Source organism: Endozoicomonas arenosclerae (genome assembly GCF_001562015.1).
GTDB lineage: Bacteria > Pseudomonadota > Gammaproteobacteria > Pseudomonadales > Endozoicomonadaceae > Endozoicomonas_A > Endozoicomonas_A arenosclerae.
Genome location: NZ_LASA01000065.1, coordinates 1 through 57,671, shown reverse-complemented (window position 1 = coordinate 57,671; position 57,671 = coordinate 1). Strand labels below are relative to the sequence as shown.

At 47.8% G+C, this 57,671-nt stretch carries 35 protein-coding genes (1 of these 35 running past the window's edge); 23 read left to right on the top strand and 12 right to left on the bottom strand.

The window, feature by feature from the left end; all coding sequences use genetic code 11:
* From recA to WG89_RS30260, 3 genes are all read left to right on the top strand, one after another.
* On the top strand, positions 1-986 hold the 3' portion of the coding sequence (gene recA / locus WG89_RS09380) for a recombinase RecA (protein ID WP_062264698.1). Its footprint begins 70 nt before the window's first position; only the last 986 of its 1,056 coding nucleotides appear in the window; the start codon falls outside the window, past its left edge; its stop codon occupies positions 984-986.
* Between the two features lie 3 nt (positions 987-989).
* Positions 990-1,430, top strand: coding sequence for a regulatory protein RecX (locus WG89_RS09375; protein ID WP_216638457.1), 441 nt, complete (start codon positions 990-992; stop codon positions 1,428-1,430).
* Between the two features lie 249 nt (positions 1,431-1,679).
* On the top strand, positions 1,680-18,275 hold the full coding sequence (locus WG89_RS30260; protein ID WP_062264695.1) for a tandem-95 repeat protein: 16,596 nt from the start codon (positions 1,680-1,682) through the stop codon (positions 18,273-18,275).
* A 4-nt stretch (positions 18,276-18,279) separates the two neighbouring features.
* On the opposite strand, the gene WG89_RS09365 is transcribed toward WG89_RS30260, so the two are convergent.
* The 3 genes from WG89_RS09365 to WG89_RS09355 all read right to left on the bottom strand — a co-directional run bounded on the left by WG89_RS09365 (position 18,280) and on the right by WG89_RS09355 (position 21,040).
* Positions 18,280-19,359 carry a hypothetical protein gene (locus WG89_RS09365; protein ID WP_062264693.1) on the bottom strand — a complete coding sequence of 360 codons (1,080 nt, stop codon included), beginning with the start codon at positions 19,357-19,359 and terminating at the stop codon, positions 18,280-18,282.
* A gap of 50 nt (positions 19,360-19,409) precedes the next feature.
* Positions 19,410-20,549 carry a pentapeptide repeat-containing protein gene (locus WG89_RS09360; RefSeq protein ID WP_062264690.1) on the bottom strand — a complete coding sequence of 380 codons (1,140 nt, stop codon included), beginning with the start codon at positions 20,547-20,549 and terminating at the stop codon, positions 19,410-19,412.
* A gap of 158 nt (positions 20,550-20,707) precedes the next feature.
* Complete coding sequence (locus WG89_RS09355) at positions 20,708-21,040, bottom strand: ArsR/SmtB family transcription factor (RefSeq protein WP_062264688.1); 333 nt, start codon at positions 21,038-21,040, stop codon at positions 20,708-20,710.
* Positions 21,041-21,360: 320 nt separating this feature from the next.
* On the opposite strand from WG89_RS09355, the gene WG89_RS09350 reads away from it, so the two are divergent.
* Complete coding sequence (locus tag WG89_RS09350) at positions 21,361-22,032, top strand: HAD family hydrolase (protein WP_062264686.1); 672 nt, start codon at positions 21,361-21,363, stop codon at positions 22,030-22,032.
* A gap of 35 nt (positions 22,033-22,067) precedes the next feature.
* Here WG89_RS09350 and WG89_RS09345 read toward each other — a convergent pair whose 3' ends face one another.
* The 5 genes from WG89_RS09345 to WG89_RS09325 all read right to left on the bottom strand — a co-directional run bounded on the left by WG89_RS09345 (position 22,068) and on the right by WG89_RS09325 (position 26,911).
* Positions 22,068-23,105, bottom strand: a complete 1,038-nt coding sequence (locus WG89_RS09345) for an ABC transporter ATP-binding protein (RefSeq protein ID WP_062264682.1) — start codon at positions 23,103-23,105, stop codon at positions 22,068-22,070.
* The gene (locus tag WG89_RS09340; protein WP_216638456.1) at positions 23,102-23,884 is read right to left on the bottom strand and encodes an ABC transporter permease; all 783 of its coding nucleotides are present in this window, start codon (positions 23,882-23,884) and stop codon (positions 23,102-23,104) included. The genes WG89_RS09345 and WG89_RS09340 overlap by 4 nt, the downstream gene beginning before the upstream one ends.
* Positions 23,868-24,719, bottom strand: coding sequence for an ABC transporter permease (locus WG89_RS09335; protein WP_062264680.1), 852 nt, complete (start codon positions 24,717-24,719; stop codon positions 23,868-23,870). Before WG89_RS09335 ends, WG89_RS09340 begins: the two co-directional genes overlap by 17 nt.
* A 12-nt stretch (positions 24,720-24,731) precedes the next feature.
* Positions 24,732-25,541: an alkaline phosphatase family protein gene (locus WG89_RS09330; RefSeq protein ID WP_062264677.1), complete on the bottom strand. Its 810-nt coding sequence runs from the start codon at positions 25,539-25,541 to the stop codon at positions 24,732-24,734.
* A gap of 308 nt (positions 25,542-25,849) precedes the next feature.
* The gene (locus WG89_RS09325; protein ID WP_062264675.1) at positions 25,850-26,911 is read right to left on the bottom strand and encodes an ABC transporter substrate-binding protein; all 1,062 of its coding nucleotides are present in this window, start codon (positions 26,909-26,911) and stop codon (positions 25,850-25,852) included.
* Between the two features lie 290 nt (positions 26,912-27,201).
* On the opposite strand from WG89_RS09325, the gene WG89_RS09315 reads away from it, so the two are divergent.
* The 4 genes from WG89_RS09315 to WG89_RS09300 all read left to right on the top strand — a co-directional run bounded on the left by WG89_RS09315 (position 27,202) and on the right by WG89_RS09300 (position 32,374).
* Positions 27,202-27,486: a hypothetical protein gene (locus WG89_RS09315; protein WP_062264670.1), complete on the top strand. Its 285-nt coding sequence runs from the start codon at positions 27,202-27,204 to the stop codon at positions 27,484-27,486.
* A gap of 523 nt (positions 27,487-28,009) precedes the next feature.
* Positions 28,010-29,695, top strand: a complete 1,686-nt coding sequence (locus tag WG89_RS09310; protein ID WP_062264667.1) for an NAD-dependent malic enzyme — start codon at positions 28,010-28,012, stop codon at positions 29,693-29,695.
* Between the two features lie 139 nt (positions 29,696-29,834).
* Entirely contained in the window at positions 29,835-30,671 is an 837-nt protein-coding gene (locus WG89_RS09305; RefSeq protein ID WP_062264664.1) for a phytanoyl-CoA dioxygenase family protein, read from the top strand.
* Between the two features lie 383 nt (positions 30,672-31,054).
* Positions 31,055-32,374, top strand: coding sequence for a dicarboxylate/amino acid:cation symporter (locus WG89_RS09300; protein ID WP_062264661.1), 1,320 nt, complete (start codon positions 31,055-31,057; stop codon positions 32,372-32,374).
* A 46-nt stretch (positions 32,375-32,420) separates the two neighbouring features.
* On the opposite strand, the gene WG89_RS09295 is transcribed toward WG89_RS09300, so the two are convergent.
* Positions 32,421-33,026: a TetR/AcrR family transcriptional regulator gene (locus WG89_RS09295; protein WP_062264658.1), complete on the bottom strand. Its 606-nt coding sequence runs from the start codon at positions 33,024-33,026 to the stop codon at positions 32,421-32,423.
* A 219-nt stretch (positions 33,027-33,245) separates the two neighbouring features.
* Here WG89_RS09295 and WG89_RS09290 point away from each other — a divergent pair, with 219 nt between their 5' ends.
* The 7 genes from WG89_RS09290 (at position 33,246) to WG89_RS09260 (ending at position 42,877) form a co-directional block, all read left to right on the top strand.
* Complete coding sequence (locus WG89_RS09290; protein WP_062264656.1) at positions 33,246-35,078, top strand: acyclic terpene utilization AtuA family protein; 1,833 nt, start codon at positions 33,246-33,248, stop codon at positions 35,076-35,078.
* 69 nt (positions 35,079-35,147) lie between these two features.
* Positions 35,148-36,032: an SDR family oxidoreductase gene (locus WG89_RS09285; RefSeq protein WP_062264652.1), complete on the top strand. Its 885-nt coding sequence runs from the start codon at positions 35,148-35,150 to the stop codon at positions 36,030-36,032.
* 39 nt (positions 36,033-36,071) lie between these two features.
* Entirely contained in the window at positions 36,072-37,682 is a 1,611-nt protein-coding gene (locus tag WG89_RS09280; RefSeq protein WP_062264649.1) for an acyl-CoA carboxylase subunit beta, read from the top strand.
* Positions 37,683-37,747: 65 nt separating this feature from the next.
* On the top strand, positions 37,748-38,908 hold the full coding sequence (locus WG89_RS09275; RefSeq protein ID WP_062264646.1) for an acyl-CoA dehydrogenase family protein: 1,161 nt from the start codon (positions 37,748-37,750) through the stop codon (positions 38,906-38,908).
* 6 nt (positions 38,909-38,914) lie between these two features.
* A complete protein-coding gene (locus tag WG89_RS09270) occupies positions 38,915-39,709 on the top strand; it encodes an enoyl-CoA hydratase/isomerase family protein (RefSeq protein ID WP_062264643.1) in 795 nt (264 codons plus the stop codon).
* A 37-nt stretch (positions 39,710-39,746) separates the two neighbouring features.
* Positions 39,747-41,729: an acetyl/propionyl/methylcrotonyl-CoA carboxylase subunit alpha gene (locus WG89_RS09265; RefSeq protein ID WP_062264783.1), complete on the top strand. Its 1,983-nt coding sequence runs from the start codon at positions 39,747-39,749 to the stop codon at positions 41,727-41,729.
* Complete coding sequence (locus WG89_RS09260; protein WP_342669256.1) at positions 41,726-42,877, top strand: acyl-CoA dehydrogenase family protein; 1,152 nt, start codon at positions 41,726-41,728, stop codon at positions 42,875-42,877. Before WG89_RS09265 ends, WG89_RS09260 begins: the two co-directional genes overlap by 4 nt.
* A gap of 1,241 nt (positions 42,878-44,118) precedes the next feature.
* Here WG89_RS09260 and WG89_RS09255 read toward each other — a convergent pair.
* Entirely contained in the window at positions 44,119-45,705 is a 1,587-nt protein-coding gene (locus WG89_RS09255) for a peptide ABC transporter substrate-binding protein (protein ID WP_172806762.1), read from the bottom strand.
* 292 nt (positions 45,706-45,997) lie between these two features.
* Between WG89_RS09255 and gorA the strand changes: the two genes are divergently transcribed.
* Entirely contained in the window at positions 45,998-47,365 is a 1,368-nt protein-coding gene (gene gorA, locus WG89_RS09250; protein WP_062264634.1) for a glutathione-disulfide reductase, read from the top strand.
* A gap of 3 nt (positions 47,366-47,368) precedes the next feature.
* On the opposite strand, the gene WG89_RS09245 is transcribed toward gorA, so the two are convergent.
* Complete coding sequence (locus WG89_RS09245) at positions 47,369-48,121, bottom strand: hypothetical protein (RefSeq protein WP_062264631.1); 753 nt, start codon at positions 48,119-48,121, stop codon at positions 47,369-47,371.
* 217 nt (positions 48,122-48,338) lie between these two features.
* Between WG89_RS09245 and WG89_RS09240 the strand changes: the two genes are divergently transcribed.
* The gene (locus WG89_RS09240) at positions 48,339-50,027 is read left to right on the top strand and encodes a peptide ABC transporter substrate-binding protein (RefSeq protein ID WP_062264628.1); all 1,689 of its coding nucleotides are present in this window, start codon (positions 48,339-48,341) and stop codon (positions 50,025-50,027) included.
* A gap of 23 nt (positions 50,028-50,050) precedes the next feature.
* Here the strand turns inward: WG89_RS09240 and WG89_RS09235 are convergent, their stop codons facing one another.
* Positions 50,051-51,352: a TetR/AcrR family transcriptional regulator gene (locus WG89_RS09235; protein WP_062264625.1), complete on the bottom strand. Its 1,302-nt coding sequence runs from the start codon at positions 51,350-51,352 to the stop codon at positions 50,051-50,053.
* Positions 51,353-51,646: 294 nt separating this feature from the next.
* Here WG89_RS09235 and WG89_RS09230 point away from each other — a divergent pair, with 294 nt between their 5' ends.
* From WG89_RS09230 to WG89_RS09205, 6 genes are all read left to right on the top strand, one after another.
* The gene (locus tag WG89_RS09230) at positions 51,647-53,779 is read left to right on the top strand and encodes a TonB-dependent receptor (RefSeq protein WP_062264623.1); all 2,133 of its coding nucleotides are present in this window, start codon (positions 51,647-51,649) and stop codon (positions 53,777-53,779) included.
* 52 nt (positions 53,780-53,831) lie between these two features.
* Entirely contained in the window at positions 53,832-55,232 is a 1,401-nt protein-coding gene (locus tag WG89_RS09225; RefSeq protein WP_062264620.1) for an MFS transporter, read from the top strand.
* A 2-nt stretch (positions 55,233-55,234) separates the two neighbouring features.
* Complete coding sequence (locus WG89_RS09220; protein WP_062264617.1) at positions 55,235-56,020, top strand: tyrosine-protein phosphatase; 786 nt, start codon at positions 55,235-55,237, stop codon at positions 56,018-56,020.
* Between the two features lie 43 nt (positions 56,021-56,063).
* Positions 56,064-56,861: a tyrosine-protein phosphatase gene (locus tag WG89_RS09215; RefSeq protein WP_172806761.1), complete on the top strand. Its 798-nt coding sequence runs from the start codon at positions 56,064-56,066 to the stop codon at positions 56,859-56,861.
* Between the two features lie 41 nt (positions 56,862-56,902).
* Positions 56,903-57,409, top strand: a complete 507-nt coding sequence (locus WG89_RS09210; RefSeq protein ID WP_062264611.1) for a tyrosine-protein phosphatase — start codon at positions 56,903-56,905, stop codon at positions 57,407-57,409.
* 52 nt (positions 57,410-57,461) lie between these two features.
* The coding region (locus WG89_RS09205) for a transposase (RefSeq protein ID WP_479686489.1) at positions 57,462-57,671 on the top strand (210 nt) is incomplete at its 3' end.

Genomic DNA, 57,671 nt, shown 5'->3' with positions numbered 1-57,671 from the left:
CGGTCATGCGTATGGGTGACCAGAAGCAGGAAGCTATCCCGGCCATCTCTACTGGCTCACTTCAGCTGGATATTGCCCTGGGTATAGGTGGTTTGCCAAAAGGCCGAGTGGTAGAAATTTTTGGTCCAGAATCCTCTGGTAAGACCACTCTGACACTCAGTGTGATTGCCGAAGCCCAAAAGCAAGGGGCTACCTGTGCCTTTGTTGATGCTGAGCACGCTCTGGATCCACTGTATGCTGGCAAGCTGGGCGTTGATGTTGACGACCTTTATGTCTCTCAGCCTGATACAGGTGAACAGGCCCTGGAAATTACTGACATGCTGATTCGTTCAGGTGCAGTTGATGTCATTGTTGTTGACTCCGTAGCAGCTCTTGTTCCAAAAGCAGAAATTGAAGGTGACATGGGCGATTCCCATGTAGGTCTTCAGGCCCGTTTGATGTCTCAGGCTCTGCGTAAGATTACCGGTTCTATCAAGCAAGCTAACTGTCTGGTGATTTTCATTAACCAGATTCGTATGAAGATAGGTGTCATGTTTGGTAACCCGGAAACCACAACCGGTGGTAATGCACTGAAGTTCTATTCTTCAGTTCGTCTGGATATCCGCAGGACCGGAGCGGTTAAGCAGGGTGATGAGATCATTGGTAATGAGACCCGGGTTAAAGTCGTCAAGAACAAGGTTTCTCCTCCTTTCCGTCAGGCAGAATTCCAGATCTTATATGGTCAGGGTATTTACCATATGGGTGAGGTTATTGATCTTGGGGTTAAGCAGAAGCTGGTTGAAAAATCCGGTGCCTGGTACTCCTATAAAGGAACGAAAATTGGTCAGGGTAAAGCTAATGCTGCTCAGTACCTGACTGATAATCCAAAAATTGCTGAAGAGATTGAGGGACAAATTCGTGCTGAGCTGCTTAGTTCTGCCGAGCCTGAGCCTGAAGAAACGGGTAAATCTGAAGCCAAGCGTCAGGACGAACTTCTGACGGACTAAGTTTTGGAAATTACTGATACTGATATTCGGCGTGCGGCTATGGACTTGCTCGCACGTCGAGAACATAGCTTTCGAGAGCTTGAAGGCAAACTCAAACTCCGCTTTCCAGAGTCTGATCTAACTCCAGCTCTTGAGCGGTTGAGGGAAGAAGGTCTCCAGAGCGATGAACGTTTTTTGGAAAGCTTTATTCGATCCCGAACTGCAAAAGGCTATGGACCGGTCAGAATTCGTTCTGAGTTATTCAGGAAAGGACTCGAAAGTCAGCTAATAGCTGAATGCTTGCTGGATGATGATGATCTCTGGCTTGAGATGGTGGAAGAGCAAAGACGACGTAAGTTTGGCGATGAGCAACCCCTGAATACCAAAGATAAATCGAAGCAGTATCGTTTTTTGGCGCAGAGGGGATTTACTGGCAGTCAAATATCTTCGTGTTTCAAACGTTGATTCTCAGCATCATACCTTGGTAGTAGCTTCTGTCCCGGATAAACTGCCTTTATTCGGGATAAAGCGACAAATTCCGCCAAACTTCGCCTCTATAATCAAATTTGCTTCAAGCAAGCCCTCTTTATATTCCTATCTATTATGCGACCTCTATTTCTTGCCATCTAGTCTGAATTTCAGGTGTAGCTCGTGTTATTCCTGCTTATATGCATTTAGGGAATTAAAAAGATTTGTAGGTAAAGGGAAGTATCTATGGACGGACAATCTGGTAATAGACCTATTTTTGGTAGCCAATCTTCGGATGAATTGCATGGCACAGATGGCGCTGATCATCTTTTCGGGATGAGTGGCGATGATACGTTAGATGGTGGGTTGGGTGCTGATATCTATAACGGCGGTGCAGGAAATGACCGTTATATTCTTTCTGATCATGCTATTGATACCCTTCACTTCAAGTCAAACAATACCCAGCAGGATATCCTGGATATCAGCGAGTTAGTCTCTGGTGATGTTAACTCAGGCAATTTGAAGAGCTATATAAAAGTTACTGATAAAGGTGTTTATCTTGATCCTGCGGGTCAGGGACAATTCTCTACTGAAAACCAGATTGCCCGCTTTGCTGCAAACAATCCTCCTTTAAGTGCCATAGTTGCTGTCCAGATTGCAGATACTTCCGTTATTCAGTTTGATCGATACAGCAATGTAGACACTCCTATTACCGGCCTTACAGAGAATGAAGTTGCTTCCACATCGCTGAATGACATTACGGGTACAGCGATGGCGGATACGATGATGGGGACAGTTCAAGCCGACAATTTAATGGGGCTTGCTGGAGATGATGTATTAAATGGTGGGGCTGGTGAAGATTATTATGATGGTGGTGAAGGCAATGACCGCTATGTTCTGGCAGATTCGGAATCTGTTGAAACGCTTAAGTTTATTTCAAATAACCAGCAACAAGATACTATTGATATCAGTGCTCTCCTACCTTCAGGCGTAACAGCTGAAAATATCTCTAATTACCTTAAAGTGACAGAGGATGGTGTCTACATAGACAGTGAAGGGGGAGGGGAGTTTTCATCTGAAGATTTGGTTGCTGTTTTTGCCCAGGATAATCCCGCTTTCAGTGATGAGATTGCTATTCAGATTTCAGATGAAGTGGTTGTGCAGTTTGATTGGACTCAGTCTGCGGGTGTTGAGCTGGCTGACGATAATCCATTTCTTTCGACAGAAGCATTAAGCCAGCGTCTGGATCTTTTTGATCAAGCTGGTGGCGGAAAGAAAGCATTCCTGAACAGTGAGGATGGACAGCGTTTTCACTTCAAGCTGGATGAACATAACCTAACGCAAGCTCTGGGTGGTGAAGGTGATGAGTTACTCGATGCATCCAGTGTTGCTGCAAGAGGGAGTGCACAGAGAGCAGACGAAGCAGATCATGCTGTAGAGCTTTTCGGTGGTAAAGGTCGTGACACACTTCGTGGTAATGATGACGGCACTATGCTTGATGGTGGTGAAGGTAATGACCGTATTGAAGCGGGTAAAGGTCGTAACCTTCTGATTGGTGGTAGTGGTGAAGATGAATATGCGTTGTCACTTGAGTCCAGTGCTGATGAAATCAAATCAGATATGCTCTATGACTTTACCAGTAAAAGTGGTGATAGAGACATCCTTGATCTGAAAGAAGTTCTTCCTGAAAGTGTTACTGCACAAAATATTCACTCCTATCTGAAAGTCACAGACGAGGGTGTTTTTGTAGATACAACAGGTAAAGCTCACTTTAACGAAGACAGTCAGTTAGCAAGATTTGGTGAGAGAGCTGATTTAGACAACATTGTTCGTATAAAGCTTGCCGATGGTTCAGGTGTTGAATTGAATCGGAATGAAGCTGTTAGTTCCATTCAAGGTGAAAGTACTGCTGATAAGATGAAAGCCGGTGAGGGTAGTGACACTCTTTATGGTAATGCCGGTGATGATATTCTGGATGGTGACGCTCTGGCCAGTACAAAAAGCGCTGACTTTCTTTATGGTGGTGAGGGTAATGACAAGCTGTTCATTGATAACCTCGATTTAACCAGTGGTGCTGTTGAGGGTGGAGTTGGATTTGATACCGCCAGAATAAAAGAGAGTGCAGGACAATCTGTCACGCTGGATATGCATGCTAGTGGCATAGAAAAAGCCATTGGGGGTGACAGTGATGATGTTCTGGATGGCTCCGGGTTTACAGATACATCCGGAGGTTACAACAAAAGCACGGGCGATTATGAATCCAGCGAAGCTCAGAGACTGGATTTATACGGTCGAGATGGTGATGACACTCTAAAAGGTGGGGTAGGTCGAGACTATCTGGATGGTGGTTCCGATGATGATATTCTTTCCGGTGGAGCGGGTCGTGACTTTATTGCGGGTGGTGCGGGTAATGATACATTCATACTGGCTGATGATGATGAAGTAGACACGCTCTGGGACTTTAAATCAAACAGTGAGCAACAGGATGTTCTGGATATCAGCGCCTTTGTTGCTGATGACTTTGATTACAACGATCTTGCTGACTATTTCAACGTAGATAGTAACTACGTTTATTTTGATAAGGCTGGTCAAGGGACTTTTACATACAATCAAGCCATAGCCAAACTGGGCGGAAAGTCTGATATCGATGACCCTGTCAAGGTTCAGCTTGATGATATCCAGGTTACTTTCGATCCTGCTGGTGGTGATATTGTCCTTCTGAATACCAATGCTCCTACCGCAATAGCAACGGGCTTGGCGATTGATGAAGACAGTTCAGACGGGACTGCTGTAGGTTCTGTTTCTCATACTGATGTTGATGGCCCTAACCCTGTCACTTATGCAATCTCAAGTGGCAATGATAATGGTTACTTTACCATCAATAGCAGTACAGGTGCCGTTACACTGACCGCAGCTGGAGAGGCTGCCATTGACTACGAGTCCGCAGTATCCCATACCATTCAGGTGACAGCGTCCGACGGAACTTTTGTATCGACGCCTGTTAATCTCACCGTCACACTTAACGATGTCAATGAAGCGCCTGTAGTTGCTAATAACATCGTCAACCAGAGTGTTTCAGAAGATTCGAAGCTGACATTCCAGGTACCTGTTAACACCTTTTTAGACGTTGATGGGGATGCTCTAACATACACAGCGACATTGGCTGATGGGAGTGCTTTACCTGACTGGTTGAAGTTTAACTCAGGTTCAAGAACATTCTCAGGTACCCCTGATAACGAAGATGTGGGTACGCTGAATTTAAAAGTAACAGCTACAGATGGAGATGGGCTAAGTAGCAATGCTCAATTCAATCTGGATGTGACCAATGTCAATGATGGTCCTGTACAAGTCTTTCAGGAGTCCGGTGGGCTGGTTTCAATTGAAGCTGAGAACTTCCACAGTAGTGTTGCCCGTGACGGTTCTGTCTGGAGTACAGTCTCTGATGGAAGTGCGTCTGGAGGAGAAAAAGTTGCCACGGCCTCAAACGGAATGTGGCGGACCGGCAATGATACAGAAGGTGATAGTCCTGAGCTGACGTACGAAATTAATTTTGACAGCCCCGGAACCTACTATGTCTGGATGAAAGGCGAAATTATGAGTGGAGGTGGGGATAGCCTCCATATTGGTGTGAATGGAGATTATAGTCACACGAACTGGGGTTTCACTAACTTCTCTAACTCAAATAACTGGACACACAGCGGTAGAGCAACAATTAACATTGATGAGGCTGGCCGACATCAAGTGAACCTCTGGCTGCGAGAAGCCGGTTTGTCAGTTGATAAAATTGTTCTCACCAAGGATTCGAACTATACGCCATCCGGTTCCGGGCCTGCTCAGTCTGATTATCTGAATGCGCCAGCTGATCAAGCTGTTAATGAAGAGGCTTCATTCTTATATACATTGGCTGCAGATGCTTTTGTGGATGTGGATTCCGGAGATATCTTGTCGCTGTCAGCATCACTGGCTAATGGTGATCCGTTGCCAACCTGGCTTTCATTTGATGCTGAGAGCAGAACCTTCAGTGGTACCCCGGATGACAGTGATGTTGGAGATATTGTTGTCAGAGTGACTGCATCTGACGGACAGAGCATTCATTCAGCCGATTTCAGCTTATCTGTAGTTGCTGTCAATGATATACCTGACAGTGTTTCTCTCGACTCAACATCAGTTTCTGAAAACTCAGCTGGAGCGATTGTAGGAGCCATTGCTACTGCAGATGATGATTCAGGAGATTCTCACACCTATTCATTAAGTGATACCCGTTTTGAAGTCGTTAGTGGTCAGCTCAAACTTAAGGATGGAATCAGTCTTGATAGTGAATCTGAAAGCAGCATTGATTTAACGGTTACTTCAACAGACTCTGCCGGTGCATCTGTAAATGAAACATTTACCATTAATGTTGTTGATGTCAATGATGCTCCTGAACTAGCCACTCACTCTTTGGTTAATGAGGTACTAGCTGCTTACAGTTTTGACAATACATCTGATGATACAGGAAATGGCAATGATCTGGCTCTGGCAGGTAATGCCTCATTAGGTACAGGTTATAACGGTACCGGATCAGCTTTAACCATTGATGCTTCAGACGGATCTGCCGGCGCCAGCTTTGATCTGACTATGGGTGAAAATATATCCTTTTCCACTTGGGTGAAAATGGACAGTTTTGATCCTAATTGGTCACGAATTGTTGAAGTCACTGATGGTACAGATAGCTTTTTCCTTGGTCGTGAACAACATAACAGCACGTTAGCTGTTCATATTTATGACAATGGCAGCAGAGCTGGCACCCTGGAAATCGATAATTTCTTCGTTGAGGGTGAATGGGTACATATTACGACCACAATTTCTGACTCTGGTGACCTTCTGCTATATAAAAATGGTGAACTTGCAGCTGAGTCTTCCACCAGTTGGACGCCAAATGGTGTCGAGTACAACGTGACTCTGGGTAACCGTTCTGCTGGGGACAGGGTTATCGATGGCTCGATTGATGAATTTGCTTTCTATGATAAAGCTCTCTCAGAAAATGAAGTACATGCCATTTTTGATTCTGCAACCATTGATAACCAGCTGAATGATGCGATTCATATTTCTGAAAATAGTGCTAACAGCACATTGGTAGCTACTGTATCAGGCTCTGATCAGGATGTATCTGATAGTCTGACCTATTCACTAACCGATGATGCAGGCGGTCGCTTTGCCATCAATAATTCAGGAGAAATTTCTGTTGCCGACGGTGCTTTACTGGATCATGAAGCTAATAGTACGCATGATATTACGGTTCAGGTCAGTGACGGCGAACTTTCAAGCACTCGTACCTACACTGTTTATGTCACCGATGTGAATGAAGCACCCACTGCTGCTAATGAGACTGTTACAGCAACTGAAGATACCACTTATGTGTTTACTGCCGGCGATTTCAATTTTGCCGATCAGGATCAGTCTGACAGCCTGAGTTCCGTAAAAATCGAAAGCCTGCCTGTCCAGGGAGAGCTGTTGTTGAACGGAGCAATAGTTAGTGTCAGCGATACAATAAGTGTGTCTGATATTCAGTCTGGACTGTTGACTTTCACTCCGGGCAGTCATCATAACGGAAATGATTATTCTTCATTTGCTTTCAAAGTGGCTGATGGACAGGGCGAATATACTCAGTCATCGTACAATATGACCCTGAATGTAACAGCTGTGAATGATATTCCAGTTGTTAGCTCCAATATCGACAAAACCACAAATGAAGATGTCAGCTTCACTCTCACCGAGGCAGAGCTGCTGGCAAATACAACAGATGCTGATAATGATTCATTGTCTGTCAGCAATGTGACTGTAACAAGCGGTCAGGTTTCAGTAGTTGATAATGGCAATGGAACCTGGACAGTTACTCCTGACAGTCATCAGTCTGGTAGTGCACAACTGGGGTTTGATGTTTCAGATGGCAGCGTCACCGTGAGCAGTCAGGTTGATTTGACCATAACGCCTGATGCTGACGCTCCTTCCCTGGATGTTCAAGGCTCGACAGTCATTTCTCAAATGGACTTTAATGGTGGTTTGGCTAACGGCTGGACATCAGAAAATAGTGTAGAAAGTCATGCAAGTGGCGGTCCACTAGGTAGCTCCAGAAATGGAAGCCGAGTAGTTGAGCTTGATGCTGATGGAGGAGGTACAACGCCAGATGCCTTTTATTACTCCGTTGATACCAGTCAGGGCCATGACCACGAAGTTTCACTATGGGTGAAGCAGCGTGGAAGTTATGACGGTACTGATGAAATTGAAGTAGTCTGGAATGGCCAGGTTTTGCAGACGATTGATCCTGGCACCAGTTGGGGAGAAGTCAAAGTAACATTGCCTGATACAGAGCAAAGCAGTACCCAGCTGACAATCAGGGAAGTGGCAGGACAGAATAACGGTGTGGGTCCTTTGCTGGACGAGATTACTGTAACTCGCTTTGGTGCTGATGACAGTTCTGATCCCGCATATGATAAAGCCATTTCCAGTGCCGAAGACAGTCGTATAGCTCTTGATTTGAGCGCTTCTTTAACAGATTCCGATGGCTCAGAATCTCTTGCTGTGTCTCTTAGTGGCATACCTTCAGGTTTTGGCTTAACTGATGGCTCTAACACTGTAACTACTGATGGCAGTGCTGTTGATGTTACAGGATGGACTCTGGCTAATATTACTCTCACGCCTGTAGCTAATCATGAGACTGACTTTACTCTAACGCTGTCTGCTACTGCCACTGAGGCATCAGGTGGTGATGCTGAAACAGTCAGTCAAACTATTCGGGTCGATCTGCAACCTGTACAGGATGCTCCGGATGTAGCGAACGTTGATCTTGGAAGCACTGCAGAAGATACCAGTCTTTTAATTACAGAAGCACAGTTACTGGCTAACTCATCGGATGTCGATGCAGGAGATAGCCTGAGTATCACTAGCTTGTCTCTCGTTAATGGTGCTCATGGATCTGTTACCGATAATGGCAATGGAACATGGACCTATACGCCAGCGGCTAATTTTAATGGCAATGATGTTGCTCTCAGCTTTACGGTATCTGATGGCAACGTTTCAGACGATCAGGTGGCGACAGCAACAGTTGATGTGTCTTCTGTGAATGATGGTCCTGAGTCCGGTTCTGCATTGACACTGAGTACCAATGAAGATCAGAGCTTTGTAATGACAGAGGCTGAGCTTCTGGCCAATGCTTCTGATGCTGACTCGGATACATTATCTGTCAGTAATGTGCGCATAGATTCGGGTTCAGTCGCTGTTGTTGATAATGGTAATGGAACATGGACATTTACCCCTTCAGACAACTGGTCAGGCTCGTCTGTCATGCTGTTTGATATCAGTGATGGTCAAGCCACTGTTTCAGGACAGGCAAATATCACTGTTAGTGCTGTAGCTGACGCGCCAACCCTTTCTATTGCAGATAGTACAGTTATTTCTTCAATGGACTTTGAGAATGATGGTCTTGCCAGCGGGTGGACTTCTGAAAATGCACCTGAGATAAATCAGGCTAGCGTTTACGGAGTATCCGACGCTTCGGGCGGCAATGGCTACATCATGGATTTGGATGACACTGAGGGCAGTGCCGCAACGAATGAAGATGCTATTCGATACACTGTGGATACCAGTGAAGGTTTTGATCACGAGATTTCATTTGCTACCCGTATTCGTCCAGACAGTCTGGGAACGGATGAGTTTGAGGTGGTCTGGAATGGAGAAGTGCTTCAGACCATTACGCCCACTTCTTCATGGGAAACCATAACCATCAAGCTACCCGCTAATGGTAATGACAGTGGTCAAGTGGTGATCAGAGAGACCTCAGGAGCTTTTGATGATCACGGTGCACTGTTCGATGATGTGACTATCAATAAATTGAACAGTATTACGATCAATGAAGATAGCTCTTCAACCTTTGAGTTAGCGACAGCACTTGTAGATGCAGATGGCTCAGAAACTATTTCTTCTGTTCAGGTTTCAGGTGTTCCTTCAGGTTACGTATTGGGCGATGGCACAAATTCGGTTACTTCTGATGGTTCTTCAATAGACATTTCCAGTTGGAATACAAGTCAGCTAAGTCTGACACCATTAGCCAATGCAAACGGAACGGTTTCTCTGACAGTGTCAGCCACAGCTGCTGAATCTTCCGGAGATACAGCCACGACATCGCAGACAATCGACTTTGTCATTCAGTCAGTGGATGATGCTCCAGTAGCAGGTAATGTGGATCTTGGAAGTGTAAACGAAGACAGTTCCGTTGTTATTACACAAGCACAATTGTTAGCCAATGCTTCTGATGATGATGGTGATAGTCTGAGTATCGCTTCTATCAGCCTGGATAATGATTCCCATGGCGTATTGGTGGATAACGGTAACAGCACATGGACCTTTACTCCAGCTGCTAACTTCCATGGAGCGGATGTGGCGTTCAGTTATACGGTCAGTGATGGAACCTCAGGTGATGAGGCAAGCGTCTCTGCTGTTATTGATGTCAATGCGGTTGATGATGATGCTGTAGTGTCTAATGTGCTTTCCAATCAGTCTGTAGATGAAGATTCTGCTTTCAACTTTACTGTTCCTGAAAATACCTTCACTCATGGGGATAAAGATACTCTGACCTATTCTGCTACTCAGGCAGATGGGTCTGATTTACCTGATTGGTTGCTGTTTAATACGGATACAAGAGCGTTTTCCGGTGTGCCAGATAATGGAGATGTATCTACATTATCCCTGAAGGTCACTGCTACCGATGAAGACGGTGAGACAACGGATGCTAACTTCAATCTGGTAGTCAATAACGTTAATGATTCACCTTCACCCGTCTTTGCTGAGTCCAATGGTCTTGTCTCTATTGAGGCTGAGAATTTTAGCAGCCAGGTCAATCGCAGTGGGAATACCTGGAGTGTTAAAAGTGACGGTTCTGCTTCAGGGGGGGAATACGTTGACACGGCAGATAATGGTCTTGGATTTGATCAAGACTATACAGGCCAAAGTTCAGAGCTGACATATGACATTCAGTTTGATTCTGCAGGTACTTATTACGTATGGGTTCGTGGTAATGAGACAAATGGGAATGGTGACAGTATTCATATTGGTCTGAATGGAGAGGCTGTCGAGAGTGGCAGTCGCATTGATTTCGACTCTACATCAATGGAGTGGGCTAACGACCGAATGAATGGTGCTGGTCGTATAACTATAGAGGTTGATGAGCCAGGTACTCACCAACTTAATTTATGGATGCGTGAAGACGGTACTGGGGTTGATAAAATCGTCATCAGCGATGATGTCAACTATGTGCCTTCCGGTTCAGGCCCTGCAGAATCTGACTATGTAGGTCTATCTGATCAGACAGTGGCTGAAGAATCTGCCTTTAGTTATACCGTTGATGCAAACGCTTTCAATGATCTTGATGGTGACAGTCTTTCGTTCTCAGCGACATTGTCCAACGGTGATCCACTGCCGACCTGGATGAGTTTTGATGCCGGAACCCGTACTTTCTCCGGTACGCCTGATGATCCAGATGTAGGCACCGTACAGGTGAGGATTACCGCAAGTGATGGTTCTTTAAGTTCGTCTGCTGATGTCAGTATTACTGTCAATGGTGTTAATGATGCCCCGACCACACCTGAAGCGGTGGTTGAACAAATTGATTTTGTCTGGGGCGGCTCATCTATTTCTGATAAGAATGCGGCCTCTCTGACTATGCCAGACGGCTTCGAGTTGGGTGGTTCGGTCTGGCTGACGAAAACGGATGGTGGTTATGGTAAAGGGGTTAAAGTTCAGATCTCTGATAACCAGAATGGCACTCTGAACTTTAAAGTTATTGAAGCCAAGTACACAGATCTCTCTACCTGGAATAATCTGACAGCAGAACAAAAATCGACTTATTTTGAAAGTTCTGGTACTGATCAGATCGTTTCTACCTCTAATAGCAATGCCGGTTATGGCATCAGCAATATATCCGTTAACGGTGGAGCTGCTGTTTCCGGATTCCTCGACACTTCGAGTGGCAAAAATGCTGACCCATTCTCTTCTGTTGAAAACAGTTCAAATGGAGCAGTGGTAGGAACCATCACTGCTTCTGATGTAGAAGGTGACAATCTGATATTCAGCTTGACCAATGATGCTGGTGGTCGCTTTGCTATTGATAGCTCTACAGGGCAGGTGACCGTTGCAGATGGCAGTTTACTGGATTATGAGTCTGCCAGTTCGCACTCGATCACAGTGCAAGTCAGTGACGGTCAATTAACATCTGAGCAGACCTATACCATCCGAGTAAGCGATACCAATGATGCACCAGAGTTAGTCAGTGCAATAGCTGAACAGGCCACGGCTGAAGAAGCTGCATTTAGTTATACATTGCCAGCTAATGCATTTGCTGATGATGATGGCGATGCCATGAGCTTTAATGCAACGCTTTCTAATGGTGATCCTCTACCAGTCTGGTTGAATTTTGATTCAGCAACCAGAACATTCAGTGGTACACCTGATGATGCAGATGTAGGCTCACTTTCAATTGTCATAGCTGTTTCAGATGGTTCTCTGACAACTAATGTTCCATGGACGCTTAATGTAACAGCAGTCAATGATGCCGCTGATCTGGTTGCAGATACCAATACCGGTGAGGCAAGCGTTGGAGGTTCTGTTGTATCGGGTGGAGCCAGTGTTCTGGCCAATGATTCCGATGAAGAAAACGATTCACTGACTGTTACTGATGTGAATGGTACAACAATATCAGGGTCTACCACTATTCAGGGTGATTATGGTGATCTTGTGATTGGCTCCGATGGCAGCTGGACCTATACACCTGACACACCTGATCTTGACAGCAGTTTGGTGGCCCATTGGCGATTTGATGGTAATACCAATGATGTTGCCTCAGGTGATAGTGTTGCAGATGATGGCGCGCTCAAGAATGGAGCGACTATTGATGGAGGTGGGCTCTACGGCAGTGGTTTGAATTTATCCAGTGAAAGTGATGCTCTGCTGATTGAGTCTTCCAATGAAATTGATCAGATGAGGGTGACAGATCGAACGATCAGCTTATCGTTCAGAGTTGATGAAACCAATGACTTGTCAGGTAGGCAGATGCTATTTGATGAGGGAGGGTTTTCCAAAGGCCTGAATGCCTACATAGATGGTGGGAAGCTCTATATAGGTGGGTATGACTCGAATGTTGGCTGGGAAGGCACCTGGTATAGTGTTGACTTACCCGATGATAATGATTTCCATCATATCTCGCTGGTATTAGGAGAGAATGAGTTTTCAGCGGCTCTTGATGGTCAAGTACTTACCGATATTGCCAAGGATGTGAGTACAGGTACAAGAGAGTTGAGTTCAAGCCATAACCAGCTTGCTCTCGGTGCTCGTTATGGCGATACCGCGTATCACGATGGGACTTACGACGGTGGTAATACTATAAAATCGCAAACCTTTATAGGTGAGCTTGATGAGTTTCGTATATACAACCGTGCCCTGAACGAACAAGAGCTGAACGCATTGGATTATGAGTATAAAGACACCAGTTTGCAGGATGTGTTCTCTTATACCGTATCCGACGGCACGGATACCTCAACATCCACTCTGACCATTGACGTCAACCGGGTACCCGAAGCGCTGTCCGGTACGCTTTCAGCTACCGAAGATGGCGGAGCCATTGCCGGACAGCTGAGTGCCATTGACCTGGATACTGGAGAGTCCCTGACGTTTGCCGTGGAAACCCAGCCCTCCGAAGGCAGTGTGACGGTCAACACAGATGGTTCCTATAGCTTTAACCCTGGCTCAGACTTCCAGGATCTGGCTCAAGGTGCCACAAGAGACGTCACTTTTGACTATCGAGTCACAGATGTCCAGGGTGACTCCAGCACCAATACTGTCACGATCACTGTAACGGGTGCCAATGACACAGCCAACATTACTTCTGTTGAAACCTATACCGAAGACTTCAATGATTTCTCAGCAGGCGATCTTAACGGCCAGAATGGCTGGGTGACCGAGAAGTTTAATTCTACTGTTGATCTGGAGCTGGCTGATATTGGTCAGGATGGTAGTCAGGCACTTCAATTCAATAAAGTGTCTGCCAGCACTGCCGGTTCCTTATTGAATACTGTGCCAGACCTCAGTAACGCTTCGACTTTTACTTTTGAGGCGGATGTTGCCAAAAACTGGTGGGGTACCGACCTGGGTATTGGCGGTGATAACAACAGCGATGGCAAGATCGGTAAAAATGACAGTGAAGTAGCCATCAAAATCAAGCCAGTAGATCATAACGATACACTAACTCTGACACTGGCTGATGGTTCAACACAAACGGTATCCTTCACACCAGCCGATGGTAATGGTTGGGCTCGCTTCCGCGTTGAAGTCGATCTGGAAGCCAACAGCGGCAGCGGCTCAGTCACCGTTAAATACAAAGACCTGTCGGCTGGAGAATCAGAGTGGACAACCGTTTCAGGATTGTCAGATATCAATGCTCAACTGAACCCTTCAGCCTCTGATCATACCAATCCGGATAACTGGAACGGTATTTATGTCAACGGTGACGGCGCTGGTGTTCGAATTGATAACCTGATGCTGGAAGCGAAGGGCGATACAACAAATGCTGCTCTGACTGAAGACAGTGGTGTGGATGGCAGTGGTAATCTGGTGAAAAGTGGGCTTCTGATCGTCAGTGATACGGATACCGGTGAAGGCAACTTCACTGCAGAAACCATCACCGGTAGTTACGGTTCCCTGACCATTGATGCTTCAGGCAATTGGACTTACACAGCCAGCAACAGTCAAAACGCGATTCAATCTCTGGATGACGGAGAGAACGTCACCGATACCCTCACTGTGCAAACCGCCGACGGTACCACTCATGATATCTCTGTGGTCATCAGTGGCATGAATGACGGTCCATCGGTTGCCAATGTCGACCTGGGCAGCAGCAATGAAGATACCGATCTGGTGATTACTGAAGCTCAGTTACTGGCCAACAGTTCTGATGTTGACGGTGACAGCCTTAGTATTACAGCGCTGACATTAGACAACAGTAGCCATGGATCACTGACTGATAATGGCAACGGCACCTGGACGTTCAGTCCTGCCGATGATTTCAACGGCTCCGACATCAGTTTCAGCTTTACCGTCAGTGACGGAACTGTAACCTCTTCAGCTAACGCAACAGTTGATGTTACTGCGGTCAATGATGCGCCTGAGTTGTCAGGCAGCCCTCTGATCAGTGGCATTGATGCTGCCTACAGCTTCTCGGACAGCACAGACTCATCCGGCAATGGTAACGACCTGACGCTGAGTGGCAGTGCCACACTGGGTGCCGGCCACAATGGTGGTCAGGCCTTTGAAATGGATGGTACAGCAGGCCATGCCGATATTGCCGGACTGCAGACCGGTGGTGCCATGACCATTTCAACCTGGGTGAAATACGACAGCCTGAGCCAGAGCTGGTCACGTATTGTTGATTTTGGTAACGGTTCAGCCAACAACAATATTATCCTCGCTCATGATGGTTCAACCGATACCATTGCCTTTGAAATTTATGATGGAACAGGGTACCCAGCAGATGGCTTGCTAAAGGTCAGTAACTTCTTTACGGAAGGTGAGTGGGTGCATGTCACAGCTACAGTGGATGACACTGGTGCCATGCGAATATACAAAAATGGTGAGTTGGCCGGTGAAAATCTGAGCGGTGCAGTTCCACCGGATCTGGTTCGAACCAACAACTATATAGGCAAAAGTAACTGGGATGGGGACGGTTCTCTGGATGGTTCCATTGATGATCTGGCCGTATTTAATAGCGCTCTCAATGCTGATCAGATCAAAGCCATCTATGAAGCGGATTCTGTTGATAATCTGTTGAGTGATGCATTCCATGTGGTCGAGAACAGTGCTGACAGTACGGTTCTGGGCTCAGTCGCTGCAACGGATATTGATAACGCCAGTAATGAACTGAGCTATTCACTCAGCAACGATGCCGGTGGCCGCTTCACTATCAACAGTACAACCGGTGAAATTTCTGTAGCAGACAGTGGTCAGCTGGACCATGACAGCAACGCCTCCCATACCATTACGGTTCAGGTGAGTGATGGTGAGCTGAGCAGTACGCGTGACTATACGGTGTATGTAACTGACATTAATGAAGCGCCAACGGCAGCTGACAATACACTGTCAACCAATGAAGATACCAACTACACGCTGACACTGGCTGATCTGGGTTACAGCGATCAGGAAGGTGCAGAGATGACTCAGATTCAGGTATCAACACTGCCTACTGAAGGTACGTTGAAGCTGAGTGGTGCTGCTGTAACCGCAGACCAGGTTATCTCTAAAGCGGATATTGAAGCGGGTAACCTGGTCTTCGAACCCGACAGCAATGAGGCCGGGGACGACTATGCGTCCGTTGGCTTCAAGGTACATGATGGTAATAGCTACTCGGGGGAACACAACCTGACCTTTAATGTTGCAGCCGTTACCGATGGCGCAACATTGAACGATATCGGCACACAGGTTCTCAATAGTACATTTGATGGCAATAATGCTGATGGCTGGCAGAGAACGAACCCCTCTAACATCGGTAGCTCTCTAGTACAGAACAACGAGCTCTACAACTGGAATACGACAGAGTCCTATAGGGATATCGATACCAGCGACAGTTCAGTGCAGACCTACGAGTTGACGTTCACTTTACACCATATCCAAAATCCTTATCACACCACAAATATCTCGGTGAAGTGGGGTGGGCAAACAGTAGCAACATATACTGAGGCTCCAGGCTCCGACACCATTACCGCAACTAAAACTATTTTACTGACAGCAACCGGCGATCCAGTTACGGAGCTTCGATTTGATCAGGACAACAACTATTTCAAACTGGATGACATTCAGATCAATAAAGTCGTTGCTACTGATGAAGATACAGCTCACAGCCTTCCTGACCTGGGTATTGCCCTGATCGACAGTGATGGCTCTGAAACTCTGACAGTCACTGCAGATGGAATACCTGCTGGTGCAATTCTGACTGATGGCAGCCATTCAATAACAGCAGATGGAAGCTCAATAGATCTCTCGGGCTGGAATCATTCAACTCTGCAGTTAACACCACCAGCAGACAGTACAGAAACCATCAGCCTGACGATCACAGCTACTACTACTGAGAACGGTGGTGATAGCTCAACCGTCAGTGAAACGCTGTCACTTCGGGTTAATTCAGTCAACGACAAGCCAGTATCAGAAGAAAATACGCTGATACTAAAAGAATCTGACAGCTATACCTTTAGCCAGAATGACTTCCGTTTTACAGATGTCGATACTGGTGACACTTTGCAGTCTATTACCCTCACTAGCTTGCCTGCCTCCGGCGCTCTTATACTCAATGGAGTCGCCGTAACAGCTAATCAGGTGATCACCGCTACTGACATAAGCAACCTGACGTACACCGCACCCACAACCGATCCCGACGTCGGGACCAGCTTCGGCTTTACGGTCAGTGACGGTAATCTCTCCAGTAATCCCCAAGTATTTAGCGTAGACGTCCGTGGCAATTTATCTAACAGTGTAATGTCAGGCGGCAGTGATGACGAAATCGTGGACGGCTCCCATCAAGCTGATACGCTGAGGGGCGAAGGTGGCTCCGATACCTTATTAGGTGATGCTGGGGCAGACATTATCTTTGGTGGTACAGGAAGCGACATCATTACAGGGGATGACGATCAGCCAGTTCCTGTCAATGTGAGTGCCTCATTCATATCGGCCTCCAGTCAAGCGTCCATTGTCGTTGATGTTGCCAGTGGCGTATCCCTGTCAGCAGGCACTGATAATGGTGATGGTACCTGGACATTGAGCGGTGAAGACCTGCCCGGTCTCACGATGTCCGGTACTGGAAATAGTTGGGATGAAAGTCTGACCTTTACGGCCACAGGCCCGGTGACACGTAATGTGGTAATCAACGACCACAGTTTTGAAAGTCAGTCACTGACTACTGATGGCGCCTTTGTCCATCAACCCACTAGCAGCAGTTGGACGTTCAGTGGGGCAAACGACGGTATTCATAATTACAACAACAATGGATTGAATGAGCCTGCCACTAAAGGTATTAATGCCGGTTTTCTTAATACTGATGGAACCATTTCTCAGACTTTAGTGGAAAACTTTGATCGTAGTATCTCCTATCAACTACAGGTAGATATTGGTAATCGGTCCAATGAGGGATTTGCTGATTATGAAGTGCGTATCAAGGCGGGAGGAGTAGTTCTTGCTAGTGATGGTTCTGTGACCCCTGCAGAGGGAGAATTCGACACACTGACTCTAAATCTGAATGGGGCTGCCATAGCTGCTGACTCCGCTGCAATTGGTCAGCCTCTGGTCATTGAACTGCATAAAATCAGTGGGCCTCAACTAGTATTCGACAATGTACGACTGACAGCCACCACTACGGAGCAAGTGGCTCAGGAGACTGTTAGTACAGATCAAAGCGATCAGATTACCGGTGGAGCAGGTGACGATATCCTGACCGGAGGTAACGACAGTGATACGTTTATCTGGGATTCATCAGACGTAGGGACTGGAGGCTCGCCAGCACTGGATACGATTACTGATTTCAGTACTGGGTCTGGCGGTGATGTGATTGATCTGAGTGATGTGCTGGTGAATGAGTCAGAACCTTTGGATCAATATTTAAGCCTGAACTTCGAAGATGGCGATACGACTATTGAAGTGAAGCCGGATGCCAATGGCGATGTCACCCAGAAAATTAAACTTGAGGGTGTCGACCTGTCGAATTACGGTGGCGGCAGCACGGACTCTGAAATCCTAAACAACCTGATTGATGACGGTAATCTGCAGATTGACTAGGTTGTTAACGTTGTTCCGGAAACAGCTTTAACAGCCAGTCCTTACCTACATTTTTTGTAGCCCGCCTGCGGCTCTCTTTGAGCAAAGGACTGCCCGCAAACGAGAGTCGATTTGAGATCAACTCTTCGGCCTGCTCCTGGGCCAGACCAGCCTCTGAAACCAGCCGATTTTTTATCTGACTGCACCACCACGCTGCTTCATCTGAAAAGTTCCGGCCTAACTGATGAGCACAGGTCAACGAGATGTGAAACTTCTCAAGATCCATGGAATGGGCTTGAAAATACTTCAGCAGATTCACGACTTCCAACAATTGTATCTCCAAATCCGGTTGGAGCATGTTGAAAGTATATGTCACCTGCCCTGCTTCCTGAATGGTGTTGGACAACTCTTCCGATAAACCATTTTGTGTTCCAGTCTGCACGGCCATAGTTTTATATTTAAGGGATTTCCCCGGAATATAAAGATGCCCGGAATCTTTAAACTGGGTTTCATCCAGCTCTTTACCTACAGATTCAAACAGACGGTTACCCCTTGGGTATGAATTACCCATGGCCTGAACAAGTCCATTTTTACCGCTGTCTTCAGACCCTAACACCAGCCAGTAGTCAGGAATTCTTCTCTCTTGCCACTTTTTCACTACGCTTGGTGAAGGTAACTTTACACCGGTGTTCTCGGGGTTTCCCCCCAGATTTTCATACAACAATTTAAAGCGTTGGTAGATGGCTTCTTCAGTTGTTTCCAGAAACCCCTGATGAAATTGCAACTGATTGATCCAGTGGATGGCCTTAAGACTGTTACCTGACCTATGCGCTTGTTCAGCCCTTAGTAATAAAGTCAGCGCTGCCTTATCCCTTGCCCAGTTCGATACAACCGATAACACGCGACATACCATGAGTGCCAACCCATTCGACAGAGGTTTGATCTTCCTCTCAGTCAGGGCTTTATCATGAGATAAGAAAGGAGCATCCGGGGATTGCCTTTGACTGTCGACCAGTCTGACTGGTTGATTCTGAGAGGAGGGAATGCCCGGTGACCCAACGGATAGATCAGGTCTCCGGTTAGACTCAGGAGGCAAAGAGTCCATTTTTCCCCCTTTTCCTTTATTGCCTAAAATCTGGCAGGATCAGCCACTCATTATTCAATGGAGGTCTCTCCATCCAACCCCGTATGATTCATAGTCCAGGCTCCAAAATCAGAATCCCGAATCATGGCACCTATAAACGAACTGCGATCAAATCTGGCATGACTGAACTCGGCCTGATCAATCGTAATATGATCGAGACGGCAGTGGTTAAACGATGGACTTTCTTCAAGGCTGTAACACTCCCTGAACTCACCCTGCTCAAATATCACCTCATTGAACTGAGTACCTTCCATTAACGCTGAATCAAGATCGACCCGTGTAAAGTAACTGTTCGAGATTCGGGTCTGAACCAGCTTGGGAACCTTGAATTCACAGTCAGTCATAACGACCTTGTTCAAGGTCCCACCAGAAAACACCGGGCCTTCCTGTAAACTGTCACACCCCTTGAAATGGCATTCTTCCATCAGGGCATTGTTAAAATGAGTACTGGTCAGAGTACAGTTTCTGAATTCCATATTTCTTAATTCTGAACCGGTGAAGTTGGCATCATCCAGAAAACCATGAATGATCTGGCTGTTATGCATCTTCAAGCCCATACATGAACTGTTATGGAAACTCTGGGCTCCCATGTTACAGCTATCAATCACGGCATTATCCAGACAGCTCTGATCAAAATTAACCGCAAATAAATTGCAATCCACCAGGCGAGCATCATCCAACCTGCAGTGCCTCAGATCAGCACCTTCCAGAACGGAATCTTCAAAAATAGTGTCTTTCAGGTCAGCCCCTGTGAAATCAGCGCCAGACAAATCACACCCCTTGAACCTGGCCCCTCGAAGCTGCGTCTTTCTGAAGTTACACCCTCTCAGATCGGTCTGGTTGAAACAGACTCTTTCAAGATCTCTGCCATCCAGCTCCATGCCCTTCAGCACTTGCCGAGCAGGTACATTCATACCCGGATGCAACAATGCCTGTAGCTCAGCAGCCAGATCAGTAGATGATGGATTATTCATGACCATTTGAGCTTCTTGTGCGGGCTCAATGACTATTTTGTAATCGCCAAGTCCCTTCAGCTGAATAGCACTTTTTCCGGACAGCCCTTCGGTTTTCAGGCCACCTTTGGCCAGAACATCAAACCGACCCAGCCCCTCTTTGGCTTTCTGCCTGGTATCTTTCCCTGAATCGGACACTACTCTGCCTCCCCGGCTGAAATTTTTAGCTGTTAATTGAATTCGCCCGATGAACGGAAAGATTTAGCCCGCAGTCATCAAAATGCATTGATAACCGCAGGCAGGAGAGCAGTGAGGGAATGAGAGAAAATGGAGCATTAGTGCTATATCAAAAGCACTCAGTCACAGGGCTCCAGAACATGGCTGGCAAGATCAAGAACGACATGTCGAATGTGGTGATCGTCCAGTTCGTAGAGTACCTGTTTACCATGGCGAGATGACTTGAGAATTCTTGCTTCCCTGAGTCCTCTGAGGTGGTGACTGGTTAACGGCTGAGACATACCTGATATTTCTGACAGGCAGCAAACAGGCTGCGGACCATCAATACAGGCCATAACCAACTTGAGGCGCCCCTCATCCCCCAGAAGTCTGAAAAGAGAGGCCAGTCTGGCCAACTGCTCTGAAGACAATTCTGGTAATTCAGTACAACAGGGCTGATGAGATTCAGTCATAGAGAATTACATTTTAAAATACGTTTAAATTAAATCGTCATGAGCTAAAAACATCAGCTCATCTTTATACTGGAGAAACAAGTCTAACTCGACTCAACCAGCACCTGAAGTCAGACCCTGTTACTTTTGAAAAATTCACCAAAAATAACCAGACATCACATTACAAACGAAAATCCAGTCTAGAGCACGTATTCAGGAAACACCTAAAAATAAAAAGCGAGGATAGATTCATTTTTATGATGGCCGAAAGCTAACTCGATACACCTGGTTTTTTGTCTAATGATAGAATGAATATAAGTTTGAGGTAACTGACAGAGCTTATGAAACAGAAGCTGGAAGCCGTGCTATTCGATATGGATGGCCTGATCTTTGATACAGAGATTATTCACCGCCATTGCTGGAAACTTGCTGGCCAGTCCTTCGAATACGAAGTAAACGATGATTTTTTTAAACGCTGTACCGCTACCACTGGCGAAAAGACCCTTGCATTGCTCAGCGAGCTCTATGGCAGTCACTGCCCGGCAGAGTCCTTTTACCAACATAAAAAAGAGCTGTTTCAGGATTACATCAATAGCCACCCCACCCAGACCAAAGCAGGCTTTACCGAGCTGTTCCAGTGGTTGCAAAGCCAACCTGTGAAAATAGGTCTGGTAACCTCATCACGGCTGACCTCTGTGAAACACCACTTTGCTGACAGAGATGAGTTTGAAAGCTTTGAAACAGTGATTACTGCAGAGCAGGTAACCCAAGGCAAGCCTGATCCTGAACCTTACCTCATGGCCTGTAAAAAATTAGGCGTTACGCCTTCTGAAGCGGTGGTTTTCGAAGATTCCAACAACGGAGCCCGTTCAGCCTTCAATGCTGGATGTCACGCCATTATGGTCCCTGATTACCTTCCTCCTGAAGACGATGTGCAAAAACATGCCTTTGCCATTCTGAACAGCTTGAAGGATGCCAGAGCCTTACTATCTGAACAATTCCAGATGAATTAACGAGAACAGGTATCGCCTTAGTAGCCTCGAATAGATTACCCAATGGCCGAATTCTCTTCATCCACTTCCCTGATCTCATGAGTGTTGAACAAAAGTTCCAGATTCGCTCCGGCTGGAAATAATCGCTCAGAACTTCTATTGAGCAGATCCACCAGAAGCTCTACATTACTGACCTTAATCCGGTAACGAATAACATTGCCCAGAAGCAGATAATCAACCACCTCTCCTCGCACAGGATGACGAACATGCTCAGGGTACTGACGGCCTTCTTCCCGGACATAGATGGACTCAGGCCGGATGGCGACCTGTTTTTGAGATTGAATGCCAAGCACCTGATGAGCCTGCTCAGCACTTAGCAGGTTATAGTTACCGATGAAGCGAACCACAAAGGCATCAGCGGGCTCGGTATAAATTTCTTCAGCCGTACCATTTTGAATTATTTTCCCGTTATTCATTAACAGAATTCGGTCAGATAAGGTTAAGGCTTCTTCCTGGTCATGGGTCACAAACAAGGTTGTCAGTCCCAACTCTTTCTGAATCGATCTCAGTTGCTCACGAAGGTTTTTCCTGATTCGGGCATCCAGAGCTGACAGCGGTTCATCCAACAACAAGATTCGAGGTCTGACGACCAGTGACCTTGCCAACGCCACCCTTTGACACTGACCTCCAGAAAGTTCCGAGGGATAACGCTGCTCCTTCCCTCCCAGCTCAACCAGTTCAACCGCCTCATTAACCCGCTTTGATTGTTCTGAAGGCGGCACCTTCTGCATTTTTAAACCAAACGCAATATTCTCCCGAACCGTCATATTGGGAAATAAAGCGTAACTCTGAAAAACCATTGCAATGCCACGCTGCCTGGCCGGTGTATCGGTGACATTGACTCCGTCAATAAAAAGCTGTCCATCATCCACCTGAGTCAGCCCGGCGATACAACGTAGCAGTGTTGACTTTCCGCAACCGGATGGGCCTAAGAGGGTGACAAACTCCCCCTTTTCTAATGAGAAATGAATATGAGAGAAAACAAAACTATCGTCGTATTTCTTTTCCAGTCCATCTACTCTCAGAAAGCTCATTGTTTCTTGCCCCACTGCCCGGCCAGTATCGTCATCAAGACAATGATCAGAAAATAACTCACCACCACAGCACTGCTGAAGTGCCCACTTCTTGTCTTCATGTTGAACAGATAAACCTGCACCGTCTCAAACCGGGTGCCCACCAGAATATTGGCAAACACAAACTCACCAATCAGCAGTGAAAAACTCAGGAACAGCGACACCATTAAACCGGTCTTCAGATTCGGTAGAACAATGGTAAAAAAAGCCCTGAAAGTACTCGCTCCCAGTAAATGAGCCGCATCCAGCATATCCTGAAGATTCAAATTCGCCATGTTGTTGGCTATCGCCCTGTAAGAGAAAGGCAATGCCACGGTGAAATAAGCCCCTAAAAGGATCCACGGAGTTCCTGTCAGAGTCACTACATCATTGGAGTAGATTTGCAGTAAACCGACCGATGACACCACTGGAGGCACAGCAAATGGCAATAGAATGATGAAATTCATGAAGGGCTTCAGAAACGGAAAGTAGTAGAAAACAATAAACGCCGTTGGCACCACCAGCACCAGGGTCAGTAAAAGAGCTCCCAGGCACACCAGGACAGAGTTCATCATGGCCTGTAAAAACCGGTGATCCGCAAACAGAGATGTGTACCATTTCAGGGTAATACCATCCGGCAGCAACCCTGAAGACCAGGAGGTACTGATAGAGTAAAGCAGGGTGCCCAGCAGCGGCAGGATCATAACCATCATGAAGATGATAATAACCGACAGATGCCCAAGACTATTTGGCCTTTGCACGGAGCCTCCCCGGCTTGATTAACCACTCATTAGCCAGCGTTACCAGCATCAAAATAAATACCAGCACCATGGAGAGAGCACTGGCCAGCCAGGGATCCAGGAAAATATCACCGGAAATCAGGTTGCTGATCCTGATCGTCAGAAGGTTATAGTTACCGCCCGTAAGAGCAAATGCCGTCGCCATTGTGCCCATAGCATTGGCAAACAGGATAATGAAGGTGCCTAGTATGCCTGGCATGAGAACCGGGAGCCCAATACTGATCCAATAACGAATTTTGCCAGCGCCCAGCAAACAGGCTGCTTCCTGCCATTCATCCCGAAGCCCTTCCATTGCAGGCAACATCAACAAAATGGCCAGAGGAATCTGAAAATAGCTGTAGATCAGAATGAGACCCAAGGCAGAGTAGAGATTAAATCCCAGCTGAATGCCCAACTGATCCAGCAATACAATCAGGCAACCGTTAGCACCCAGAAGAATGACGAAGGCAAATGCCAGAGGCACCCCGGAGAAATTGGCAATCATATTGGCAAAGGTCAGAGTCAACTCTTTGAGGCGACCTGACAATCGGTGCAATGACCAAGCACAGGGCAAAGCCAGCAACATACCGACAATGCTGGAATAAAGACTGATTTTCAGACTGTTGAATAGAGCCTGACGAAAATAGCGGCTTTCAAAAATATACTCATAGTTCCCTATTCCCCACTCTTCACCCAGATTGCTCTTGAAGCTATCAACAAACACCCAGATAAGAGGCAATACCTGAAACAGGAAAAAGACCAGGATGAAAGGCATTAAAAGAAAAAGCGCTTTTTTTCCTGCCTGGCGTGAAACCATAACAGTCTTCTCTCAATGAGCAGAACTGATAGGTAACAGCTTTCCATGCTGCTCAATCCCGAGGGCTTCGCAAACCAGACCGCAGATATGCAACTGTTTCAACTGCATACTTCGAAGGTGGTCAAAGGTTTTACCCAGCAGGAACAGGGGCACTTCACGCTCTTCAGCCAGGGTACCACCATGACTGCACATACCATTCATGCCGTGATCACTGGTCACCATGATCTGATAGCCAGCCTCCAGCCAACCCGACAGATATTCAGCCATTTGCACATCAACAGACCGGGCAGCTTTGCGATACTCGGAAGACAGCAAACCATGGTGATGTCCTGCATCATCCACGTTCATGGGGTGTATAAGCAGAAAGTCCGGATCATAAGCGGTTCGAAGATATTCTGCATCGGCAAAGAGATGGCTGTCAGGGTAATGATCCAACCAGTAAAAAAGACCATGCTGAATCAATTGATCAGGACTGTTCTGAAAACGATCTTCAAGAGGCTGGAAAGGTCCGTGATTATAAAGCTCACTGAACATGTAATAGGCTGCAGCTGCCGTTGTTTTTTCACGATCCCTGGCCAGAGAAAAAATACTGTTTTGATGAGATCGTCTGGCCATGTCATTTGACAGAACGCCATGATCTAGAGGGCGTGTTCCTGTCAGGATCGTTTCATAGAGTGGGCGGGATAAACTGGGCAATTCACAGACCAGCTTGTGCAACTGTGCTCTGGACAGCTCCACATACCCCATTAAACACCCCATGCATTCACGAGCCACCTGATAGTTCAAACCATCGAGAATAATCAGTATGACCTTGTTGCTCATGGTTCACCCCAAACACTTGCTTGCCATGAAAACCATTTTGCCTCGATCTTCTTCACATCAAGATTTCGCAAAATGTCTCTCTTCAAACATGACAGTTAACTGCGACAAATATTACAACTGAACTAACCGAAAAACGGCTTTCTATTATGACAGCCCAACCACCCTATGCTTTGTAACTCTTCATTCTCAAGGTGTAAAAGTCCGAACTGCCCGTGGAATACTAGTCGAGTTTTATTATTCGTCAGCAAATAATTTCCAAGAATTCGTCCCCCTCTATAAATCCCGCACACCCAAAGACTGGAGCAGATTTAATCGAGATGAAAAAGCACATAGTCTTGCCAGAGATAAGGCAACTCTCTGGCACTTCTTCGCCATGCTGAAATATCCTGAATTAGCCGTGCATTCTTGTACTGCTCTTCAGGCAATAAATATTTTTTTACGTCATCAGGCAGGGGGACAGGGCGAATAGGGCGGGCATAACCTCTGGCCAGATTAATCTGACCTGCATCACTGAGAATATATTCTCGCGCCAGCTTTGCCGCATTAGGATTTTTAGCCCATTTATTGATGATAGTGCTGTAACCACTGATCACAGCACCATCGCTGGGAATCACTACTTCAAACTTTTTCGGGTCAATAATATTTCTGTAGTTGAGGGCGTTAAAATCCCAGAGCACAGCAACTTCAACTTCACCCCGCTCAAGGTTGGAAACACTGGGCGGAACCAGAGTCAGACGTTTCTCCTGCGCCAGCTTCGAGAACAGTTTAACGCCCGGCATCAGGTCTTTTTCGTTCCCCCCCATGGCTATAGCAGCGGACAGAACTGCATTGGTTGGCTGACTGCCCTTACCAACCGGGCCAATAGAAAGCTTATGCTTCCCTTCATAAAGATCCTTCCAGCTTCGGGGAACTGTCTTCACCTTTTCCAGATTAACAATAAAAGACATTGTCCCTGTATAAGACAGCATCCAGTGGCCATCAGGATCTTTTGCCCAATCGGGAATTTGATGCCAGGTGGTTGGTTTGTAAGGCTGGGTGATGGCCTGGGACTTGGCTACACTGGCGAACTCAAGACCGGAATCACCAATATCCAAAGTCGCATGCTTACGTTCTGCCTTGATCTTGGAGATCACCTCGGCACTGCTCATATCCGTATCTCTTTGAGCTATACCGTACTTGGTTTTCAGATCTCTCCAGGTCTGGCCCCAGTTAGCCCAGTCATCAGGCATGGTGGCAGTTTCCAGACGCCCTTCTTCAGAAGCAGCTTTTTCAAGACGCTGCAAATCTGTGAGAGCATACACCTGCCAGGAGAGCAGCAAGCCAATGCCTGTTATCAATACCACTGTCCCCGACCAAAGCTGTCGCTTCATCCTATTTCCATCTCGTTCAGTTTACAAACAGCCATGAGCCGGAAATGCCGCTCACCCCGGAACATGAAAATGGCTATAGATTCTGAGAGAGCGGCATTTTCATAGTAAACAGTCAGCGCCGTGCTCAGTAAACGCTTTAATGAACTTCTGCGAGCCAAAATACCCACGAACCTTTTGGACTTAAGCAATCACAGATCAGTCCTCTGGCTCCTGAAAAATGGTCATGCAGGAAACAGTCTCACGGCAGAACAAAGGAAGTATGGTGGAAAAATCCAGCTTGTCAGGTATGCATGAATGAGAATGAAGAGAAACAGAGAAGAGTTGAAAAGAAAACCAAGCAGATGGGTTTACAAACTGTGCGGCTAAGACCTTTTTGCTGCTTCCATGCAACCCGCCAGCTATTTGTTATGAGTACTTCTTTAGCAAAAATACTCTTTATTAGGCTGAAAGGTTCCGTCTTGGTAGCATTACCTCAAACAATCACCTTGCAAACCTATCTGCTTGCTGCTGACACTTTATTATTTTTATTCGGGTCAACTTATTCAGCCTGTTGTTATTTTTATTGTTGGCTGTAATTTTTATTCTTGACCCTATATATACAATCCACGTGCCAACTTTTAACAATTGGCTTACACACCCTATAATACGTACATATAACTAATGACCAGAGAAATAAACCTACGCTCAACACTGGTCTATTATGTTACCCACCCAAACCGAACGGGTAACAATCATGACGTTATGTAACACCACTACCCAACTAAACGACCATGGGTTAATTAATGCTCTGATTAAACTGTGTTCTGCTGCAAAATATCGCCCCTGAAAACTTGTCATCCGGCTTTTTTACTGTAAAACAGTGTTTTTAGCGGCATTGAAATATGCACTAATTCCTGACAGCTGAAGAGATGCGTCTGTTCAGTCAAAAGCACGCATGGTCACTTCGGCTTTTCCTGTCTATTTAAGATGAAGACCAAGATTTATCCTTAGACTCACAAATCATGACAGTGTTAAGCACCGCAGGCTGGTATAAAGCTTCGGGGGCTGCCCGTCTTGAACTTCTGATGCACCCTCCAGAGCCACCACTGGAACTGAATAATGACCGATCTAGACTCAAACAGCATTCACACTGGTCTTTCCGGCCGTATGCTTCTTGAAAACCCTTTGCTGAACAAAGGCACGGCCTTCACTTTTGAAGAGCGCAGCGAACTGGACCTTCATGGTCTGCTTCCACCCCGTGTAGAAACATTGGAAGAGCAATGTCGTCGTGCCTATAAGTCCTTTACTATCAAACCCACCCCTATACTCAAGCATATCTATCTGCGCTCCCTGCAGGACACCAATGAGACGCTTTTCTACGCACTGGTTCAGCGTCACCTTCAGGAAATGCTGCCTATCATCTACACACCTGTAGTAGGTCAGGCCTGTCAGCGTTACAGCGACCTGTATCGCCGTCCTCGGGGTCTCTATATCTCCTTCCCTGAGCGCGAAAAGATGGATGCCATGCTGGCTAACTTCAAGCGCAATATTGAAGTGATCGTAGTCACTGACGGTGAGCGTATTCTGGGCCTGGGTGACCAGGGCATTGGTGGCATGGGTATCTGCATCGGTAAACTGTCACTGTATTCAGCTGTAGGTGGCATCACACCTAACCTGACCCTGCCTATTACTCTGGATTGCGGTACTAACAACAAGAAGTTACTGGAAGACCCCAACTACCTCGGATGGCGTCATGAGCGTATCGGTGACGAAGACTACTACGAGTTTTTAGAGATGTTCATCCAGGCACTCAAACGTCGCTGGCCTAATGCTTTGCTGCAGTTTGAAGACTTTGCCATTAACCACGCAACGCCTCTTCTTGAGAAGTATCGCGATGAACTCTGCACATTCAACGACGACATCCAGGGCACAGCCGGTGTTACTGCGGCTACGTTGATGGCCGCAGCCAAAGCGGCCGGTAAATCCATTGAAGACCTGAAGGTCGCATTCCTGGGAGCTGGCTCTGCAGGCTGTGGTATTGCAGAACAGATTATCCGTCTGATGACAGGTCGCGGCCTGTCCGACGAAGAAGCCCGCAAACGCATTTTCATGGTGGATCGTGACGGTCTGTTACACGACCAAATGGAAGGCCTGCGTCCATTCCAGCAGAAGCTGACACACCATTTTGGTGATATAGAAAGCTGGTCCGCTGAGGGTGGAGCCTCTCTGGCTGATGTGGTTCGTGTTGCAAAGCCAGACGCCATCATCGGTGTTTCCGGTCAGCCAGGCCTGTTCACTCAGGAAATCATTGAGAACATGGCGGCCAACCACGATCAGCCGATTATATTCCCTCTGTCTAACCCGATCAGTCAGGTAGAAGCACTGCCTGAAGACATCATCAAGTGGACTAACGGTAAAGACCTGATCGCTACTGGCAGCCCATTTGAACCGGTTCAGTTCAATGATCGTGCTTACCCGATTGCCCAGTGCAACAACATTTACATCTTCCCGGGTCTGGGTCTGGGTGTTCTGGCCTGTGGTGCCAACCGCATCTCCGATCAAATGCTGGATGTCGCTGTAGAAACACTGGCGCTGGCTTCCCCAGCTCTGGTTAACAAGGAGGCGCCTCTACTGCCTCTGATGGATCGTATTCAGCATGTCACCAATGACATTGCCCTTGCAGTAGCCCTGCAGGCTCAGAAAGAAGGCCTGGCTCCTGTCACGGAACTGACTGATCTGGAACAAAAGATCAGAGCAAAACGCTGGAGTCCTGAATACCGTCGTATTCGTATGTCTTTCTGCTAACAGCTCTTCTTTCTATTGATGATTCCTGATCATCAATTATTGTTTGCACGTCACAAGACGTGCAAACAACCTACCTCCAATCCGTTGCTATACTGTTTGCCCTCGATCTGGAATCCATCCATTTTCTCTAAGGCCGATCATGAGCTACCTGGAACTGGGCTATCAGGTTTTCAACAATGTCATTTCTGACAACTGCAGGGAATCTGCCAAAAATGAAGTTAATCGCATACGAAACCTTTTCAGGCAGGATAATCAACTACTCAGTGATTATGTAATTCCCCTCTCCGAACTGCCAGACCATAGAAACCCGGGGGCGGATCAACAGGCGATCGAAGAAGAACCTTATCTGATTGGCGAGCCGGTCGAACTGTCCACCACTTTTGCAACATTGATCATGAACCCGAGTCTCTGGGATATAGCCAGTTCGATCCTGGGAGACGATGATGTTGTCTACCACTTCTCCAATGTCACTCGGAAACCGGCTAAGAATGGCCCTTCACTAAGCTGGCACAGGGATTTCCCGAATCAGTATATTTGCCCGGAGCATTCAGACAGTTTTTTCCGTCTGTTGTTACCCCTTGAAGGCATGCAGGAAAGCAACGGCTGTACTCAAGTCATTGCAAACAGCCATACACTGAGTGATGAACTGGCAATCAGGGAACATAAAAAGCGCTCACTGGATATCAACCAGCATGAACAGAGTATCTCTCTGGAGTTGAAACCCGGACAGGCTGTGGCGATCCATCCCAAACTGATTCATGGTGGACAGGTTAATCGGTCAGAGCTAGACAGAAACCTGATGGTGATTCAATTCGGCCTGCCAACCCATCATTGGCTTTATCATGAAAAGCCCTGCATGCTGACCGGTTTGAATCACAGAGAAATTCTTGAAATGCTGGATGCCAATTTCAACCAGCCCAGGAGGCAGACCAAGAAAACTCATAAAGCCACTATAAGCAAGCTGAATACTTGTTGAATATTCTTTCAAAAAGTCAGCAAATCCACAGTCAAATCAACCAGATTCTCAAAAAAAAGCAGGAAATAGCGTTAAAAATACCGCTTTTTGGTCACTCTTTATCCATTTATTGACATAGATCAAACCAGCATTTTGCCAAACGAACTTAAGCTGTAAAAAGATCGGGGATAGCCGGACAGTAATATTTTATTACACCGGTAAAGCCAGCCAGTACCCCGGCAGGCATAGTTAAACTCCATAAGCGCCGCAAGAAATCGCTGGAGTGACTCAGCGATAATACCTCCAAAAAAGTCTGATCTGATACTTCCCCGCATAACTCTTTCGTGCAAATAAAACACAAGTGAATGACGAAAGAGCCATGTTTGGCAACACAGGTAAACAACATGAAGCAGTGGATTCGACTCTCCCTCACGGCCAAGGTGCTGATCGGCATGGTGGCAGGTCTGGCGATCGGCCTGGTCATGCGCCAGTTTACAGGTAGTACTTTTGTTGAGCACTACCTGGTAAATGGCGTATTCAACGTCGTTGGTCAAATATTCCTGACCGCTCTGAAAATGATTGTGGTACCTCTGGTATTCACTTCTATCGTTTGTGGTGCCTGCTCACTGAAAGACGTCACCGTTCTTGGTCGTCTGGGCGGCAAAACAGTGGTGTTTTATCTACTGACCACCTGCATCGCTATCAGCCTGGCTATGGGTCTGGCACTTCTGGTGGGTCCGGGTGAAGGTGCCAACCTGGAAAGCGCGTCTTCTTTTGCCGCTTCCACCGCCCCTTCCATCACTGAAGTGATCATTGGCATGTTCCCGTCCAACCCGATTGAAGCCATGGCTTCCGGCAACACTCTGCAAATCATTGTATTTGCCCTGTTGTTCGGTATTGCTATTGCGGCAGCGGGCAAGCCTGCCGAGCCCATCGTCAAGCTCTTCGTAGCACTGAACGAAGTGATGATGAAGCTGGTAACCCTGATCATGAACCTGGCGCCTTACGGTGTTATGGGTCTGATGGCCAAGCTGTTCTACTCCATCGATCTGGGTGCCATCGGTAACCTGATTCAGTACTTCCTGGTAGTACTGGGTGCTCTGGCTCTGCAGCTGTTCATCACTTACTGCGGTCTGCTGAAAGTGACTACCGGCCTGAGCCCACGCATCTTCCTGAAGAAAATTCAGGATGCGTTTATGTTTGCTTTCACTACCGCCTCCAGTAACGCCACTATTCCGGTTACTCTGGAAGCAGTAACCCGTCGTATGGGTGTCAGCAACAAAGTGGCATCTTTCACTGTACCTCTGGGCAGCACCATCAACATGGACGGTACTGCGATCATGCAGGGTGCCGCCACTGTTTTCATTGCCCAGGCTTTCGGTATTGACCTGAGCATGGGTGACTACCTGATGGTTATCGTTACTGCGACTCTGGCGTCTATCGGTACCGCAGGTGTGCCTGGCGTAGGTCTGGTCATGCTGGCAATGGTTCTGCAACAGGTGGGTCTGCCTCTGGAAGGTATCGCCCTGATCATGGGTGTGGATCGTCTGCTCGATATGGTTCGTACTGCCGTAAACATCACCGGTGACAGCGTTGTCACCTGTATTGTTGCCAAGAGCGAAGGCGAGATGGACCAGCAGATTTTTAACGATATGGAAGCCGGTGAAAGCGATGAAAACATCGACTTCCACCACATTGGTGAACAGCAGGCTCAAAGAGCCTGAGTGTTAACTGATTGATTTTTTAAGGCCGACGATTTGTCGGCCTTTTTTATTTTTTAACCGCCATTGTCAGTGCCATTTCACAAAGCTGCTCCAGATCCAGTCGACCACCCGGGTCATACCAGACTTTCACCCAGGAAATAGCGCCTCGCAGAAACTGCCTCAGAATATGCGGATCAATAGCCAGCAAGCCCTCTTCTTCACACTCTTCCAGGCTATCAAGCCAAAGTCTTTCATACTGATCTCGCAACTCCAAAATATCTTCCTGACTCTCCTCGGTCAGAGAACGCCATTCGGATAACAGCAGGGACATGGCTTCGCCCGTTTCGCCTATTATGGATTCAATCTCACAGCGAATCAGAGCCAGCACCTGCTCTTTCGGATTTTCAGTACGAGACAGAGCCTCCTGCATGCGTGCAGTGTTGATGTGAATGGTCTCAACCAGAACGGCTTTCAGAATCGCTTCTTTATTGGGGTAATGGTAAAAAAGACTGCCCGACTGAATCCCCAGTTCTTTTGCCAACTCTCTCACTGTCGTACGTTCATAACCCCGTTCGACAAACAGGTGGGCAGCCGTTCTCAGCAAGCGCCCCTTGGCACTGTCAGGGGCATTGATAATTTTTTGATCCACCAGCGTCTGCAGAACAGAAGACATTTCACTCACAAAACCGACCTGAAACAGTAGTTACCAATGTGGGCGCTACAGTATGCAAACCGCGTCGCACACCCCAAACCAGAAAATAACGAGCGCATCATAGAGCAGGATTTTCATGGTTAACAGTCATTCTTAAATTTGCCAACCAAGCGCTTGCTTGGTAATTTAAATAGTACCCCTTGCCCAATCAGGATGCCAGTGGCATCCGAGCAGTTAACAATGAATACAAACAGCCTTGAGCTTATAAAAAGCAACGATAAAAGCATTCGCATCGGTTGTGCCTCCGCCTTCTGGGGTGACACCAGTACAGCAGCCCATCAGCTGGTGAGCAAAGCACAACTGGATTACCTTGTTTTTGATTATCTGGCCGAAGTCACCATGTCCATCATGGCAGCGGCTCGCATGAAGAATCCGGATATGGGCTACGCTCCGGATTTTGTTCAGGTGCTGACACCTCTTCTTGAGTCCATTGCTCAAAAGAATATAAAAGTCATCAGTAACGCAGGTGGGATCAACCCATTGGCCTGTAGGGATGCTCTTGTCAAAGTGATTTCAGAAGCAGGCCTGTCTCTGAAAGTGGCGGTTGTCACCGGTGACAACCTGATGGATCAACAGCAGCATTACAGAGAGCAAAACCTGACTGAGATGTTCAGCAACGCTCCCATGCCAGAGAGCTTTGTCAGTCTTAATGCCTACCTTGGCTACGAAGGAATCAGCGCAGCATTGGCAGCCGGGGCCGATATAGTCATTACCGGTCGTATAGTGGACAGTGCCGTAGTTACCGGTGCTCTGGCCTGGGAATTTGGCTGGCAGCCTACCGATTACGATAAATTGGCTCAGGCCAGTCTGGCAGGCCATGTCATAGAATGTGGCACTCAATGTACGGGTGGAAACTTTACCGACTGGAAAACAGTCTCAGGCTTTGATGACATGGGCTTCCCAGTCATTGAGTGTTATGCAGACGGACACTTCGAAGTCACCAAGCCAGAAAATACCGGTGGGCTGGTCAATCAAGGAACCGTCTCTGAACAGATCCTCTATGAAATTGATAATCCCCGGCACTATTTATTGCCAGATGTCGTTTGTGACTTCTCACAGGTCAAACTTGAGGAGACCGGGAAGGATCGCGTAGCGGTTGCGGGAGCCAAAGGCTATGCACCTTCAGGCTACTACAAGGTTTCAGGAACCTGGATTGATGATTTCCGCTGCGTTGCCAACCTGCTGATTGGTGGTGTTGAAGCGTCTGCAAAAGCGGAATCAGTAGCTGAAGGCATTCTGACCAAGTGTCGCAAGCTGTTTGCCAGCAAAGGCATTACTGACTTCACCCGGACACGTGTTGATGCTCTGGGTGCCGGAGCTCTCCAACAAACGCAAAGTGATGACAGCGGCTTCAGGGAAGTAGTCATGCGCATTGCCGTCACTCACCCTGACAAAAAAGCACTGGTATTGTTTTCCAAAGAAATTGCCCAGGCTGCCACGGCCATGGCTTCTGGCATAGCGGGCAGTGTTACCGGTGGTCGCCCATCCGTTTCTCCTCGTATTTGCCTCTACTCTCTGCTGGTTCCAAAGAGTGATATTAACGTCCATTTGGTAATAGATGACCAAACAACACCTGTGACCATCCACTCCTCTTCCAACCCGCTCACTCTGGAAGCACAACCGGAATGGCCTGTTGAAAAAGCTTCCCCGGATCAGGATTGGTTAACTGTGCCTCTGGTCAAACTGGCCTGGTGTCGCAGCGGTGACAAAGGTAACCATTCCAACATTGGGGTGATTGCACGACAGCCTGAATATGTTTCCTACATTGCTTCCGCTTTGACTGAAGAGTCACTGGCCAACCACATGTCTCATGTTCTAGATGATCCTGACAGTGATGTTTCACGCTGGTATTTACCAGGCTTGAACGCCTTCAACTTTCTGTTGAGAAACAGTCTGGGCGGCGGGGGTATAGCGAGCCTGAACCCGGACCCTCAGGGTAAAACCTACGCTCAACAAATGCTGGATTACCCGATACCAGTGCCCCCTGCTTTAGCCAAACAGCTGATCCATTAAAGCAGTCATATTCCTTTAAAAAGTTATGAACCAATAAAAACAGCCATGAGCGCTTAAACAGGATACCCCATGAGTTTTGCTTCAATCTTCAGACAAGACCTGTTCAACAACAAAAACATCATTGTCACCGGTGGTGGCAGCGGTATAGGGCGATGCACTGCTCACGAGCTGGCGGCTCTGGGTGCCCATGCCATTCTGGTAGGCAGAAAGCTGGAAAAGCTCGAGCAGGTCCAGCAGGAAATCATTGAAGACGGTGGCAGTGCATCTATTCATACCTGCGATATTCGTGACGAAGAGGGTGTGACCGCTCTGGTCAGTCAGGTGGTTTCAGAAAAAGGCGTTATTCATGGATTGGTCAATAACGCTGGCGGGCAGTTCCCGTCACCTTTGGAACATATCAGCAAGAACGGTTTTGAAGCCGTTGTGAAAACCAACCTTATCGGTGGTTTTCTGATGGCCCGAGAAGTTTTTAAACAGTCCATGCAGGAACACGGCGGAAGTGTCGTTAATATTATTGCGGATAACTGGGGCGGCATGCCGGGCATGGGGCATTCCGGAGCAGCCAGAGCGGGAATGGATAACTTCACCAAAACAGCGGCCTACGAATGGGGCAGAAGTGGAGTAAGGGTCAACGCTATTGCTCCTGGCTGGATTGCTTCCAGTGGCATGGATACTTACGACGACGCAACCAAAAACATGCTCTCGCAGCTCTATCAACATGTGCCCTTAAAACGTATGGGAAGCGAATCAGAAGTCAGTGCTGCAATCTGCTTTCTGCTCAGCGAAGCAGCTGCTTTCATCAGTGGCTCAACCCTGAGAATTGATGGCGCTGCCTCCCAGGGTAATAACAGCTGGCCACTACCGAAAGCGAAAAACAACCAGCCTTTTGATGGTTTTCATCGCTCCAACCCACCCCGGTGGGTTACGGACAAATATTCAGACTCCGAAAAGTAATTTTTAACATTCAGGACTGCTCACGAGACCCATAACACCATGGCTATCATCGAATCCAGCATCAATACCGGCTCAGAAAGCTTCGCTGCCAATGCCGAATGGATGTCAGAAAAAGTCAAAGAATTCCAGGCCATTGAGCAACTGGTAGTCGATACCGCAGGCAAAAAGCGGGAGGCTCTGGCCAAGCTCGACAAATTACTGCCCAGAGAACGTCTGCACTGCCTGCTGGACCCTGGCGCCCCCTTCATAGAGCTGAGCTCTCTGGTGGGCTACAAGATGTACGACGATAAAGATGGCAGCAGTGCTGGTGGGGGCTTTATTGCAGGTATTGGCTATGTATCAGGCGTTCGTTGTCTTGTTCAAGTGAACAACTACTCGGTCAAGGGGGGAACCTTTTCCCCCATTGGTCTGGAGAAAACCATTCGAGCCCAGAAGATTGCTCTCGAGAATAAACTGCCGATCATTAATCTTCTGGAAAGTGGCGGCGCCAACCTCAATTATGCGACAGAATCTTTTGTCCGTGGTGCCAATGGCTTTGCCAATCAGGCTCGACTTTCTGCAGCGGGTATACCCCAGATCACGGTCGTACATGGCAATGCTACAGCGGGTGGAGCTTATCAGGCTGGCTTGTCGGACTACATGATTCTGGTGCGCAACAAGAGCAAGATTTTCCTGGCCGGCCCTCCCCTGCTGAAAGCAGCCACAGGTGAAATAGCTGACGATGAAGAGCTGGGTGGCGCCGACATGCATGCCGCTGTGGCAGGTACAGGCGAATATCTGGCTGAAAACGATGCGGACGGTATCCGCATTGCCCGAGAAGTTGTTGGAACCCTGAACTGGGAGCCTCTGCCGAAGAGTCAGAAATCCTTCAAGGAGCCTCTCTACAACCCGGACGAGCTGATGGGTATTGTCCCCTCAGACCCAAAGACCCCCTACGACGTTAAAGAACTCATAGCACGTATAGCTGATGGCTCTGATTTCATGGAGTTCAAACCCGGCTTTGATCAAGGCACTGTTTGTGGACATTGTCGTATTCAGGGCCAGCCTGTCGGTGTCATTGGCAATAACGGCCCTATCACTCCCAAAGGTGCCAACAAGGCATCCCAATTTATTCAACTCTGTGAGCAAAGTAATACTGCTCTGTTATTCCTCCATAACACCACGGGGTTTCTGGTCGGAACAGAAACCGAACAGAACGGTGTTGTTAAACACGGTTCAAAGATGATTCAGGCGGTGGCCAATGCCCAGGTTCCAAAAATCAGCCTGGTGGTTGGCGGCTCTTATGGTGCGGGCAACTATGCCATGTGCGGCCGAGGCCTTGATCCTCATTTCATATTCGCCTGGCCATCCGCCAGAACGGCGATTATGGGTGGCGAGCAGGCTGGGATGGTGCTGAGAATCGTGGCGGAAGAAAAAGCCCGCAAAGCCGGTGTAGAGCCCGATAAGCAGCAACTGGAACAGATGGAACAAAGCACAGCAGACTTCCTGAACCAGAGCGCGACGGCTCTGTTTGGTACTGCCAGACTCTGGGATGATGGCCTGATAGACCCAAGGGACAGCCGCCAGTTGCTGGGCTTTCTGCTGGACATCTGTCGTGAAGGCGAACAACGCCAGATACGTTCCATCACCTTTGGTGCAGCTCGCTTCTAACTGAATTTCATAAATCAGCCACGATCAAAAGAAACTAACAATAACGCAGAATACCGGAGCCCCTGATGAAGTTTACCGAGGAACACAACGAAATACGCCGAACCATGGCGCAGGTCATCGAGAAAGAGATCAATCCCTACGTTGAACAGTGGGAAGAGGAAGGCATTTTCCCGGCCCACGATCTCTTTAAGAAACTGGGCAACCTGGGTCTACTGGGCGTTGCCAAACCCGTTTCTTACGGGGGTCTGGGCCTGGATTACAGCTATGAAGCCCTGGTGGCTGAAGAGCTGGGTGCTATCCATTGCGGCAGCATTCCTATGGCTATTGGGGTACAAACCAATATGGCCACACCGGCTCTGGCACGATACGGCAGCGACGAACTTCGCAAAGAGTTTCTGACGCCTGCCATTGCCGGCGACCAGGTTGCCAGTATTGCAGTCAGTGAACCAGGTGCTGGCTCCGATGTAGCTTCTATCAAAACAGAAGCCCGAAAAGACGGCGATGACTATGTAATAAACGGCAGCAAGATGTGGATTACCAATTCCACCCAGGCAGACTTTCTGTGTGTACTTGCAAACACCTCTGATGACGCCAGACACATCAACAAATCCCTGATTATTGTACCGACCAATACCCCTGGCGTTGAAGTTTCTCCACGCCTGAACAAGCTGGGTATGCGCTCTTCCGATACCGCCCAGATTTTCTTTGATGATGTCCGGGTCCCCCAGCGTTTCCGTATTGGCGCTGAAGGTCAGGGCTTCACCATGCAAATGCAGCAGTTTCAGGAAGAGCGTCTGTTCTGTGTAGCCAGTATTCTGAAAACCCTTGATCTGTGTGTGAGCGAGACCGCTGACTATTGCTACGAGCGAAAAGCTTTTGGCAAACCTCTGCTGGATAACCAGTACCTTCACTACCGCCTGGCTGAACTGCAGACCGAAACTGAAATAGTCAGAGCCGCTCTCTATCAAGCCGTTGAACAATATGTTGAAGGTGAGGATGTCACCAAACTGGCTTCCATGCTGAAACTCAAGACTGGTCGCCTGGCCCGTGAAGTCACCGATGGTTGCCTGCAGTTCTGGGGCGGAATGGGCTATATGTGGGACAACAAAGTTTCCCGTTTTTACAGAGACTCCCGTCTGATGTCCATTGGCGGCGGTGCAGACGAAGTCATGCTGGGCATCATCTGCAAGTATCTGGGACTGCTACCCGGCCAGAAAAGAGGCTAATGTCGTATGAAACTGTCTGGTTTTGAAACGCTGGAACTGAGCCTTGAAGAAAGGGCTCTTCATGTCCGACTGAATCGTCCTGATGCCCGAAATGCGCTCAGCGATCCAATGATTGATGAACTGTTGGAAGTATTTGGACAGCTTGAGGGCAACCGATCAGTAAGAGCCGTCATCTTGCGCGGTAATGGTGGGCACTTCTGTGCCGGTGCAGACCTTAAAAGCATGAACTCGGCAAACAGTGATCCGGAAAGTGCTTTCGAGAGCAACCGAAGGTTTGGCGATTTGATCACTGCCGTCAGCCATCTTGAGCAGGTCGTGATTGCCGCCATTGAAGGCGCCGTAATGGGTGGAGGCTTTGGCATGGTCTGTGTTTCCGACTTTGCTGTCAGCACCTCTGCAGCGAAGTTTGGCATGCCTGAAACCACTCTTGGGATTCCACCCGCCCAGATTGCCCCTTTTGTTGTCCACCGAATCGGCATTACACAAGCTCGCCGGCTTGCCTTGATGGGAGAGAGAATTTCTGGCTCAGAAGCCTGTGAACTGGGCATTGTTCATCAGTGCGTAGAATCATCGGCAGCTCTTGATGTGGCTGTTAAGGACGCCATCCAACGGGTCAAACGCTGCGCTCCCGGAGCGAATGCGATGACCAAAGCCCTGATGCTGTCTATTGCCGGACAACCTTCCGGAGAATCTCTGGATTACGCTGCCCGGCTTTTCTCCAGCGCTGTGACAGGCGAAGAAGGTCTTGAGGGTATTCAGGCCTTTAAAGAAAAGCGCACGCCCAGCTGGCTGTCTGAGTAATCAGACCGTGCATGAAAAAGTAAAATTGAGAAATGCCATGCCCTCATTAAATAAAATTCTTATTGCCAACCGTGGCGAGATTGCCGTGCGAGTCATCCGCACCGCCAAGGCCATGGGATACAGAACCGTTGCCGTATACAGCGAAGCTGATCACGATGCTTTGCACACAACGCTGGCCGATGAAGCGGTTCTGATTGGCGCTCCAGAAGTATCATCGTCCTATCTGAATAAAGAGGCAGTACTGAACGCTGCCAAAGCAACTGGCGCAGATGCCATTCATCCCGGCTATGGCTTTTTATCTGAGAACACTGATTTCTCTGAAGCCTGTGCCCGTTCAGGTATCACTTTTATAGGCCCAGACGCCAATGCCATTGAGCTAATGGGTAACAAACGTCAGGCCAAGATAGCCATGTTGGAAGCCGGCGTCCCGTGTATTCCGGGTTATGAAGGCGCTGATCAGAGTGATGAAGTCCTGTTGTCCGAAGCCAGAAGAATCGGTTTCCCGGTCATGGTCAAAGCTTCCGCAGGAGGGGGCGGTCGAGGTATGCGTCAGGTAGACGACGAAACCTCTTTTCTGGAAAACCTGAAATCAGCCCGTTCAGAAGCCACCAATGCCTTTGGCAGTGGCGAACTGATTCTCGAAAAAGCCATTATTGAGCCCAGACACATTGAGATTCAGGTGTTTGCCGATCGACAGGGGAACTGCATTTATCTGGGCGAGCGTGACTGCTCTATCCAGAGACGCTTTCAGAAAGTCGTCGAAGAATCCCCCTCTCCCTTTGTAACAGAATCACTCCGCCAGCAGATGGGTGAAGCCGCTGTTCGCGCTGCCAAGAGCTGTGATTATGTGGGTGCAGGCACTGTGGAGTTTCTGGTCGACCGGGATCGCAACTTTTATTTCCTGGAGATGAACACCCGACTGCAGGTTGAGCACCCGGTGACAGAACTGGTGGCTGACGTTGATCTGGTTGCATGGCAGATTATGGTGGCTGAAGGACAACCCTTGCCTTTGACTCAAGAGCAGGTGAGCCTAAAGGGTCACGCCATTGAAGTTCGCCTCTACGCTGAAGATCCTGCTGACAATTTCCTGCCCCAGACTGGCCAGATCCTCGACTGGCAGCTTCCTGAACAGGTTCGCGTTGACCATGGTATCCAGATCAATCAAACCGTATCACCCTTTTATGACCCCATGCTGGCAAAGGTAATTGCCCACGGTCATGATCGTGAAACGGCTCGCCGCAAACTGGTTTGTGCTCTGGAGGACATGAAACTGCTGGGAGTAAAGCATAACCAGCACTTCCTCAGCCGAATATTGAAAGAGCCAGTTTTTATTGAGGGTCATGCCACTACAGCATTCCTGGATCAGGAATTCTCAGATGATGCCTTCAATCTGTCAGAAGCCAGCCTGATGGAAAGTTCAGCTCTGGCTGCCATGGCCTTTTTCCATCTCGAAAACCCTGGTCACGATAAACAACAGGTGTGGGGAGCAACACGCTTTACCCCTTGGCACTACAAGCTGCATTGCGACACTGCAGGTGAGGGACAGGCCTTTCAGGTATCACTGAACGTCACTGAAAAAAATCACTACCGCATCCAGTCGCAAGACCAGGACTATTCACTGACATTGTTGTCTATTGATGATCAATACATGAAGTATTCCGTCAACGGTCTGGTCCAGCACTGTGACTTCGTTTTGTTGGATGATCAGCTTCATCTCTCGACCCTGCAGGGCAACACTCTTTGGAAAAATCAGACTCATGCCCCCGCGCAGTCCACAGAATTTGCGGGTGACGGTCGAGTACTGGCCTCTATGGACGGAGTCATCATCGATGTTCTGGCTAAACCTGGGGACATGGTGGAAACCGGCCAGACGGTGATGGTTCTCGAAGCCATGAAGATGGAACATGCACTCAAAGCTCGGGTATCCGGTACAGTGGAAACGGTTTCTTCAACAGCCGGAGATCAGGTCAAAACCAGACAATGCCTAATGGAAATCACTGCAGTGGAGGCAGAAGCGTGAGCCTTTTTTATTTTAATGAAGAACACCAGGCAGTCAGGGAAACTGCGCGCCGGTTCACCGAGAAAGAAATCACTCCTTTCATTGATGAATGGGAAGAGTCCGGAGGTATTCCCAGAGAACTGTTCCTGAAAGCCGGTGAGGCCGGTTTGCTCGGTATGGGCTACGACGAACAGTATGGTGGCACACCCGGCGACATTTTCCATGCCATTGCCATCAATGAAGAACTGATGCGTGCGGGTTCTGGAGGAGTAGTTGCAGGCCTGCAATCTCTGAATATAGGTTTGCCTCCAGTCCATCGCTGGGGCTCAGACACCCTGAAGGCGCGGATCATTCCTGAAGTTCTGGCGGGCAGCAAAATTGCCTGCCTGGCCATTACCGAACCCGGTGCCGGATCCGATGTAGCAGGCCTCAGAACCCGCGCGGAACAGGTAACCGTTGATGGCAAACCCTTCTACAAAGTGAATGGCAGCAAAATGTTCATCACCAGCGGAGTCATCGCGGATTACTATACCGTTGCCGTACGTACAGGCGGTGAAGGGTTTGGTGGTATCAGCCTGCTGCTGATTGAAAAAGATATCAAGGGCTTCTCAGTTGGCAAAAACCTGAAAAAGATGGGTTGGTGGGCTTCTGATACAGCCGAACTGTTCTTTGACGACTGTCTGGTACCGGCAGAGAACCTGATTGGACAGGAAAACCAGGGGTTTTACTGCATCATGAGTAACTTCCAGCCAGAGCGAATCTCTCTGGCAGTCATGGCTAATACCACTTCTGAAGTCGCACTCAATGCCTGTCTTGAATACGTCAAAGATAGAAGTACTTTCGGCAAGACTCTCAAGGACCACCAGATCATACGACATAAGCTGGCTGTCATGGCCAGCAAGCTGGAAGCCAGTAGAGAGTTTACCTATCGCATCGCAGCGCGTTATCAAGCGGGTGAAGACGTTAGCATGGAAGTATCCATGGCCAAAAATATTGCCACAGACACCAGTGATCACATCACCTACCAGGCTACCCAGATTTTTGGAGGCATGGGCTTTATGCGGGAATCCGTGGTGGAGCGGCTTTATCGGGATAATCGGATACTTGCCATTGGCGGTGGCACTTATGAAATCATGAATGAAGTTATCGCGAAGAATCTTGGACTTTAAGAGTCACGGAACGATCTGGAGAGCTGGCTGAGAAAAGAAAAAGCGGATTGGTTTAGAGGCTGTGTGGAGCATTGCTTTATAGCTCTTCCATGATTCCGGTTTGCTCGTGCTGCTTTTGCAGTTCTTCTCAGCTTTCCGGCTTCCCTATTGGTTGCTACACCACTTGAACACCCTGTAAACCAATCCGCTTGTACGGACATCGACCTTTATTATTATTGTTATTGTTGGTCGACTCATCTGCCTTGTTATTATTTTTATTAGCGGCAGTTTTTTGTTAGTTGCTCACATATATACAATCGGCGTGCCAACTTTTTGAAAAACCTCCACAACCCTTGCAGTACGTACTATCCGAAAAGCAACGATATACACACGTAACCTTTACACTCTCTTTAAATTGTTACCCCCACACGTTTTGATGTAACCACGAAACATAAAGGTAACAAGCAGACGCCTTAAGCTGCTCATTTCTATACTCGAACCCAAGCCGAACCCCCTTAGAAATGAGGTAAATGGCGGACCAGTGCAGCCAAACGTTTAAACTGATACATACTCCGTTCACCCTGAGCTATCAAAGGATGTCGATAATGCACTTCGACGGGCTCAGTGCGAACGGTGTGGGGTTTAGCGCTTAGTTGTACTAGTCGGTCGAGAGGATTCAAAAAATCGAGAATGAGATCCTGAGAAAAGTACTAGTGCGTTCAAGAAACTTTACGATGAGAACAGACAGGTTCAAAACAATGTAAAAAAGTAGGTGTAGAGAGATAAGGGAGGTTCAGAAGATAAAGATAAGCGGATTGGTTTGCAGGCTGTGTGGATAATTGCTTTATTATCCTTCCATGTTTACCGGTAGGCTCGCGTTGCTTTTGCAATTCTTCTCAGCTACCCGGTTTCCCTGTTGGTTGCTACACCACAAAAAAACACCCTGTAAACCAATCCGCTTGTACGGTCACCGACTTTTATTATTGTTATTGTTTGTCGGTTCGCCTGCCTCATTATTATTGTTATTTGCGGCAGTTTTTTTGTTTTCGAACCTATATATACAATCGGCGTGCCAACTTTTTGAAAAACCGCCACACCCCCTGATATACGTACAACACGACAGTTAAGCCATTTGTCGTAAGTAGTTTTATCTAATCCAAATGTGTTACTTGTGCGGTTTACCCACGTAACAGTGGGATATTGACGTAACGTTTACAAACTTACATCCCCTGAAAACGACGCTACTGTCTGAACCTGGCCTTTTAAAAGCTCAGGTCCCGAATTCTGAAAAGATTGGCTTCTCCACTTTTGGGAAAGCCTTTCACTTCAGGTTTTACCAGCCGGTTGCTCACGCCATGAAGAATGGGAATGCCTGGCATATCTTCCGCGAGGATAGCTTCCAGCTCCTGGAAAGCCTGCTGCCGAAACTTTCTGTGCTCGGGTGTCAGCTTGCCTGTACAGGCTTTTTCCAGCAGAGCATCGAATTTTGGATTGTTATATTTCGAGTCATTAAATGGATCATCAGACTGGTAGATTTTAAGCATGTAGCAGGGCTCAGGATCTCTGACTACCCAGGTTTTTCGGGATAGCTCAAACTTACCCTGGGCAATATCCGCCAGCATACTGTTGAACTCCATATTCCTGAGCCTGGTTTTTACACCCAGACTGCGTTTCCACATGTCACTGATGGCAAGGGCTATCTGCCGATGTGACTCCCGGGTGTTATAAAGAAGCTCTACTTCCAGATCTGATCCTTGCTCAAAACCGGCTTGTTTAAGCAGTTCACGGGCCTTCTCATTCCGGGTTTTCTGCTCCTCGGTTTTATAAAAAGTGTCAGGAGCAATAAAATCGTAAGAACGAGGAGAAACTGTACTGTATGCCGGGCTTTCACCCTGCCTGGTAATCAGTTTCGTGATGACATCCCGATCAACAGACAGTGCAAGAGCCTGCCTCAGGTACTTATTAGAGAACTTCGGGTCGTTCAGATTAAATTCGTAAAAATAAGTGGAAAACGTTGGGTGCGTGCGAACCTCATCGGGCACCTGGGCTTTCAGCTTGCTATGGAAAATAGAAGGAAAACTGTCGGTGATATGAACTTCACCCGCCTGATATCGCTTCAGTTCAGCTTCAGGCTGGAGAGGAAGAAACATGACTTCTTCAATGTTGACCTGATCACTCTCCCGGTAGTGGGGGTTTTTAACCGCTGAGACATATTCGTTCACTACCCACTTATCCAGCTTATAGGCTCCGTTACTGATCAGGTTACCGGGCTGAGGCCATTTATCACCGTACTTTTCAACACTCTTACGATGGAGCGGCACCACTGTGAAGTTGATGCTGCTCAAAGCAAAAGGAACGGCTTTATCCAGCTGAATCTCCAGTGTGTGATCATCAACCGCCCTGATGCCCAATTGTTCAAGCGGCAGTTCTCCTGAAATAACTTTTTGGGCATTTTTCATGTGGAGATCCTTCAGGGACTGCGACCGCACCATGGCGTTTTCCGGGTTGGCGCAATAACGCATGGCAAAAACAAAATCATGGGCTGTCAGCGAATCACCATTACTCCATTTAAGTCCCTTGCGAAGCTGGAAAGTGAATAGCAAACCATCTTCTGACTCAGTCCAGCTTTCAGCCTGTGCCGGCAGAATCTGATAGTGCTTATCCATATAGGTCAGTCCTTCAAAGAGACTGGAGATCACATTGGAGTCGGATGTGGTTTCGGAATTGAACGGGTTCAATGTGCCGGGTTCAGAACCGTTACCCAGTACCAAAGTTTTAGCGATCAAGTTGAATGACAGGGATACCAGAAGAAATAGTGCCCACCGGAGAGAGCGGAGAAATCTATTCATTGTCGGACCACTTGTTGTTGTTTTGTCTGTATTGTCCATTTCCCTGAAATATTCAGAGCAGTATCAAAATAGCATGGATTTCTGCCGTGTACGCCCTTTTACAAGGCATTGACCCAGCTCTTCTGCTCACTGACCAGTGAGTGCCTAAAACCCTGGTCTTTAGATACGATTTATCCTTTACGTCCACGACTGTACCCAGCTTTACACATCCCCCTATTTAAATTCACAAGTTTGCCCATATAGTGTCTTTATAATGTCTTTCATGGCATCCCGAACTTATCAGGAACTATTCATGACAACAGATACCCATTTTGATTACCTGGTCATTGGCGGTGGCAGCGGCGGTATTGGTACTGCTAACCGTGCTGCCATGCATGGCGCAAAAGTTGGTCTGATTGAGGCCAAACACCTGGGTGGTACCTGTGTAAACGTTGGGTGCGTGCCTAAAAAAGCCATGTGGTTTGCCGGGCAGATTTCCGATGCCATCCATTATGGTCCGGACTACGGTTTCGACCTGGACCGTGAAGAAATCCTGAAAAACTTCAGCTGGAGCAAACTGGTCGAAAGCCGCGAAGCCTACATCAGCCGCATACATCAGTCTTACGATCGAGTTCTGGGTAACAACAAGGTCAATGTCATAAAAGGCTATGGCCGCTTTGTTGACGCCAAAACTGTTGAAGTTAACGGCGTAAACTACACAGCCGATCACATCACAATCGCAACAGGCGGTGAACCAGCAGTTCCTTCTATTCCAGGTGCTGATCTGGGTATTGATTCCGACGGTTTCTTTGAACTGACTGAACGACCGGACCGTGTTGCCGTTCTGGGCGCAGGCTACATTGCCGTCGAACTGGCCGGTGTCCTGCATGCCCTGGGCAGTGAAACCCATCTGCTGGTTCGTAAGCACAAGCCTTTGCGCAGCTTTGATGACATGCTTTCCGATACTCTGGTTGAGATCATGGAAGCTGAAGGCCCAACTCTGCATACCCACTCAGTACCTAAAGAGATCACCAAAGAGAGCGATGGCAGCCTGACTATCCACCTGGAAAACGGTAACAGCCTGAATGTTGATACGGTGATCTGGGCGGCAGGTCGTAAGCCTCACACCCACTCCATTAACCTGGAAGCAGCCGGTGTAGAAACCAACGAACGTGGCTACATCCCTGTAGACAAGTTTCAGAACACCAATGTGTCTGGCATTTACGCCGTAGGCGACAACATTGGCAAAATTGAACTGACTCCCGTGGCAGTAGCTGCCGGTCGTCGTTTGTCGGAAAGACTGTTCAACAACAAACCTGAAGAACATCTGAACTACGACAATGTCGCTACTGTAGTCTTCAGTCACCCAACCATTGGCACCGTGGGTCTGAGTGAAAATGAAGCCATCGAACGTCATGGTGAAGAGAATGTGAAGGTGTACACCAGCGGCTTTACCGCCATGTACAGCGCGCTCACCAGCCACCGTCAGCCCAGTCGAATGAAACTGGTGACAGTCGGTGAAGAAGAGAAAATTGTTGGTATTCACAGCATCGGCCATGGTTCCGATGAAATGTTGCAGGGCTTTGCCGTTGCTCTGAAGATGGGTGCCACCAAGGCTGACTTTGACAACACCGTTGCGATCCATCCGACTTCTTCGGAAGAGTTTGTGACCATGCGATGATGCCTAGCTGGAGGAGTCATGCTCCTCCAGCTCTTGTTCAGATTTAAGCTCAACAGCAGGCCGCTCAGCATTTTCCAACCTTGATTCCAGACGTATCACACTGTAGACCCTGTCCATATCAAAAGTACCGGGTAACCATTCCTGCAACGCTGGGAACTGATCAGCAAAGAAAACGGCTGGAACCCATGCATCTACAACGATACTGTCTTCACCCCACTGATCTGTTGCCTTCAGTTCACTGTTTTCCTTCCTATTCATTACCACAAAGGCATGACTGTAATCTTTCTCTTCACGACGCGAGAACTGATAAACAAGTTCTAACGGAAAAAGCCCCTGGCGATACAGGGAAAGAAACGAAGTCTCAGCAAGTGCCGAACAGTTCCCATAAGGACATATTCTGTTCAACTGCTCGGTCATGAAAATCTTTCTTAGACGTGCTGAGGCGGGTATCTGAAAAGTGTCGCMTTGATGTTGCTGCTTCAGCCAGGCCACATGCTTTCTGACAAAATTCTCTCTTTTCCTGTGCAACTGGAGCTCGTCGAATTCCAGGTACCGGCCAAAGTTATCCTTTATACCCGGTAACTTCAGCCGGTCAGATTCAGAGGGTGCCTTTGAAGTATCAATCTGATTGAGGTTACTGCTGCCGATGATCTTCGTTCTCGTGTCAGCCACAACAGATAGGGCAACTTCATATAATTTTGAACGATCAGAACCGTCTGATTTGCTACGAAGTCCAGGCAGAGGTTTCGTCTCCATTGGAGAAATACCTCTTCCGCAATAGAGACTGGATAAGGTCTTTGTCAAAGAAGGGGTGAAGGATCGGATTCCAGCCCGTATCCCTGAGGCTGCATTAAGCATATCTCTCATCCTGAGTGCCAAAACTGCTTAGATCGCCAAACCTGCCAAAGGTTCCTGCTAGCTCATCGGTAGCCATATAAGACAGAATCAGGAGAGATCGGCCTGTGCTATCTTGATGTCTTCACCTCATAAAGGTCGACAGGCCATGATCCCGTTAAAAATAATAACCCGACTTCCTGCTGCTTTCCTGAAACTGTTTCTCCTGCTGACGGCTCTGCAGGTTTCAGTCTATTTACCCATAGCCCAGGCTGCTGAAGTCCCGAAAGGTATCAAACTGTCCAAAGATCAGACCCTCAAACGTGCCCTGAGAGGTGATCCTGAATCCCTGGACCCGCATCTGGCCATTGGCATCCCGGAAGATCAGGTGACCCGGGAACTGTTTGAAGGGCTGGTGACCCAAGACCTTCAGGGCAACATTATTCCCGGTCAGGCTGAATCATGGACAACCTCCGGAGATGGTACCGTCTGGACTTTTACCCTGCGTAAAGGTCTGACCTGGTCTGACGGTAAACCATTGACGGCAGCGGACTTTGAATACAGCTTCAAGCGCCTGGCCAATCCGGATACCGCTTCGCCTTATGCATGGTATCTGGGCGCAATGGGCATCCAGAATGCCAGCGAGATTACCAAGGGTAAAAAGCCGGTTTCCACTCTGGGTGTAAAAGCCGGTCCCGGCAATACACTGACTCTGGAACTCAATCATTCGGCTCCCTACCTACTGGCTATGCTGACCCACCGATCCATGAATCCAGTGCCAAGAGCTGCCGTTGAATCCCATGGCAGAGATTGGGCTACCCCAGGCAAAATTGTCGTTAACGGGCCTTTCACACTGACCAAACGAGTCATTCGGGAACAAATCGTTCTGAACAAAAATCCTGAGTACTGGAATCAAAAAAACACGGTTTTAACTGAAATTACGCTCCTGCCAATAGAGTCAGAAACAGCGGCTCTCAATCGTTACCGCGCAGGTGAGCTGGACATTGTGTCCAGTATTCCAACCACTCACTTCACCAAGCTTTCCAACCAGATGCCTGAGCAGCTGAAAACCAGCCCAAGCCTGGCCACTTATTATCTGACATTTAATACCCGAGAAAAGCCGTTTGATGATGTTCGGGTAAGAAAGGCATTGTCGTACACACTGCAGCGGGAATTGATCACAAACAATATTATGGGGCAAGGCCAGACAGCTGCATATACCTTCACTCCTGAAACCGTTACGGGCTTTATCCCGCCTGAGCCAGGCTACAAAAAAATGTCCGCTCAGGAACGACTGAGTGAAGCTAAAAAGCTGCTGCAGGCAGCAGGCTACAGCAAAGAAAAGCCATTGACGTTCAACTACATCTATAACGCCACTGACAGCAATAAGCACATTGCAGTCGCCATTCAGGAAATGTGGCAGAAAAGTCTACCCGTTAAGGTCAATCTGGAAAGTCTCGAATGGTCCACCTACCTGCAGAGAAAACTGGACGGTCAGTATCAGGTAGCCAGGGCGCTGTGGGGTGGAGATTATGATGACGCCATCACCATGCTGGACGTTCATACCCCTGAACATGGCAATAACAGCAGCTTCTACAACAGCAAACAATACAATCAGCTGCTGGATCAGGCCAAACAAACATTAAACCGGGAAGAGCGTAACCGCCTCTATGCTGAAGCTGAACTGATTCTGGCATCGGACATGCCCATTGCTCCGGTTTACTGGAACAGCAACAATTACCTGATCAAACCAGACCTTAGAGGTGTCAGTTATGACAATCCGGAAGGACGAATCTACTCAAGAGAAATTTATCGGATAGAGCAATAATATTCAGTACCTGTCAGAAGCCACTAACTGGCTTCTGATGGGAACAACAAACAAAAAACCTGTTCATGCCTTTGCAACAGGGCTTCCTCCCGAGATGAAGCTCCATAGCTAACACTCAACCGTCTTTGACCTTCTCTCAGGGTTGACCAGATTGCAGATTTCATTCGAGAAAGCTGCTGGCTCAGTTCTGGCACCTGCTGCATTTGCCTGAATGACGAACTCCCTCTCATGGCAAAAATATTCTCAAGACAAAACTGAAAGCTATCCAATCGAGTTCCCAGCAACACTGTGTTTTCAATGCCAGTAATCAGCGCCATTTGTTCTTTATTCCGATAGAAAGACGCCAACTGTCTGACCAGCTCATCCTTGGATTGAGCCTGAATCTCTCGACCATCGAGGATGCTAAGTTGACCAAAACGCTGATAGATTTCCAAAACAACAGTTTCCAGCAGATCAGAAAGTGCTTTGAAATGGTAAGTGGTTGAAGCCAGGGAAACACCGGCTTGCTGGGCAATGCGTCGGTTAGTCAACGATGCTGGCCCTTCCTGAGCGATCAACTCAAGGGATGCATTTATAATCTTTTTTCGGGCTGGAGGAGCGTTGTCGTCGGCCTCATAGTGAGATAAAAACTGTCTTTCAGACTGCTGAACAAGAGATTCAAATGCCGGGAATGCTTTATCACCCTGCTCTGATCGGGCAACCAAAGCATGGATAAAGGCACTGACTTTTTCATAAAAGGCCAGTTCCATCAAAGCAGAAGGCGAATGATCAGCCGAGAGCCAGTAATACGCTTCTGCTGCGGAGTACTCAACCATAATTCGAGCAGTTTCTGCCCGCTGATATTCAGTCGCAATAACCTGACAACCTCTGAGCAAACTCTCCCAGTGCTGCTGTTTCATCTGATTCCATTGCTGGAGGATCAACAACCGTTCTCTTTCCCCTGAGGCACAACTACCCTGCAATTCATACCAGACCCGATTTGACTGATGAATCTCTGCAGACTCAGCTTTCAGCTCTTTCAACAACAATGTCAGAAGGTGAGCACTGGTGATCGAGAGGTCTGATAACTGCTCGGAAATAGCCCGCAAGCGACGGGTATCCATCTCCATCTGGTAACGAAAAGTCGCCTCAATCAGGCTTTCCTTATTGTCGAAATAGTAGGTCACCGCCGTAAAAGCCAACCCGGCCCGGCCAGCAATCGAGCGAAAAGAAAGAGAACGGATACCCTGCTCAGTCATGAGTTCACTGGCAGCGACCAGCAATCGGGTGCGGGAGTCGAGACTTTCATCATTCACTTCAAGGTTTCTGGATACGGCGACTGTCATAATTTTTGTTTACCCGGCATGAAACTGGAACCCTATCGTCTGTTTATGACGCTTTCGTTACATCCGTGACTGAGCACTCGATTATCCATAATCAACATCAAGAGAAAAACAGTACAAACGTAATACAAAATAAAAACAGGTTCGAATAAATATAAAAATCACCGAAAAATCCTAAATTTTTTGCATTTAAAAGAATATGAAATGAAACCTTCATCATTCTTTAATACTGTACATTTGTAATAACTGCATCTTGGGACTGCCCAAAAGGGCAAATTGACCAGCAGGAAAATAACAATGATACAGACGGAACGCCAACCTGTTGTCTGGCAGAGGACAAGCCTGTCGATACTGACTGCAGCTATTATGACCGGCCTTTATGGGATTCCCGCTCAGGCTGACAGCAAGGATGAAAAGATTGAAGAAGTGATTGTCACAGCCAATAAACGTGAACAGAGCTTTCAGGATTATGCTGGTGCCTTGCAGGTTATGAGTGGCGATGATCTCGAAGTTTCTGAAATACGTCATTTCGATGAGCTTAAAAATTATGTCCCGGGTCTGACGTTTAATGCAGAAGAAACACTCGACAGTCGCTTCGATCCTGTTATTCGTGGTGTTCCAGGCAATGACGGCTCACCAGACGTAGCACCTTCCGTAGGTGTTTATGTTGACGGTGTCTACCGACGCAGCTCAGTGGGCAACAGTATGGCCCTGCTGGACATTGAACGGGTCGAGGTTCTGAAAGGGCCTCAGGGTGTTCTTTATGGGCAGAATACTTTGGGTGGTGCCATCAATTTTGTCACTCGAAAGCCTAGCAAGGAATGGCAGGGCAAAGCCAGCGTTACAGCAGGCAGTTATAACCTTCAAAAATACGCGGCCCGCGCTTCAGGTCCATTAATAGAAAACCAATTGGGTGTAAGACTGGCTGGGCAGTTTTACCGTCAGGACAGCTATCTGGATAATACTCATCCAGGCGGTGATGAGGCCGGTAAAATCAAAGGCAACTATGCCTTTATGGCCGGATTTCTCGCCACGCCTTCGGACAATCTGGAACTGGATCTCACTGTCGACAGCCTGAGAAACAACAGTACCCCTTTGGCTCCAGCTTCCTACACTCATCCGTTTTATAAAAACCCGGCATTTGCTCCATTCCTCCCACCTGTTTCAGGAGAAAAGCCCTATGATGTGGCTGTAGACTCTCCTCTAAAGAACGAGACTGATCAGGATGGCATCTCCCTTAAAGCCACTTGGGATGTAAACAGCAGCTGGACCTTTACCTCCATCACCTCCTGGCGTGACACCAGCAACACCAATGAACGAGATCTGGACAGTACCGTTCTTTCTGGTCCACTTGAGCCTTTGGCTGGCTACGCCACAGGCGACACCACTGAAAATACAGTCACCCAGGAATTTCGTCTGAACTACGATGCAGGCGACTTCTGGCGCACAACCTCCGGTATTTTCTTTTTCGACTACAACAGCAAACAAAAATCTGACTACCGCTTTTTTGGTCAGGGCGGACCTGTCACTTCCAAAACTGATACCCGACAGTGGGCAGGCTTCACCAATGTCGAACTGTCTATCGGAGAACGCTGGATTGCAGAAATAGGTGGCCGTTACAGTCACTTAAAACGTGGTCTGGAAACAGAAGTAAAATCAGATTCAGGAACTTTCAGCAAGTTTACCCCAGCTTTAAAACTCTCTTACCTTGTAACGCCTGACTCCCTGATCTACGCCAGTTATACCCAGGGTTACAGAGATGGAGGTTACAAAGTTGATCCAACGGATCTCTCTTCAATCAACCCCTTTAAAGAAGAAGTACTGGACAGTTATGAGCTGGGTTTGAACACCCAAATAGGTGAAGACACCACCCTGCGATTGACCACATTCCTTTATGACTACAAGGATATCCAACTGGAACGAGAGGTGGAAAGTGGTATTGAGCTGATCGTCAATGCGGGTAAGGCCACTAATACCGGGGTTGAGCTTGAGCTTAAATCCAACCTGACCAGCCAGCTGACCACCTCGCTGAATGCGGCTCTGTTGAAAACCCGAATTGATGAGGGCCTTATAGGAAAACCCGGAGAACAAATAGACCTGAAAGGCAACAAGTTTGCCAATGCACCTCGCAAGACAGCTTCCTGGATTAACGATTATCGCATCCCGGTGAATGGGTTCGGCACCGTCAATCTCAGGGGAGAAGTCCTTTATACCGATGAATATTTTGATGACATCGAAAACGACCACTTGATTGATGGCTACACACTCTTTAACGCCAGCATCGTCTATCAGCCCTCGAACGCAAGCTGGGACGCCACTCTGTGGGTTAAAAATCTGACAGACAAGGAGTACGCAAGAAACAGCGGCAGCCTTGGAGTGACCTATGGTGCTCCCAGAACAGTTGGCGTGACTTTTAACTACCTGTTTTAGAAACATCGGGCGACCTTATCAATAGTCGCCTTAAATAATAAAAAGGCAAATAATGTCGTATAAAAACAAACCTCTTTCCCGCAAAGAGCTTTTTGGACTGGCTCTGCCCTCTGCATTGGGGGGCGCCTGGGCCTACCCTGTGGAAAGCCTTCTGCCCGCTTATCTGGGTGAAACCCAGGGCATGGTTCTGGCGGGCAGTGCCATTATGTTCATCCGGCTTACGGATGTACTGACCGATCCGGTGGTGGGGTGGTGGTCAGACAACTCCAACAGTCGATGGGGGCAGAGAAAACCTTTTATGATGGCCGGTGTCATCATGATGGTGACAGCTCTGCTGCTTTTGCTGTCCGAAACTGTCCACAGCTCTAGCCTGTTCATTGTTCTGGCCACCATGGGCCTCTACCTGGCTTCAACGTTTATCAGTACACCCCATGATGCCTGGGTAGCCGAGTACAGTAGCGACTACACCGAGCGAACCCGTATCAACAGCTGGAAAACATTGGTCGCCCTTGTCGGTGTTCTGGTCATCGTAGGCATCGGTATTTATGTCGATAAAACCTACAGCGGCGATAGCTGGATGAGAATATCGATACTGTTAGCCGCACTGATTGTCATAGCGCCCGTATTTGTCATTGCCAGCTTTTATCTGGTCAAGGAACCTGAAAAACAGCCCGATCTTTATGAATCTACGCCTGACTCTCCTCTATCACTGATGGGACTGCTCCGTGAACCGGCATTTCTGCGACTGTTTATCCACAACTTTTTATACAACTACGGACGAAGGTTCAGAGATGCGGTTATGGTGTTCTTTGTTGGCTCCATTCTGCTTCTGCCGGAACTGATCAGCACACTGTATCTGACCACTATCATGGGCACCTTTCTCGGCGTTATAGCCTGTAACCATTTAAGCAAGAAGATAGAGAAGCATCGTCTGATGTGTTTCGTCCTTCTGGCTATGGCGGCTGTCAGCCCACTGGCTCTCTTTCTCCCAAAGGAAGAGGCCTGGCCACTGATGACCCTGATGTTTGTCATTGGCACACTGGGCATCATTCCTACTGTACTTATGGGCTCAATGACGGCCGATGTCATTGATGATGACTATCTTCGCCATGGCCGCAAGCGTGCGGGTTCCATCAGTGCGGTTATGGAGCTGTCCGACAAGATTGCAGAGGGTCTGGGCATTGGCATGGTATTCCTGGGACTGGCAGCCCTGGGCTTTGATCCCCGCCCCGAAGCAGAAAGCACTAACCTGGAAGCCGTTACCCTGGTTTTCTCCTTCGGCACCGTTCCTTTCATGATCCTGTGTGCAGCCGTTATGTGGCGTTACCCACTGACCCGAAGCCATATGGAAACAATTCAGAGCAGTATTATTAAGCAGCAAAGCCAGACCGACTGCTCCAGTGAACAAAACGTCAACACGACTGAACACCCCTTGTCAGCAGGAAGCCAGTAATCATGACTATCACCAGCAGAAATATGCGCGACCTTACCGCTTCAGGCCTTCCTGATGACCAGAATATACGTACAGGTCAACTGTATCGCAGCGCTCATCTGGATCAGTTGAACGAAGGAGAGCTCAACAATTTTGCCTCTCTGGGTATTCGAACTGTTATCGACCTACGTCGGCAGCAGGAGTACTCCGATGACTCTTCTATGGAAAGGATCTGCATTCCAATAGGTGACGCCAAACCGGATCAGAAAAGGTTCTCGAATACTCGAAAAAGAGATGAGTCCATTAAACTCGGAGATATGTTCCAGCATTTGGGCATAGACAGCTCTGAGCTGCTGATCAAATGGACCTGTCAGAACTACCGGGAAAAAATACACGTCTATCGCAGTGAGTTTGTCGAAGCCGTGAAGATCTGTATTGATCCCAGTCGTATGCCGGTTCTTTTCCACTGCATTGGTGGCAAGGATCGAACAGGGATTCTGGCTGCACTATTGCTTGATCTGTTGGGCTACAGCCGCTCTCAAATTCTGGCGGACTACGAGGAAACCAATCAACAAAAGCCTGGTACCAATATCCCTCAGCCCTATGATCTTTCGACTCTGTCTGAAGATCTGCAAAAGACGCTGGGTCATGCTCATCCGGAGTATTTGCTCGCTGCCCTCAATACAATCCAGGAAGATTTCGGATCAGTGGAGAACTATCTGACTGAAGACACTGACATTACTCATGATCAACTTCAGACATACCGGAACTATATGTTTGACAAACAAGCCACTGAAACAGCGTGTTAAAGGCGACTCTGCTCAACCACTTTTACAATGGACTATAAATCTTATGAGCCAATTCACGGCTAGTATCGAGAGCCCCCGAACAGGCCTTATGGAAGGGCTCTATAACTTCCGTGAACTGGGCGGCTATAAAACCATTGATGGCAAACGAATCAGAAACGGTGTCCTGTTTCGATCCGATAGATTACAGCCTGCCACTGACGCAGATCTCGAATGGCTGGACAGCCTGGGAATCCGACTTCTGTTTGATTTCAGAACTGAGGAAGTCAGGAAAAAACACCCTAACCGTCTGCCGGAACGCACTTCCATTGAAACCCGAAATCGCCCAATCAGCTCTGCCGAGATAGGCAAACCCGAACTGGTTGATGGCTTGCAGTCAGGATCAGTTGGATTGGACGAAGCCGTTCAATATATGAAAAACAGCTACATCAATGTTGTAAAAAACTATCAGGAAGTATTGCGAGAACTGCTTCAGGAGGCCTCTCAGTCGAAGAGTACGCCTATTCTGTTTCACTGCTCAGCAGGAAAGGACAGAACAGGAATAGCTGCAGCCATGCTGCTGTTCTCTCTGGGGGTTTCCCGAAAGACTGTTTTCCATGACTACCTGCTGACCAATGATCTCAAAATGGATTATTTCAGCGAGACGGTACAGAAGTTTAAAACTCAGGCTCCTCACGGATCTGAAGAAGCCTTGCAGGCCATGCTCAGAGTGGACAGTTCCTACCTTGAAGCTGCTCTGGACTATATAGAAGAAGAATATCAGTCCATAGACAACTATTTGACAACCTCTCTTGGCCTGAACGAACAGTTGAGGCATAAGCTTCGCAGCAACCTGCTCGAATAATACCCACTTAGAGATAACCTGATCACAACTGAAAAAGAATTATGAAGATTACCAAAAGCAGGAATTTCCGAGATCTTACTGCTGCCGGCGCACCGGGCCAGCAATCAATTCGCACAGGTATGCTGCTACGAAGCGCCCATCTCGACAACCTGGACAATGATGAGAAAAGAGAAATCCATTCTCTGGGTATCAAGACGATCATCGACTTTCGCCGTACAGAAGAGCAGCTCACTCCTATCCCGGAGGGACTGGAGCATGTAAGCATGGTTCACATCCCAATCGGAGATGTTAAGCACGACGATAAAAAGATAAAAAAGACACCCAATGGCAAAGTTGATCTGGGCTCCTTGATGGCAGCCAATGAGATGATCGACATTGATCAACTCTGGATTAAAACCTGTGACCGTTACGAAGAAAAGATTATTAAATACCGTGACGAACTGGTTCAAGCCGTCAGCGTCTGCACCGATATAAAACGGCTTCCCGTTCTGTTTCATTGCGTTGGTGGTAAAGATCGCACCGGTATTCTAGGAGCCTGTCGGACTTAACCAGCAAAACAGGTAAAATCCTGATTCCAGTACCAGTAACACTCAAAGCACTATGAATAAGTGGAAGTTCAAACCGGTCGACCGAAACACTCCCGACCTTTTCCCTGCCAGCATCCAGGATTATCTTCCAGAAGGTCATATGGCTCGCTTTGTGGTGGATGTTGTTGACCAGCTCGACCTGTCTCCACTGATCAATTCTTATCGAGGCACAGGATCAAAAGGCTGGCATCCTGCCATGATGGTTTCACTACTGTTTTATGGC

What these genes read in the sequence shown, in the direction of transcription:
- WG89_RS09365 (WP_062264693.1), bottom strand. Translation starts at nt 19,359, where the DNA reads ATGGACTCTTTGCCTCCTGAGTCTAACCGGAGACCTGATCTATCCGTT.
- WG89_RS09270 (WP_062264643.1), top strand. Translation starts at nt 38,915, where the DNA reads ATGAAACTGTCTGGTTTTGAAACGCTGGAACTGAGCCTTGAAGAAAGG.
- WG89_RS09210 (WP_062264611.1), top strand. Translation starts at nt 56,903, where the DNA reads ATGAAGATTACCAAAAGCAGGAATTTCCGAGATCTTACTGCTGCCGGC.
- WG89_RS09300 (WP_062264661.1), top strand. Translation starts at nt 31,055, where the DNA reads ATGAAGCAGTGGATTCGACTCTCCCTCACGGCCAAGGTGCTGATCGGC.
- WG89_RS09350 (WP_062264686.1), top strand. Translation starts at nt 21,361, where the DNA reads ATGAAACAGAAGCTGGAAGCCGTGCTATTCGATATGGATGGCCTGATC.
- WG89_RS09240 (WP_062264628.1), top strand. Translation starts at nt 48,339, where the DNA reads ATGTCTTCACCTCATAAAGGTCGACAGGCCATGATCCCGTTAAAAATA.
- WG89_RS09235 (WP_062264625.1), bottom strand. Translation starts at nt 51,352, where the DNA reads ATGACAGTCGCCGTATCCAGAAACCTTGAAGTGAATGATGAAAGTCTC.
- WG89_RS09290 (WP_062264656.1), top strand. Translation starts at nt 33,246, where the DNA reads ATGAATACAAACAGCCTTGAGCTTATAAAAAGCAACGATAAAAGCATT.
- WG89_RS09305 (WP_062264664.1), top strand. Translation starts at nt 29,835, where the DNA reads ATGAGCTACCTGGAACTGGGCTATCAGGTTTTCAACAATGTCATTTCT.
- WG89_RS09335 (WP_062264680.1), bottom strand. Translation starts at nt 24,719, where the DNA reads ATGGTTTCACGCCAGGCAGGAAAAAAAGCGCTTTTTCTTTTAATGCCT.
- WG89_RS09255 (WP_172806762.1), bottom strand. Translation starts at nt 45,705, where the DNA reads ATGAATAGATTTCTCCGCTCTCTCCGGTGGGCACTATTTCTTCTGGTA.
- WG89_RS09265 (WP_062264783.1), top strand. Translation starts at nt 39,747, where the DNA reads ATGCCCTCATTAAATAAAATTCTTATTGCCAACCGTGGCGAGATTGCC.
- WG89_RS09315 (WP_062264670.1), top strand. Translation starts at nt 27,202, where the DNA reads ATGAATGAGAATGAAGAGAAACAGAGAAGAGTTGAAAAGAAAACCAAG.
- WG89_RS09330 (WP_062264677.1), bottom strand. Translation starts at nt 25,541, where the DNA reads ATGAGCAACAAGGTCATACTGATTATTCTCGATGGTTTGAACTATCAG.
- WG89_RS09230 (WP_062264623.1), top strand. Translation starts at nt 51,647, where the DNA reads ATGATACAGACGGAACGCCAACCTGTTGTCTGGCAGAGGACAAGCCTG.
- WG89_RS09295 (WP_062264658.1), bottom strand. Translation starts at nt 33,026, where the DNA reads ATGTCTTCTGTTCTGCAGACGCTGGTGGATCAAAAAATTATCAATGCC.
- WG89_RS09325 (WP_062264675.1), bottom strand. Translation starts at nt 26,911, where the DNA reads ATGAAGCGACAGCTTTGGTCGGGGACAGTGGTATTGATAACAGGCATT.
- WG89_RS09280 (WP_062264649.1), top strand. Translation starts at nt 36,072, where the DNA reads ATGGCTATCATCGAATCCAGCATCAATACCGGCTCAGAAAGCTTCGCT.
- WG89_RS09225 (WP_062264620.1), top strand. Translation starts at nt 53,832, where the DNA reads ATGTCGTATAAAAACAAACCTCTTTCCCGCAAAGAGCTTTTTGGACTG.
- gorA (WP_062264634.1), top strand. Translation starts at nt 45,998, where the DNA reads ATGACAACAGATACCCATTTTGATTACCTGGTCATTGGCGGTGGCAGC.
- WG89_RS09220 (WP_062264617.1), top strand. Translation starts at nt 55,235, where the DNA reads ATGACTATCACCAGCAGAAATATGCGCGACCTTACCGCTTCAGGCCTT.
- WG89_RS09310 (WP_062264667.1), top strand. Translation starts at nt 28,010, where the DNA reads ATGACCGATCTAGACTCAAACAGCATTCACACTGGTCTTTCCGGCCGT.
- WG89_RS30260 (WP_062264695.1), top strand. Translation starts at nt 1,680, where the DNA reads ATGGACGGACAATCTGGTAATAGACCTATTTTTGGTAGCCAATCTTCG.
- WG89_RS09275 (WP_062264646.1), top strand. Translation starts at nt 37,748, where the DNA reads ATGAAGTTTACCGAGGAACACAACGAAATACGCCGAACCATGGCGCAG.
- WG89_RS09355 (WP_062264688.1), bottom strand. Translation starts at nt 21,040, where the DNA reads ATGACTGAATCTCATCAGCCCTGTTGTACTGAATTACCAGAATTGTCT.
- WG89_RS09285 (WP_062264652.1), top strand. Translation starts at nt 35,148, where the DNA reads ATGAGTTTTGCTTCAATCTTCAGACAAGACCTGTTCAACAACAAAAAC.
- WG89_RS09215 (WP_172806761.1), top strand. Translation starts at nt 56,064, where the DNA reads ATGAGCCAATTCACGGCTAGTATCGAGAGCCCCCGAACAGGCCTTATG.
- WG89_RS09345 (WP_062264682.1), bottom strand. Translation starts at nt 23,105, where the DNA reads ATGAGCTTTCTGAGAGTAGATGGACTGGAAAAGAAATACGACGATAGT.